The organism is Nonomuraea pusilla, from assembly GCF_900109355.1.
Taxonomy (GTDB): Bacteria; Actinomycetota; Actinomycetes; order Streptosporangiales; family Streptosporangiaceae; genus Nonomuraea; species Nonomuraea pusilla.
Window position 1 is genome coordinate 106062 of record NZ_FOBF01000026.1, and the last position, 42845, is coordinate 148906.

The following is a 42845-nucleotide window of genomic DNA, read 5'->3' on the forward strand; positions in this document are numbered from 1 at the left end:
GCGACGCCGACGGCGAGACCACGGTGGGCGGCACCCCGGGTGGCGCCGACGAGCCGGCCGCCCCCCGGGGCGCGCTGCGGCCGTTCCTGCTCGGCGGCGTCGGGCTGACGCTGGTGCTCGCCGGCGTCGTGTCGTTCTTCGCCTCCTCCGACCCCGACGGGCTGGAGGCGGTGGCCGAGAACAAGGGCTTCCTCGGGCAGGCGTCCGACCACCTGTTCGGCTCGTGGGCGCTGGCCGACTACGGTGAGGTCGGCGGCGTCCCGGTCGGCGTGGCCGGGGTCGTCGGCGTCGGGCTCGTGCTGCTCGTCGCCGGCGGCCTGGCGTACGCCGCGAGGAACCGGGCCGGATCCAGGGCGAGGGCCTGAACGTGGGCGCGGGACACCGTCACGAGCTGTACCTGCCGGGCGACTCCCCGGTGCACCGGCTGCCGCCGCAGTGCAAGCTGCTGGCCGTGCTGGCGTTCGCGATCGTCGTGGTCGCGACGCCCCGCGAGGCCTTCTGGGCGTTCGGCCTGTACGCCGTGCTGCTCGCGGCCGTGGCGGCGGTCGCCAGGGTGCCGGCGGGGCACGTGGTGCGGCGGATGGCGATCGAGGTGCCGTTCGTGCTGTTCGCCTTCCTCATCCCGGTCATCGGCATGGGGGAGCGGGTGAGCGTGCTGGGGCTCTCGCTGAGCGCGCCGGGGCTGTGGGCGGCCTGGAACATCCTCGCCAAGGCCACGCTCGGCGTGGTGGCCTCGATCCTGCTGGCGGCCACCACCGAGCCGCGCGTCGTCCTCCTGGGGGCGCAGCGGCTGCGCCTGCCGAGCCTGCTGGTGCAGATCGCCATGTTCATGCTCAGGTACCTGGACGTGATCGTGGGGGAGATGCGACGGATGCGGGTGGCGCGGGAGTCGCGGGGGTTCGCGGCGCGCGACGTCCGGCAGATCCCGGTGATCGCCCGCTCGGCGGGAGCGCTGTTCATCCGCTCGTACGAGCGGGGCGAGCGGGTGCACCTGGCCATGCTGAGCCGCGGCTACACCGGAAGCATGCCGATAATTGATGAAATGTCGGCATCGGTGGTGCAGTGGGCGTCCGCGCTCGCCCTGCCCGCCGCCGCCCTCGCAGTGTTGGGATGCGCCCTGTGACCGTCACCCCCGTGAGCCCCGCGAGCTCCGAGACCGTGAACTCCCTGGAGGTCAGCCGCCTCGCCTACGCCTACCCCGACGGCACCCAGGCCCTGTTCGGCGTGGACCTCGCCATCGGGCGCGGCGAGCGGGTGGCGCTGCTCGGCCCGAACGGCGCCGGCAAGACCACGCTCGTCATGCACCTCAACGGCATCCTCACGCCGGGGCACGGCAGCGTCACCGTCGGGGGCGTCCCGGTGCGCAAGGACACGCTGAAGGACATCAGGCAGCGCGTCGGCCTCGTCTTCCAGGACCCCGACGACCAGCTCTTCATGCCGACCGTACGCGACGACGTGGCCTTCGGCCCGGCCAACGCGGGCCTGCGCGGCGCGGAGCTGGACCGCGTGGTCACGGGCGCGCTGGCCCGCGTCGGCATGCTGGACTTCGCCGGCAGGCCGCCGCACCACCTGTCGTTCGGGCAGCGGCGCAGGGTCGCCGTGGCCACCGTGCTGGCCATGGAGCCGGAGATCCTCGTGCTGGACGAGCCGTCGTCCAACCTCGACCCGGCCGCGCGCAGGGAGCTGGCCGAGATTCTGCGCTCGCTCGACGTGACCGTCCTCATGGTCACCCACGACCTGCCGTACGCGCTGGAGCTCTGCGAGCGGTCGCTCATCCTGTCCGGCGGCGTGATCGCGGCCGACGGCCCCACCCGGGAGCTCCTGGCCGACGAGGAGCTGCTCGCCGAGCACCGCCTGGAGCTCCCGTTCGGCTTCGCGATCCCCTCGTTGTGACCGTCTCGTCCTCTTCTGTAGGACTGATCGTAGTTTGTGAGTGCCCGCCACCCGGGGATGTCGAAGTACAGTGGCTCATCGAGGAGGGGCCGAATGAAGCTGCGGCTTGCGCGACACGCCCTGGGCGATGCCGTGGTGGTGGCCGTTGAGGGCGAGCTCGACCTGTTCACCGCACCGTTCCTCCGCGACGAGGTACGCGACGCGATCAAGCAGGACAGCCCCAGGCTCGTGCTCGACCTGCAGCAACTGTCGTTCATGGACTCCAGCGGGCTGTCGGTGCTCATCGAGGCCTGGCGGCTCGCCACGGGCGAGGGCGGCGGGGTCTGCCTGGCGGCGCCGCAGCCGCCGGTCGCGCGCATCCTGCGCACCACCGGGCTCGACCGGCGCATCAAGGTGTACGCCGACGTCGACAGCGCCGTGGGGGGAATTTAACCCGCCCCCGAGTAGAACTTCATTCGGTTGGCGGGTTAGGGTCCGGGATATGGACGTGAACGGATCTGCAGCAATCATCTCCGGCGGTGCCAGCGGCCTCGGTGAGGCCACCGCCCGCGAACTCGCCCGCGCCGGCGCCACCGTGGTCGTCGCCGACCTCAACGAGGAGCGCGGCAAGTCCGTCGCCGACGAGATCGGCGGCGTGTTCGTCAGGACCGACGTGTCCGACGACGACCAGGTGCAGGCCGCCGTCGACGCCGCCGTGGCGACCGGCAGGCCGCTGCGCGTGGTCGTCAACAGCGCCGGCATCGGCTGGGCCGAGCGCACCGTCAACCGCGACGGGCAGCCGCACAACCCGGCCAGCTACCGCAAGGTCATCGAGGTCAACCTCGTGGGCACGTTCAACCTCATGCGCATCGGCGCGGCCGCCATCGCCAAGACCGACCCGGTGGACGAGGACGGCCAGCGCGGCGTCGTCGTCAACACCGCGTCCGTGGCGGCGCTGGAGGGCCAGACCGGCCAGCTCGCCTACTCCGCCTCCAAGGGCGGCATCGTCGGCATGACCGTGCCGGCGGCCCGCGACCTGGCGGCCATCGGCGTGCGCGTGAACACGATCTGCCCCGGCATCATCGACACCCCGATCTACGGCTTCAACCCGAACGCCGAGGAGTTCAAGGCCAAGCTGGTGGCCCCGGTGGTGTTCCCCAAGCGCATGGGGCGCGCGAGCGAGTTCGCGCACCTGGTGCGCGCGCTGGTCGAGAACGACTACATGAACGCCGAGGTCGTCCGCTTCGACGGCGGCATCCGCTTCCAGCCCAAGTGAGGTCCCGTGTCTGACGAAGTGCTCGTCGAGGAGTCCGGCAACGTCGCGATCATCACGATCAACCGTCCCAAGGCGCGCAACGCCATCAACGGCGCCGTCGCCAGGGGCATCGCGGAGGCGATGGACGCGCTGGACGCCCGCGCCGAGGTCTCGGCCTACGTCCTGACTGGGGCGGGCGGCACCTTCAGCGCGGGCATGGACCTCAAGGGGTTCCTGTCCGGCGACTTCCCGGTGGTCGAGGGGCGCGGCTTCGGCGGGCTGACCGAGGCGCCGCCGAGGAAGCCGCTCGTCGCCGCCGTCGAGGGCTACGCGCTCGCGGGCGGCTTCGAGCTGGCCCTGTCGTGCGACGTGATCGTGGCGTCGTCCGAGGCCGTCTTCGGGCTGCCCGAGCCCCGGCGCGGGCTCGTGGCGGGCGCGGGCGGCATCATGCGCCTGCCGCGCAGGATCCCGTACCACGTGGCCATGGAGATCGCGCTGACCGGCGACCACTACCCGGCCTCGCGCCTGTACGAGCTGGGCCTGGTCAACCGGATCACCGAGCCGGGCACGGCCCTGGACGGCGCGCTGGAGCTCGCCAGGAAGATCGCCGCCAACGCCCCGCTGGCGCTCGCCGCGACCAAGAAGATCATCATCGAGTCGCAGGACTGGCCGCTGGAGGAGATGTTCGCCAGGCAGGGCGAGATCATCAACCCGGTGTTCGGCTCCAAGGACGCGATGGAGGGCGCGGCGGCCTTCGCCGAGAAGCGCGCCCCGCGGTGGAAGGGCGAGTAGCCCGCGCGCTCCCCGCCCCGTCGCCCTCCCGCCCACCCGGGCGGGAGGGCGTCTTTCGGCGCGCCCATGGGCGCTTCTGCGTACGGTAAAGAGAGAACGACCACCGGGAGAGCGCATGAGCGACCATTCGGGTTCCAGGTTCGACTCGGCCAGGCGTGGCGCCGGGAGCTTCCTGTCCAACGCGCTGAGCGCGATCGTGATCATGGTCGGCGTCCTCGCCGTCATGTGGGGCGTGGAGGTCGTCGACTACCTCGACGACGGAGCGCTCGACCGCGAGTTCGGCATCGTCGGCCTGAACCCCGACGGCCTGGTCGGCATCCTGTTCGCGCCGTTCCTGCACGTCGGCTTCGGCCACCTCATGGCCAACTCGCTGCCGCTGCTGGTGCTCGGCTTCCTCGCGGCGGTGCGCGGCGTGCGCAAGTTCCTGTGGGCCAGCCTGATCATCATCCTGATCGGCGGACTCGGCACCTGGCTGACGAGCCCCGGCGTCATCACCGTGGGCGCGAGCGGCCTCGTGTTCGGCTACTTCGGGTTCGTCCTGGCGCGCGGCCTGTTCGACAGGCGCCTCGTCGACATCCTCATCGGCATCGGCGTCGCCGTCGCCTACTACTCGATCCTGTGGGGCCTCCTGCCGACCCAGCAGGGCATCTCCTGGCAGGGACACCTGTTCGGCCTCATCGGCGGCGTGGTGGCCGCCTGGGCGCTGCGCCGCAGGCCCTCCGCGACCCCCTACGCCTGACCCGCCGACTCCCGACGCGACGCGGCGGCGCACCGTAGACCGGTGCGCCGCCGCGTCGCGTCAGGTGCTAGAGGCGCTCGACCACGTAGTCGACGCAGACCGTCAGCGCCTCGACGTCGGACGGCTCGATCGCCGGGAACATCGCGATGCGCAGCTGGTTGCGGCCCAGCTTCCGGTACGGCTCGGTGTCGACGATGCCGTTGGCGCGCAGCACCTTGGCCACGGCCGCGGCGTCGACGTCGTCGGAGAAGTCGATCGTGCCGACCACCTGGGAGCGGAACTCCGGCGCGGCGAACGGCGTGGCGAACGACGACTTCTCGGCCCACCCGTACAGGCGCTGGCTGGAGTCGGCCGTGCGGGCGGTGGTCCAGGCCAGGCCGCCGCCCGCGTTCATCCAGTCGATCTGGTCGGCCAGCAGGAACAGCGTGGCCACGGCAGGCGTGTTGTACGTCTGGTCCTTCGAGGAGTTGTCGATGGCGATCGGCAGGCTGAAGAACTCGGGGACGTACCGGCCGGAGGCGGCGATCTCCTCGACCCTGGCCAGCGCGCGCGGCGACATGACGGCGATCCACAGGCCGCCGTCGGAGGCGAAGCTCTTCTGCGGGGCGAAGTAGTAGACGTCGGTCTCGGCGATGTCGACGGGCAGGCCGCCCGCGCCCGACGTGGCGTCGACCAGCACCAGCGCGTCGTCGCCGCCCACCCGTCTGATCGGCATCGCGACGCCGGTCGAGGTCTCGTTGTGGGTGAGGGCGTAGACGTCGACGCCGTCCTCCTCCACCGCGGTGGGGTAGGTGCCGACATCGGAGGTGATGACGCTCGGCTCGGCCAGCCACGGCGCCTTCCTGGCGACGGCCGCGAACTTCGAGGAGAACTCGCCGAACGACAGGTGCTGGGACTTCTCGCGGATCAGCCCGAAGGCCGCGATGTCCCAGAACGCCGTGGTGCCGCCGTTGCCCAGCACGACCTGGTAACCCTCGGGAAGCGAGAACAGGTCGGCGAGACCGGAGCGCACCCGGCCGACCAGGCCCTTGACCGGCTTCTGGCGGTGGGAGGTGCCCATGAGGCCCGCGCCTGACGACGCGAGCGCGGCCAGCTGCTCGGGACGGATCTTCGAGGGCCCGCAGCCGAAGCGGCCGTCGGCGGGCTTGATGTCAGCGGGAATCACGATGTCAGCCACAGTGCCAGACTACTGAGCCTGGTCAGCCGCCCTCGCCCGGGTCCGCCATTCGAGACGGAAACCGGGGCCGATCCGGGGGAACCCCGGGAAAAACGGAACGGCCCGCCTGTGGGCGGGCCGTCCGTCTCGCTGCGGGGCCGTTCACATCGGCCGGGCAACCCTCCTGGTCCGGGCTGTCCGACCGGAACGACCTCCGGCTTCGCGCGCCTGGGAGGTCAGAGGATGCCGACGACCTCGGAGGCGCCGGGCACGTCCGACAGCGGACGCGAGGCCGGGCCCACGTAGTTCGCGCTGGGGCGGACGAGCCTGCCCGTGCGCTTCTGCTCCAGGATGTGCGCCGCCCAGCCGGCCGTGCGGGCGCAGGTGAACATCGAGGTGAACATGTGGCTGGGGACCTCGGCGAAGTCGAGCACCACGGCCGCCCAGTACTCCACGTTCGTCGCGAGCACCCGGTCGGGCTTGCGGGCGTGCAGCTCGTCCAGCGCGGCCTGCTCCAGCGCCGCGGCCACCTCGTAGCGGGGCGCGTCGAGCTCCTTGGCGGTACGGCGCAGCACGCGGGCGCGGGGGTCCTCGGCCCGGTACACGCGGTGGCCGAAGCCCATGAGCCTGTTGCCCTTGTCCAGTTCGGCCTGGACGTACTTCTTGGCGTCGCCGAGCTGCTCGACACCCTCGATCATGTGCAGCACCCGGGCGGGGGCGCCGCCGTGCAGCGGGCCCGACATGGCGCCCACCGCGCCGGAGAGCGCGGCGGCCACGTCGGCGCCGGTGGAGGCGATGACGCGGGCGGTGAACGTGGACGCGTTCATGCCGTGCTCGGCGGCGGACGTCCAGTAGGCGTCGATGGCCCTGACGTGGCGGGGGTCGGGCTCGCCCCGCCAGCGGACCATGAAGCGCTCGACGATGGTCTTGGCCTCGTCCACCCGGCTCTGCGGCACCATCGGCAGTCCGAGGCCGCGCGCCGACTGCGCCACGAAGGAAAGAGCCATGACGGAGGCGCGGGCGAGCTGGTCGCGGGCCTCCTCGTCGCTGATGTCGAGCAGCGGCTTGAACCCGTAGGCCGGGGCCAGCATGGCCAGCGCGCTCTGGACGTCTACGCGGATGTCACCGGAGTGGACGGGGATGGGGTAGGGCTCCGCCGGGGGGAGACCCGGCTGGAACGCGTTGTCGACCAGCAGGCCCCAAACGTGCCCGAACGGGACACGGCCGACCAGCTCTTCGATGTCGACGCCCCGGTATCGAAGGGCGCCCCCTTCTTTGTCCGGTTCCGCGATCTCGGTCTCGAAAGCCACGACGCCTTCGAGGCCGGGTTTGAAGTCGGACATGCTCGGCCGCCTCCCTTTCTTGCCATGTTCCGGCAATGCCTTGATGTCGAGATACCGGCGGGTCAATTTAACCCCTTCCAGCTCATGCTCGGTCTCCGGACCCGCCGAAACGCCAAAGCCGCTGGTCAGGGCAGGTGCGTGGGATCCACCACACAAGCGCGCAAGAATACCGTCTCGTGGAAGACACCCCGCGCCCGCCCGTTCTCGCGGGCCTTCGCCGTACGTACGAGGGCGAGCCGCTGCTCGAAGCCGACGTCGCGCCCGACCCGATCGCCCAGTTCACCGTGTGGTTCGAGGAGGCCATGGCCGCCAACCTGACCGAACCCAACGCCATGGTGCTGGCCACCGCCTCCGCCGGCGGCCGGCCCAGCGCCAGGACCGTCCTGCTCAAGGGGTACGACGAGCGCGGCTTCGTCTTCTACACCAACTACGAGTCGCGCAAGGGCCGCGACCTGGCCGAGAACCCCCGCGCCTCCCTGCTGTTCCCCTGGCACCCCATCCGCCGCCAGGTACGCGTCGAGGGCACCGTCACCCGGCTGTCGCACGAGGAGTCGGCCGAGTACTTCACCTCCCGCCCGTACGGGTCCCGCATCGGCGCGTGGGCCTCCCGCCAGTCGGCCGTCGTCCGCTCCAGGGAGGAGCTGGACGCCCGCTACCAGGAGCTCGCGGCCCGCTGGCCGGACGACCCGCCCGTCCCCGACTTCTGGGGAGGGCTCCGGGTGACGCCGGTCGAGGTGGAGTTCTGGCAGGGCCAGCTCGACCGCATGCACGACCGGCTGCGCTACCGCCGCACCGGCGCGGAGTGGACCCTGGAGCGGCTCGCCCCCTGACCGCCGCCCCGGGCGCGTCGGAGGACGGCTCGCCCCTTGACCTCCGCCCCGGGTGCGGTCCGAGGACGGATCGCCCCCTAAGGTGCCTCAGGTGGCAATCGGGGAGTTGGTCAGACGTCATCTCGTGGACACCAGGCCGCTGCGGTCGCCCCACTACCGCCGCCTGTGGGTGGGGCAGGCCGTCTCGCACGTCGGGCTCGGCGCGACCGTCCTCGCCGTGGGCCAGCAGGTCTGGGACCTCACCCACTCCTCGCTCTGGGTGGGCCTGCTCGGCCTCGCCAACCTCGTGCCGCTCGTGGTGTTCGGCCTGTGGGGCGGGGCCGTCGCCGACGCCGTGGACCGCCGCAGGCTCCTGCTGACCGGCTCCGCCGTCGCGTGGGCCGCCACCCTGCTCATCCTCCTCCAGGCCGTGCTCGGGCTCGGCAACGTGTACGTCCTGCTCGGCGCCGTCGCGCTGAACGCCACCGGCTTCGCCATCACCTCGCCCACCAGGGGCGCGATCATCCCCAGGATCCTGGAGCCCGAGGTGGTGCCCGCCGCCAACGCGCTCAACTCGCTGGTGTTCAGCATCGGCGCCGTCGTCGGGCCCATGGCCGGCGGCGTCCTGCTGGCCTCCGGCGGCTACGCGGCGGCGTACGGGATGGACGCCCTGCTGTTCACAGCCGGCCTCTACGCGGCCTTGAAACTGCCCGCGCTGCCTCCGCTCGGCGAGGTGACCCGTCCGGGCGCCAGGGCCGTGCTCGACGGCCTCCGCTTCATCCTGGGCAGCCCCGTGCTGCTGATGTCGTTCGTGGTGGACATCATCGCCATGGTCTTCGCTCTGCCGCGCGCGCTCTTCCCCGAGCTGGCCGCCACCCGCTTCGACGGCTCCACCGTCGCGCTCGGCGCGCTGACGTCCGCCATGGCGGCGGGGTCCGTCGCGGGCGCGCTGTTCTCCGGCTGGGTGGGCCGCGTCAGCCGCCAGGGGCTCGCCCTGGTCGCCGTCATCGCCGTCTGGGGGCTGTCGGTGGCCGCGGCGGGTCTCTCGCGCGAGCTGTCGCTCGTCGTGGCGTTCATGGCGGTCGGCGGCGCCGCCGACGTCGTGTCCTCGGTGTGGCGGCAGTCGATCCTGCAGCTCTACGCCCCCGACGAGATGCGCGGCAGGCTGCAGGGCGTCTTCATGGTCGTGGTCGCGGGCGGGCCGCGGCTCGGCGACCTGCGCGCCGGGGCCACCGCGTCGGCGTTCGGCCTCACCACGGCCTGGGTCGGCGGCGGCCTCGCCTGCGCCGTCGCCGTGCTGGTCGCGGGGCTGTGCGTGGCGAGCTTCAGGAACTACCGGGCAGGCGAGGCGCGCGCCTGAGCCCCCGGTTCACGCCGCGCCGGGCAGGCGCGCCGCGACCCTGAGGTCGTCCAGGAAGCCCGCGTACGCGGCGTCGCGGTCCGGCGCGCGCAGCACCGCCGACGGGTGGATCGTGGCCACCGCCAGCGCGTCGCCCAGCGGCACCGGCTCGCCCCTGTGCCGCGTCACCCTGAACGTCCTGCCGAGCAGCGCCTGCGCCGCCGTCGCCCCCAGCACCACGACCACCTCCGGCCGCACCACGGCCAGCTCCGCGTCCAGCCACGGCCGGCAGGCCGTCACCTCGGCCGCCGTCGGCTTCTGGTGGATGCGCCGCTTGCCGCGCAACTGGAAGGAGAAGTGCTTGACCGCGTTCGTGACGTAGACGTCCTCACGCGCGATGCCCGCCTCCTCCAGACCCTGGTCGAGCACCCGCCCCGCCGGCCCCACGAACGGGTGGCCGCGGCGGTCCTCCTGGTCGCCCGGCTGCTCGCCCACCAGCACGTACGTCGCCCGCTCAGGCCCCTCGCCGAACACCGTCTGCGTCGCGTTCCTGAACAGGTCGCACCCCTCGCAGCAGGCCGCCGCCTCGCGCAGGGCGCCGAGGTCGAGCCTGCCGGGAAGGAACCTGGCCGCTCCGTTGTTGCCGTCCCTATCCATCGTCGGTCGTTCTCCCCATAGGGTTCCTGTGACTCCTGTGCCCGCCCCTGGCGGGCTCAGTCCCCGCCCTGACCGACGTAGCATTCAGATGGGAGGAGCCTTGACCGCACACGGCCTGATCGACACCACGGAGATGTACCTCCGGACGATTTACGAGCTCGAGGAGGAGGGCATCGTCCCCCTTCGCGCGCGCATCGCGGAGCGGCTCCAGCAGAGCGGCCCCACCGTGAGCCAGACCGTCGCCCGCATGGAGCGCGACGGCCTCGTCCGCGTCGAGGGCGACCGTCATCTGTCGATGACCGACCTCGGGCGGACGCTCGCCACCCGGGTCATGCGCAAGCACCGCCTCGCCGAGTGCCTCCTGACGCAGGTCATCGGCCTGCCGTGGGAGGAGGTCCACATCGAGGCGTGCCGCTGGGAGCACGTCATGTCCGAGTCGGTCGAGACCCGGCTCGTGGGGCTGCTCGGCAACCCCACCGCGTGCCCGCACGGCAACCCGATCCCCGGCCTTTCCGAGCTCGGCGCCCCCGAGACGGCCGAGGCCGCCGAGAACGTCCTCACGTCGATGTCCGATCTCGCGGGCCCCGGTGACGTGCCCGTGGTGGTGAGGCGAATTAGCGAACAAGTGCAAAGTGATCCCGCTGTGATGCTTAAACTCAAGCAAGTTGGGATACAACCCGGACGCGAGGTGACGCTCGCGGCGAGCGACGACGGTGTGCGGGTGACAGGTGACGGTGACGCGAACGACACTCCCGCGGAACTTCCGCGAGACGTTGCGGCGCACGTTTTTGTCTCCAAGCGCTGACGCGCGCGCAGCGGCTTGGTTGAATCCCTCTGGGGAGGCCCTCCACTCCGACCTGACCAAGACTGTTGCAGGAGCGCTCGTGGTCTGCTGTAAGCACATACCACCCCGAGGATTGGTCGCCGGATGAAGCGATGGGGGGATCTGTCACAGGAAACGGCTGATCACCTGGCTGCCGGATCCGTCCTCGACCACGCGGAGATGGCCGTCGTGGTCACGGACCGGTTCAGCAATCTCCTCTACTGGAACCCCTTCGCGGAGAAACTGTTCGGCCGCCCGGGCAAGTCGTCCTCGCGTGACACCTCCCTGCTGTCGCTCGGCATCATGGAGAAAGACCACCCCATGGCCGTCGAGCTGGCCAAGCACGTGCTCAAGGGCGGCGTCTGGGAGGGCACCTTCGACGTCAGGCGCGGCGACGGCACCATCGTCTACGTCCGCGCCCAGGCGGTGCCCCTGCGCCACTCGTCCGGGTCGGTCACGGGCATCGTCATCCTGGCGCGCGAGGCGCTGCGCAGCAACGAGCGCGAGAAGGACCGCTTCGGGCTGCTGGAGCGCATCGGCGAGCGGCTCGCCGGCTCCCTGTACGTCGAGGAGACGCTCAAGCGCGTCGCCGAGATGCTGGTGCCGCAGTTCGCCGACCACTGCTTCATCGAGCTGATGGAGGGCGACCGGCTGGTGCGCCGGATCTCCCAGCACGTCCAGGGCTGGACACCCCCGTCCGGCACCTGGAAGCCCGTCGGCGCGGAGATCCGCTACCCGTCGGGCCACTACGCCGACACCGCGCTGCGCCGCCAGGAGACCATCCTGGTCGAGGACTTCGCGAGCGCCACCTACCCCGTCCCCCACGAGGGCAGCGCGCGGCTGGCCGGCGAGATCGGCATGACGTCGGCGATCGTCGCGCCGCTGCTGGTGCGCGGCGAGACGCTGGGCCTGATGTACCTCGGGCTGTCGAACCTCACCGACCGGCGCAGCCCCCACTACGACGCCTTCGACCGCGACTTCGTCGGCGCCATCGCCACCCGGGTCGCGCTCGCCATCGACAACGCCCTGCTGTTCGAGGAGGAGCGGCACACCGCCGAGTCGTTCCAGAAGCACCTGCTGCCCAGGAGGCTGCCGCAGCTCGACGGCCTGCAGATCGCGGTGCGCTACTACCCGGCCGCGCCGCTCGCCTCCCACGGCCAGGGCATCCAGACCCAGGTCGGCGGCGACTGGTACGACGTGATCCCGCTGTCGGCCGGCCGGGTCGGCATCGTCATCGGCGACGTCGAGGGCAGGGGCGCCAAGGCCGCCGCCATCATGGGCCAGCTCAGGGCCGCGCTGCGGGCCTTCGCCCAGGACGACAAGTCGCCCGCCGACATCCTCGCCAGGCTCGACGAGTGGACCCGCATCATCGCCACCCCCGAGCAGGACGACAACGGCACCGAGGTCACCATCCCGCCGATCGTCACCTGCCAGTACCTCGTCTACGACGCCTGGTCGCGGCAGCTCTCGTTCGCCAACGCCGGGCACGCGCCGCCGCTGCTGCTGCTCGACGGCCAGTGCGTCGAGCTCGACATCGAGGAGGTCGGCCAGCCGCTCGGGGTGCGCGCCAAGGGCCTGCACGCCGACCTGGTCTACAAGGAGGAGACCCGCACGCTCCCGCCGGGCGCGGCGCTCGTCCTCTACACCGACGGCCTGGTCGACCGGCGTCCCGGGCGCGACGGCACGATGCCGACCGAGGAGGAGACGCTCGGCGTCCTGTGCGAGAAGCTGGCCAAGATGTCCGACGCCGACGTCGAGCGCGTCGCCGACGCGGCCACCGTGGCCGTGCCGGGCGAGATCGACGACGACATGGCGATCCTCGTCGTCCGCTCCAGCGACGTCGACCTCGACGTCGAGGAGCGCACGTTCCCCGCGCAGCCGATCATGGTCGGCGAGGCGCGGCGCATGGCGTCCGAGGCGTTCTCCGACTGGAACGTACCCGAGGAGCGCGCCGAGCTGGCCTGCCTGCTCGTCTCCGAGGTCGTCACCAACGTGGTGCTCCACGCGTCCGCCACGAGCGTGCCGCGCAGGGAGCTGATGGTCGAGGGGCCGCCGCTGCCGTTCGAGGAGTCCTGGGACCTCCCTGGCTTCGAGGACGAAGTGGTGGGCGACAAGGAGTTCACCCTGCGGCTGCGCAGGGGCGAGGAGTCGGTCTGGGTCGAGGTGTTCGACCAGGACCTGCGCCTGCCCCGCATCCGCAGCGCCGGCGAGAACGACGAGGGCGGGCGCGGCCTTTACCTGGTCGACCAGCTGGCGAAGCGCTGGGGTTCGCGTCCCACCAGGGAAGGCAAAGCCGTCTGGTTCGAGATTCCCACCCGGAGCCGGTGAGTGGTTCACTCGACCTCATGGAGCTGGCCTTCGAACGGCGGGGCAGCGGCGAGCCGCTGATCCTCATCCACGGCATCGGTCACCACTGGCAGGGATGGCTGCCGGTCCTCGACCGGCTGGCCGCGGAGCGCACCGTGATCGCCCTGGACCTCCCGGGGTGCGGCGTGTCGCCTGCGCTGCCGCCCGGCACCCCGTACACCGCCGAGTCGCTGGCCGACGCGGTCGAGTCGTTCTGCGCGCTGCTCAGCGTCAAGGACCCGCATGTCGCGGGCAACTCCCTCGGCGGGTACCTGGCGCTGGAGCTGGCCGCGCGCGGCGTCGTCCGCTCCGCCACCGCGCTGTCGCCCGCCGGGTTCTGGTCGCGGGCCGAGCTGCTCTACGCCAGGACGGTGCTGCGCGCCATGCGGGCCTCGGCCAGGTCGGCGGCGGAGCCGGGCCGGGCCGCCGTGATGGCGGGGAACCCGCTGCTGCACGCCGTGTCCGCCGGGCTGCTGGTCGCCCACCCCTCCCGGCTGTCGCCGGCCGCGATGCTCGCCGCGTCGCAGGCGCTGGCCGGTTCGCAGGGGTTCGACGAGACGCTGGAATCGATCTCCGGGCTGATGCCGCCCGCGCCGCCCAAGTCGCCGATCACGATCGCGTGGGGGGAGCATGACCGGCTGCTGCCACGCCGCCAGGCGCTGCGGGCCGCGCGGTGGTCGGGGCAGCGGGTCAAGCTGCTGAAAGGCTGCGGGCACGTGCCGATGAGCGACGACCCCGAGCTGGTGGCGCGGCTGCTGCTGCAGGGCAGCCGCCCCCAGGCCTGAGCGGGCGGCCCTTCAGCGGAACGTCTGACCCCACAGCAGCAGCATCACGATGACGAAGACGATGACCACGCCGGCGTAGCCGACGGGCCCGAGGCGCATCGCGCGGCGCACGCGGTTGAGGCCCCAGGCGAACAGCAACGCCAGGAAGACCAGGAGGATCAGGCCGCTGTCCATGCTGTCCAGTATGGGGCGTCGGCCCGCCGCCCGCGCGGATTCCCGCGCGGCGAGCGGCCCGCGTGCCGTCAGAAGCCGAACGAGCGGCCGATGATCTCCTTCATGATCTCGGTGGTGCCGCCGTAGATGGTCTGGACGCGGCTGTCGATCCACGCCTTGGCCACCGGGTACTCCATCATGTAGCCGTAGCCGCCGTGGAGCTGGAGGCAGCGGTCGATGACCTTGTTCTGCAGCTCCGTCGTCCACCACTTGGCCTTGGCGGCGTCCACGGCGGTGAGCGTGCCGGCGTTGAGCGCGCGCACGCAGGTGTCCACGTAGTGGCGGGCGATCTCCGTCTCGGTGACGAGCTCCGCCAGCACGAACCGGGTGTTCTGGAACGACCCGATGTTCCGCCCGAACGCCTGCCTGGTCCTGCAGTACTCGATCGTCTCGCTCAGCACGGTCTCCGCGGCGGCCACGGCCCCCACCGCGATGGACAGACGCTCCTGCGGCAGGTTGTTCATGAGCTGGAAGAAACCCTGGCCGTCCTCCGGCCCGAGCCGGTTGGCCACCGGCACGCGGACGTCGTCGAAGAACAGCTCGGCGGTGTCCTGCGCCTTCATGCCGATCTTGTCGAGGTTCCTGCCGCGGGTGAAGCCCTCCATGCCCCGCTCGACCACGAGCAGGGTGATGCCGCGCGCCCCGGCGTCCGGGTCGGTCTTGGCGACGACGACCACGAGGTCCGCGTTGATGCCGTTCGTGATGAACGTCTTCTGCCCGTTCAGCACGTAGTGGTCGCCCTCGCGCACCGCGGTCGTCCTGACGCCCTGCAGGTCGCTGCCCGCGCCCGGCTCCGTCATGGCGATGGCGGTGATCAGCTCGCCGGAGGCGAACCCCGGCAGCCAGCGCTGCTTCTGCCCGTCGTCGGTCAGGTCCACCAGGTACGGCGCCATGACGTCGTTGTGCAGCGAGAACCCGAGGCCCGACGAGCCGGTCGCGATGACCTCCTCGACGATGACGGTGTTGTAGCGGAAGTCGGTGATGCCGGCGCCGCCGTACTCCTCGGGCACCGAGAAGCCGAACATGCCGATCTCGCCCGCCTTCTTCCACACCTCGCGCGGGACGATGCCGTCCTTCTCCCACTGTCCGTGATGGGGGACGACCTCCCGGGCCATGAACTCGCGCACGGTCTCGCGGAAGAGGAGGTGCTCCTCGTCGAAGAGGTCTCGCTGCATCGGTCGCCTCCAGGCAGGGTTGATCAGGACGACAGAATACGATTCTGTTACCGCGAGGTATACCCGTCGGAGCGGACACGGGTTCATCACAAGTGGTGGAACATGCGGTGTTCGGTCAGCATTGGTGGGGTTTCCGCCCCTAAGATCTACCCTCGGTCTACTTGTGTGATCGGAGAGTCCCGTGAATCGGTGGCGCACGGCGTTGCTCGCCGCATCCGTCGGATCCGTGGCAGCCTTAGGACTGGTGGTCCTGCCGGACATCCCAGCCTCCGCCGCCCCCGCCGACCTCGTGGTCGACTACGACTGCACCCCTGCGGGGCCGGACAGCATCGTCCGCCACGGCCCCGTCCGCCTCACGACCAACCTGACCTTCGCCACCGATCTGGTCGTGGGCGGTCCGCTGAACTTCACCTGGAAGCTCAAGTACGCCAACAGCACGCGCTTCCAGTCGCCCAACTACTTCGCAGCGGGCGCGCAGGTGCACGCCGTGGGCAACGTGCAGCTCCTCAGCAGTTGGCAGGGCATCCTGCAGCCGAAGGGCACCGCCGACCAGGACACCAAGCTCCACCCCGACTCGTACCTGACGCTCCCGGAGACGATCAACGACCCGGGCCTCATGGACAAGCCGGGCACCATCAAGGTGACCCCGCGTGACATCGAGGTGGACTTCACGCCGCCCGACGGCTCGGTCCCGGTCAACGACGGCAACGAGACCGACAACCCCACGGACCTCCAGGTCAAGTACAGCGGCACCTGGACCTCCCTCGACGACCGTCCCAGTGCCGAGCACCACGTCCACAACGACCTGCACGAGACGACCGAGATGGGCGCCTCCGCGGAGCTCACCTTCGTCGGCACCGGCGTGGAGTACATCGGGCCGACGGACAAGGACGCCGGCACCGTCGACATCTACATCGACGGCTACAAGGTGGCCACGGTCGACCCCTCGCGGGACGAGGACAACAAGCCCGTGAACCACGACCTCAACGGCGGCGTCAAGCTCTGGGAGTCGGCCGGGCTGGAGTACGGCAAGCACACCATCAAGATCGTCAACACCTCCACCAAGCCGGCCTGGCTGGACGCCTTCAACGTGCTCACCGACACGCAGAAGATCCCGACGGGCTACCACCGCGCGATCTGCAAGCTCGTCGGCGGCCCGGTGTCGGTCGTGGTGACGGTCCGCGAGGCCTCGCCCAGCCCCACCGCGACGTCTCCCACCAGCCCGCCGCCGACCACGACCACGCCCCCGCCCAGCACCAACCCGCCCACCAACAACCCGACCACCACCGGCACGCCGACGAAGCACATCACCCCGCCGCCGTCGAACAACGGGATGGGGCATGTGATCGTCGTGCCGCCGGCGACCGGGACGAGCAGTAGCACCCCCTCGTCCTCGGCGAAACCGACCGCGACCGCCACGGCGACCAAGTACGTCAAGGCGCAGGTGGCCAAGACTCCGAAGGGCGGCGTGGACAGCGGTGAGGCGCCCGACGAACCCCGACCGTACGGACTGATGGCCAGCGGTGCCGTGGTGCTGATGGGCAGCGCCACCAGCGGCCTGCTGATGCGGCGGCGACGCGCCGAGCACGCCGGAGGGCTGAAGTGATGACCGAGCAGAAGTCGCTGATGAGCCGGGCGATGCCCGGGTTGCTGATCGCGGGCTCGCTGGCCGGCGTGGGCGTCGTCATGGTGGGCCTGCTGTCGGTGGTGCCCGCCGTGGACGACGGCTCCGGGCCGGCCCCCGCGGCCATGGACCAGCCGACGACCGTCCAGATCGAGAACGCGGGCGCGTTCGTGCTGCCGCCGAGCGTCGGCCCGGGCGGCAAGGCGGGCCTGACGCCCGCCCGCCTGGACGCGCCGCCGCCGCTGGCGGCCGTGCCGACGGTGGCGCCGATCCCGGCGGTGAAGACGAAGGCGGCCAAGGCCAAGACGCGGCCCACCCGGATCAGGATCCCCAAGATCAAGGTGAACGCGCCGATCGGCCGGGTGACCGTGGACATCAAGGGCAACCTCGGCACCCCGTCGCTGAGCAAGCCCAACCTGACCGGCTGGTACCGCTTCTCGCCCGTCCCCGGAGAGGCGGGCCCGTCCGTGATCAACGGCCACGTCAGCACCAGGAAGGGCGCGGCGGTGTTCGCCCGCCTGTCGGAGCTGGCGAAGGGCGACCAGATCTACGTGTCCCGCTCGGACGGCAAGGTCACGCGCTTCACGGTGAGCGGGATCGAGCAGGTCAGCAAGTCGTCGTTCCCGACGAACCGGGTGTACGGCAACACCGACGATGCCCAGCTGCGCCTGATCACCTGCGGCGGCGTCTTCAACAAGGGTGCCCACAGCTACAAGGACAACATCATCGTGTACGCGACGTTGTCCAAGAAAAAGGGCTGACGGTTTTTGGCGGCTAACAGAAAGTTGACAGGATCAGTTCGTAGGATCTCTACCTAACCGTGACCAACGGCTGGGATTCTGGTACGCCTGTTACAACTGTGCTGAAACGGAGATGGACCCGTGCTTAAGTCTCAGGCGGGGCGCCGCTTCGCCCGCAAGACCTCGGTTCTGGGCTTACTGGGCACGGGTGTCCTCTTCGCCGGCTCCGCCTTCACCCTGCTCACCGCGACCGAGGCGCAGGCGGCCACGCCGAAGACCTACGCCTACACATGCAGCGGCGGGCCGTTCACCAACACGGCGATCAGCGTGACGGTCACGCCGCCCGACTCCGCGACCGCCGGCGGCAACTTCGAGCTGGCCCTCGGAATCCCGGCACTCATGATCGCGTCCACGAGCACCCCGCAGACGACGACGAACCTGCAGGTCACGGCCACCCTCACGCCCACTCCGGGTTCGGTCTTCGACGCCGGGGCCAAGACGGGTCCGTCCGTGCCGTCGGCGGCCACCTCCGTCCTCGCGAGCGAGGTCAAGTACAAGATCTCCGTGCCCACCGGCTCGACCGGCAGCGTCAGCGTGAAGCCCGGCGAGCTGCGGCTGGCGCTCGCCTCCAGCTCCACCAGCGTGACGACCTGCACCACCACCTCGACCGAGGCCGTCACGGTCCCGATCGGCACCGGTGGTGGTGGCGGCACGACCGGGACCGACGTCGTCCAGTACGAGTGCACCGGGCCCACCGCCAGCGAGGTCCACGACGTCGAGGTCAAGGTCGAGCTGACCATGCCGACGTCCGCCAAGGTCGGCGAGCAGTTCGCGATCAAGTGGAAGGGCACGTACACGACGGGCAAGGAGCTGAAGGCTCCCAGCACCGGCCAGACGATCAGCCCGAAGATCTTCGCCTACGCGGCGCTGACCGGCGTCAGCGGCCTCACGTCGGCCACGGGTGAGGGCACCACCACGGTCACCGCCGGTCAGCCCATCACACTGCCGGTGGCCGCCTTCGACCTGAAGGCGACCGCGAACACCGCCGGCACGGCCACCGTGAAGCCCGGGAAGATCAACTTCGGTGCCGACACGGCCACCGGCACCACGCCGGCGATCTCGTGCACCGTCCAGAACGACACGGCGCTGAAGACGTACACCCTGACCGTGGGTGCGGCCACGTCGCCGACGTCCTCCTCCACGACGACGAGCTCGCCCAAGCCGACCAAGACGACCACCGCGTACGTCACGGTGACGCCGAGCGCGACGAAGTCGAAGACGAAGCAGCGCAACTCGCAGACGCCGAAGGCGGGGGCGGACACGGGCGCCGGCGGTGAGATGGGGCCCGACGGGCGGGTGTTCATCCTGACGGGGTCCGCGCTGGTCGCCGCCGCCGCCGTCGGCGGGCTGTGGATGCGGCGTCGCGGCGTCAGCAGGAGCTGAGCCGCCGTGTCTGGGCACTACCCGTACGGCGGGAGCCCGGTGCCGCCGCCCCCCGCCGACAGGGGGAGCACGGCGCTGCGCACGGTGCTGCTCGTGGCGGCCATCGCCGGGGTGGTGACGGTCCTGGCGGGGCTGCTGATCGTGTTCAGGTCGCCGGAGGAGTACGGGCTGAGCGACCGCGACAGCCTGGAACTGGCCGCGCAACCCGATGGGCGGCCCGACGGGCAGCCGACGGGGCAGCCGGCGCAGGCGCTGTTCCAGGCGCCGCCGGACGTCCCGCCGCCGCTGCCGCAGGCGACGCCCGCGCCGCCGATGCAGCCGTCCACTCCGCTGCGCATCGTCATCAAGAAGCTGGGCGTCAACGCGCCGGTGAGGTCGGTGGGGCTGGCCAGGGACGGCGCGATCCAGGTGCCTCCGGCCGACGACCCGAACCTGGTCGGCTGGTACAGGAACATGTCCACGCCGGGCGAGGCGGGTCCGGCGGTGCTGCTGGGCCACAAGGACACCCGTACGCGCAGTGCCGTCTTCAGCCGCCTGCACGAGCTCAGGTACGGCGACACCATCGAGGTGAAGCGCCAGGACGGCACCACGGCCGTCTTCACGGTGGGCGGCCTGGAGCAGGCGAGCAAGAAGACGTTCCCGACGGAACGCGTCTACGGTGGCCAGGCGAACGCGCAACTTCACCTGATCACGTGCGGCGGCACGTACGATCGCCGCATCGGCCACTACACCGACAACGTCATCGTCTACGCGACGATGACGGGCTCCTACCGAAGCTGACTCACGAGCCGACCCACGGAGGCGGGCATGGGCTGGATGGCGAAGCGGAGACTGCGTACTGGCCCGACGGCGGCGTTGCCCGCCAAACCGGACCAGGCGACCCTGCTGCGCCTGCTGCGGCTGGCCGACCCGGGCGCCCGGGCCGACGGCGCGGACGTCGTGGCCACGGATGTCCGGGTGCACGCGCCGGTCGAGGCCGAGCCCGATCTCGTGGGCGGCGTGCTGGAGAAGGTGTGGGCGTGCCGGGTGACGGCCGAGGGCCCGCTGCCGGTGGACTTCTTCGACGTGTTCCTGGCGGAGGGGCTGGCGTTCCGCCTGGGCGGGCTGGTGGTCTGCCGGGGCGAGGTGAGTGATCCGTCCGACGAGGAGGGCGGGGGTCCGGCGGTGATCCTGCCGGCGCGTCCGTCGGCGGAGGATCTGGCGCCGCTGCTGGAGCAGGAGGACGAGTTCACGTTCACGGCGGGCGCGGTCAGGGCGGCGGTGGTGCCGCAGCGGGGTCAGCCTCCTGCGGTGGCCGAGCTGCTGCCGTTCGCGGTGGAGCTGACGGCGGTGGAGCTGCGCGGCGACGAGCCGGTCAAGCTGGGCGCGCTGGCGCTGGAGCTGTCGGAGGCCCTGAACGGCGTGGCGGTGGACCGCCGGCGCTTCAGGATCGAGGCCGCGGAGGACCTCCTGCCGCCGGAGTGACGGCCGGTCCGCGCGTCCCGCCTGCCGGGGTGAGCCGCTGTCCCGCTGCCTGATCGGCCACAGAGCAAGGTTCTGTTGTACGCTCGTCCTGATAACCGAATATTGCTCGGTTTACCAGGAGGCACTGTGGCTGAGGCGTACATCGTCGGGGCGGTCCGCACCCCGGTCGGCAAGAAGAAGGGCGGCCTGTCCGCCGTCCACCCCACTGACCTGGCCGCCTACACGCTCAAGGCGCTCGTCGAGCGCACCGGCGTGGACCCGGCGGCGGTGGAGGACGTCATCCTGGGCTGCGTGATGCAGTTCGGCCCGCAGAGCATGGACATCGCGCGCAACGCCTGGCTGTCGGCCGGCCTGCCCGAGACCACGCCCGGCGTGACCCTCGACAGGCAGTGCGGCTCCTCGCAGCAGTCCATCCACTTCGCCGCCCAGGGCGTCATGTCGGGGACGCAGGACCTCGTCGTGGCGGGCGGCGTCGAGTCCATGAGCGTCGTGCCGATGGGCTCCCCGATCAGCGCCGCGCTGGAGAAGGGCATGCCGTTCCCGTTCGGCGACCTGTGGGTCGAGCGGTACGGCAAGCAGGAGATCTCGCAGTTCCGCGGCGCGGAGCTGATGTGCGAGAAGTGGGGCTTCACGCGGGACGAGCTGGAGCGGTTCGCGTTCGAGTCGCACCAGCGCGCCGCGAAGGCCATCGCGAACGGCTACTTCAAGGACCAGATCGTCCCGGTCAACGGCGTCGCCGACGACGAGGGCCCGCGCCCCGACACGACGCTGGAGAAGATGGCCGCGCTGAAGACGCTGAAGGAGGGCGGCCAGATCACGGCGGCCACGTCGTCGCAGATCTCCGATGGCGGAGGGGCGGTGCTGATCGCCTCCGAGCAGGCGGTGAAGGACCACGGCCTGACCCCGAGGGCCCGCATCCACCAGCTGACCGTGCTGGGCGACGACCCGGTGTACATGCTGACCGCGCCGATCCCCGCCACGCGGAAGGCGTTGAAGAAGGCGGGGCTGTCGATCGACGACATCGACGTCACGGAGATCAACGAGGCGTTCGCGCCGGTGCCGCTGGCCTGGATGAAAGAGCTCGGCGCCGACGACGCCAGGGTCAACCCGAACGGCGGCGCGATCGCGCTGGGCCACCCGCTGGGCGGCACCGGCGCGATCCTGATGACGAAGCTCCTGAACGAGCTGGAACGCACGGGCGGCAGGTACGGCCTGCAGACGATGTGCGAGGGCGGCGGCCAGGCGAACGTCACGATCATCGAGCGGCTGTGACGCGTAGGCGTCGCCGGCTCGCGGAATCGGGCGCCGCCTCCATGGCGTTGGGAGGCGGCGCCCGTCACTACCATCCCGGGTAGTGGTCTGCTGGGCCCTCGGCCGTCACCGGCCCTTGGACGGGATGCGGCGCGGCGGCGCGACCGGCCGCTGCGGCATCCTGGGCATCGGCACCTGCTTCCGGGCGGGGACGTCCCGCCCGGGGAGGTTCTTGCCGGACTTCTTCGTGGATGAACGCACACGCATGAGAAAGCTCCTTTACACGACTCGCGACGCGGCTCGTCGGCCGGTACGCAAGCTCAGCTGCCGCGTCATGGATGAACGGATTTCGCTGCTGAGTGGCCGGAACAGCCCGGCTCGTCACAGGTAAAGGCGCATGTCCACGAAAGTACGCGGGCCGCATATGAGGCCGCAACCGAATTAACGCCCGTCTGATCCTGCCGGGTGTCCGGTGTTCCCCGGGTCGCGCTTCGACGGCTTGACAGGGGGCAGGCACGGGCGAAGGTGGGTATGCGCGCCGTAGCGGCACACCGGCGGCAGGGCGGCCTGCCGCTGCCGAGGGAGCGGAGGTCCGATGACCGATCAGCAGACCGAGCAGGCGTACGCGGAGTCCAGGCAGGTCGGGGAGCAGGCCCGCGAGAAGGAGTGGACGCGGCCCAGCTTCGGCAGGCAGCTCTTCCTCGGTGACTTCCGGCTCGACCTCCTGCACCCCGCCCCCACGCCGTCCCCCGAGGCCGCCCGCCGCGGTGAGGAGTTCGTGCGGGCGCTCAGGCGTTTCCTGGAGGAGCACGTCGACCCGCAGCTCATCGAGCGCACCGCGCGGGTGCCCGACGAGGTCGTCGAGGGCCTGGCCAGGCTGGGCGCGTTCGGCATCACCATCGGCGAGGAGTACGGCGGGCTCGGCCTGCCGTACCTGTCGTACGTCCGCGCGCTCACGCTGGTCGGGTCGTACTGCCCGGCGCTGGCGACGCTGCTGTCGGCGCACCAGTCGATCGGGGTGCCGCAGCCGCTGAAGCTGTTCGGCACGGAGGAGCAGAAGCGGGCGTTCCTGCCGAGGTGCGCCGCGGGTGAGATCTCGGCGTTCCTGCTCACCGAGCCCGACGTCGGCTCCGACCCGGCCAGGCTGTCCACGACCGCGGTGCGCGACGGCGACGAGTACGTGCTCGACGGCGTCAAGCTGTGGACGACCAACGGTGTCATCGCCGACCTGCTCGTCGTCATGGCGCGCACCGGCAGGAAGATCAGCGCGTTCGTGGTGGAGGCCGACACGCCGGGCATCACGGTCAGGCGCCGCAACGCGTTCATGGGGCTGCGCGGCATCGAGAACGGCGTGACCGAGTTCCGCGGGGTCAGGGTGCCGGCCGCGAACCGCATCGGGCGCGAGGGCGAAGGACTCAAGATCGCGCTGACCACGCTCAACACCGGACGCCTGTCGCTGCCCGCGTCCTGCACGGGCAACGCCAAGTGGGCGCTGAAGATCGCCCGCGAGTGGGGCAACGCCCGCGAGCAGTGGGGACGCGGCATCGGCAGGCACGAGGCCGTCGCCACGAAGATCGCGTTCATCGCGGCGAGCGCGTACGCGCTGGAGGCCGTGTGCGAGCTGACCGCCCGCCTGGCCGACGACCGGCGCAACGACATCAGGATCGAGGCTGCCCTGGCCAAGCTGTACGCCACCGAGCTGGGCTACCGGGTGCTCGACGAGCTGGTCCAGATCAGGGGCGGGCGCGGGTACGAGACCGCCGAGTCGCTGGCGGCCCGGGGCGAGCGCGGCGTGCCCGCCGAGCAGATGCTGCGCGACGCACGCATCAACCGCATCTTCGAGGGGTCGTCCGAGATCATGCGGCTGCTGATCGCCAGGGAGGCGGTGGACGCGCACCTGGCGGCGGCGGGCGAGCTGGTCGACCCGGACGCCTCGCCGCAGGAGCGCGTCCACGCGCTGGGCCGCGCCTCGCGCTTCTACGCCAGGTGGCTGCCGACGCTGGTGGCGGGCAGCGGCAACCTGCCCACGTCGTACGCCGGGTTCGGCCCGCTCGCCGCCCACCTGCGTTTCGTCGAGCGGGCCGCCAGGAAGCTGGCCAGGTCCACCTTCTACGGCATGTCGCGCTGGCAGGGCCGGCTGGAGCACCGGCAGGCGTTCCTCGGCAGGATCGTGGACGCCGGGGCGGAGCTGTTCGCCATGACGGCCGTCTGCGTGAAGGCCGACGAGGACGCCGGAGACCTGGGGCAGCGGCCGTACGAGCTGGCCGACACGTTCTGCCGGCAGGCGCGGCGGCGCGTGGACGCGCTGTTCGAGCAGCTGTGGGACAACACCGACAGCCAGGACGCCCGGCTGGCGGGCTACGTGCTCGACGGCCGGTACGCCTTCCTGGAGGAGGGCGTGCTCGACCCGTCACTCGAAGGCCCGTGGATCGGGTCCCCTGACGAGGGGGAGAACGTCCGCAGGAAGATCCGATCACGCCTGGTCTAGACCGGACAGGCACGGAGACCGCCGCGAGTGTTGCAAAACCGCAATGAGCCGGTATAGACCGCCCGAAGAACAGGGGCTTACGCTGACGCAAACGCGCCGAGCCCCGGCTCGCGCGCCCCCCAACCCCTGGGCCGGGTCCGGAACTGGTACGGACCAGCCGCACCCGTCCGACGAGAAGGCGGTATCTCCAGTGAAGATGAAGCTTGCGGGCGGCGCCGCTCTCGGCCTCGCCACCATGCTGGTACTGTCCAGCTGCGGTTCCGGCGACTCCGGCGGCGCCAACAACGCGCAGTCCTCGGGCGGCGGGCAGGTCACGCTGAAGATGGTCGCCGCCGACTACGGCGACGGCCCCGGCAAGCCGAACTCCGGCGAGACGTTCTGGAAGGGCGTCGTCGACGAGTTCCAGAAGCAGAACCCCAACATCAAGGTGGACGTCCAGGTCATCAACTGGAACGACATCGACAAGCAGGTCGCCACCATGGTCCAGAACGGCCAGGTGCCCGACATCCTGCAGACCGGCGGCTATGCCGGTTTCGCCAAGGAGCAGTTGCTCTACAAGGTGGACGAAGTCCTCTCTCCCAACGTCCAGCAGGACATGCTTCAGAAGTTCGCCGACAACGGCAAGCTGGACGGCGTCGCCTATGGCATCCCGTTCGTGTCGTCCGCCCGTGCCCTCTTCTACAACAAGGACCTCTTCCAGAAGGCCGGGATCGCCGAGCCGCCCAAGACCTGGGACGAGTTGAAGGCGGCTGCGGACAAGCTGAAGAAGGCCGGAGTGAGCCAGCCGTTCGGCCTGCCGCTGGGACAGGAGGAGGCTCAAGCCGAGTCGCTCCTGTGGATGCTGGGCAACGGCGGCGGTTACAAGGACGCCTCCGGCAAGTGGGCGATCAACTCGCCGCAGAACGTCGAGACCTTCACGTACATGAAGGGCTTGGTCGACGCCGGTCTCACCACCCCGAACCCGGGCACCAAGGACCGCAAGACGGTCTGGGAGGACTTCGGCGCGGGCAAGGTCGGCATGGTCAACGGCGGACCCATGTCCATCCCGATCTTCGACACCGCGGGGCTGAAGAACTACGGCGTCGCGCCGATTCCCGGTAAGACCGGCCCGCTCGACACCACGCTCGGCGTGCAGGACTGGATCATGGCGTTCAACAAGAACGGCCACGCCGAGGAGATCAAGAAGTTCTTCGACTTCTTCTACACGGGCGACGCCGCGCAGAAGATCTCCGAGCTCTACAAGCTGCTGCCTGTCACCAAGGGTGGCATCGACAAGCTCTCGAGCGACGAGAAGCTCAAGCCGTTCCTGGACGCTCTGCCGAACGCGACCTTCTACCCCCAGGCCGACCCCAAGTGGGATGCCGTGTCGGCGCAGATGAAGCAGACCATCGGCAGTGCCGTCAAGGACGACCCGGCCAAGGTCCTCGGGGAGCTTCAGAAGGCCGCCGAGTCCAGCTGATCCGTCGCGGCTGTGTACGGCCAGCGCTGTGACAGGTGCTGGCCGTATCGTCATGGAAGGTTCCTCATGAGAAGGTTGCGCGCCCTCGAACCACTGGCCTGGATCGGGCCGGCCGTGGTGCTGATCGCGCTGGTCGTGCTCTGGCCCGTGATCGAGATGGTCAGGTCGTCGTTCCTCAAGATCAGCCGGTTCGGCGTGGTCCAGGGCGACAACTTCCCGGACAACTACACCAAGCTGTTCGGCGAGAAGGACTTCGCCGACATCATGGTCCGCAGCGTCATCTGGGTGGTCGCGGTCGTCGCGCTCACCGTGCTGATCTCGCTCGCCCTGGCGCAGCTGTTCAACCAGCGCTTCCCCGGCCGCAAGGTCGCCCGCTGGGCGCTGATCGCGCCGTGGGCCGCCTCGGTGCTGATGACGGCGATCATCTTCAAGTGGATGCTCGACCCCGAGGTCGGCGTGATCAACCAGATCAGGCTGAAGCTGGGGCTGATCGACGCGATGGGCGGCGCCTCCGCCGACCAGCTCGGCGACGCCTCCAGCGCCATGCCGTGGCTGGTGTTCGTGGCCGTGTTCGTGTCGGTGCCGTTCACGACGTACGCGCTGCTCGCCGGGCTCGCCACCATCCCCGCCGACGTCTACGAGGCGGCCAGGATGGACGGCGCGTCCAGGCTGCGCACGTACTGGTCGATCACGCTGCCGCTGCTCAGGCCCGCCCTCACGGTCGCCGCGCTGATCAACGTCATGAACGTCTTCAACAGCTTCCCGATCATCTGGGCCATGACCCACGGCCAGCCGGGCTACTCGACGGCCACCTCGACCATCCTCATGTTCATCCTCAAGGGCTCGAACATCGGTGAGTCGGCCGCGATGTCCGTCGTCAACTTCGGCATGGTGATCGTGCTGACCGCGATCTTCCTCAAGGTGTCGCGCTGGAACAAGGAGGTGGCGTGATGGCCGTGCAGACCATGCCGAGGACCGGCCCGCGCCACCACGCCGGGCACCGCGGGCGCCCGCCGCGCCGCGTGCCGAAGCTCAAGACCGTGATCGTGGCGGCCGCCGCGTACATCGTCGCGTTCGTCTTCCTGTTCCCCTACATCGTCATGCTGCTGACCTCGCTGCGGTCGCAGGAGTCGCTGCGCGAGGTGTCGTTCTGGCCCAAGGAGTGGGTGTGGTCGAACCTCGCCAACTTCTGGAGCAGCGGCCTCGCGGGGAACCTGTGGGTGACGCTGAAGGTCGCGGGCGGCTCGACGATCCTCGTGCTGCTCGTGGCGCTGCCGGCCGCGTACTACTCGGCCCGGCACGACTTCCGCGGGCGCACGGCGTTCCTGATCCTGGTGCTGATCACCCAGATGTTCCAGCCCACGGCCATGCTCGTCGGCATCTACCGCGAGTTCTACCAGTTCGGCCTGGTGGACTCGATCTGGTCGCTGATCCTCGTCAACGGCGGGTTCAACCTGGCCTTCGCGGTCTGGATCCTGAACGCGTACTTCGCCTCGATCCCGCGGGAGCTGGAGGAGGCCGCCTTCATCGACGGCAACGGCCGCTTCGGGGCGCTGTTCCGCGTCACGCTGCCCCTGGCCATGCCCGGCGTCATCACCGCGCTGATCTTCACGTTCATCGCGGCGTGGAACGAGTTCGTGGTGGCCCTGACTCTGACGACGACGCCGGAGAACCAGCCGCTCACGGTCGCGCTCAACTCGTTCATCGGCCAGTACCAGGTGGACTGGCAGAACCTCTTCGCGGGCTCGGTGATCGCCACCATCCCGGTGATCATCCTGTTCGCGCTGATCGAACGCAAGGTCGTCGGCGGCCTCACCGCCGGCTCGATCAAGTAGCCGCCGCGCGGTGCCCCCACGGGGCGCCGCGCGCCGGTCTCCGGGTGACTACTTGGGCACCCTTGCGACGCAGAAGACCGTCTGGCCGAACGGCGGGCGGACGAACCGCTCGATCAGCCGCGTCATCGGCACCACCGTACGGTCGTAGATCTTGACCAGGCGCGGGTCGGGGTAGCCCACGCCGCCCCTGCGCACCGCCGCCCACCAGGCGATGCCGCCCAGGAAGTTGATCGGCTTGAGCACCTGGACGTCGAGGCCCGCCTTCGCGACCGTCCTGCCCAGCGTCTTCGGCGTGTAACGCTGGACGTGGCCCACCTTGCGGTCGAAGTCGCCGTACAGCTGCATGTAGCCCGGCACCCAGATGATGATCCGGCCGCCCGGGGCCGTGACGCGCGCCAGCGACCGCAGCGCCTCCGCGTCGTCCTCGATGTGCTCCAGGACGTTCATCATCACGACCGTGTCGACCTTCTCCTTGAGCGGGATCTCGGTCGGCAGGCCGAACTGCAGCACGTCGATGTCGTCGCGGCCCTCGAAGCGCTTCTTGAGCTGCTCCACGCAGTACGGGTCGAAGTCGCTCACCACGAGCCTGTCGAGACGCGGCAGGAACTGCTCGGCGAAGTGACCCAGCCCCGAACCGATCTCCAGCATCGAACGGCCGACGTGGGGCGCGACCATGTCGAACTCGTACTGCCGATAGTTCTTGGCCTCGTCCCCACCCAGGTGGTTCTCCAGGGCCTCGTCACCGGCCGCCGGTTGCACTACACGGTCATACCCAGAAGACATAGTCCCGTTCCTTCAAGGGGCTCATGGATCTGCCCGAGTCTAATGCCCTGCCACGCGGCGGGGGCGACATGACGGAGGAAACGCCCTTCCCGGCAACCCCCTCGATACGGTGAAATCTGACACGACATGGACGACGACGAGGCGATCGCGCGCTCGCTCGACGGCGACCTGGCCGCGTACGAGACGCTGGTCGCGCGCTACAGCACGCTCGCGCACCGCACCGCCGCCCTGCTCGGCGCGGGCGACGAGGCCGAGGACGTCGTCCAGGAGGCGTTCGTCAAGGCGTTCCGCCACCTGCCGGCGTTCCGCAGGGACGCGGCGTTCCGGCCGTGGCTGCTGCGCATCGTCGCCAACGAGACGCACGACCTGACCCGCTCGCGCGGGCGCAGGGCCGACCTCGTCCTGCGGCTCGGAGCCGCGACCGACCCGTACGCGCCGGACGACCCCGCGGGCGCCGCCCTCGACGGCGACCGCCGCGACCGCCTCCTCGCCGCCGTGCGCGGCCTGCCCGACAGGGAACGCGGAGCGGTGGTGTGCCGGTACTTCTTACAGCTGACGGAGGCGGAGACGGCCCAGGTCCTCGGCTGGCCCGTCGGCACGGTCAAGTCCACCACGCACAGGGCCCTGTCCCGGCTGAGAGAGGAGGTGGCGGATGACCTCCCATGACCCCGGCGCGCACGACGGGCGGAACGGCGAACCCGGACCCGGATCCGGGCGGAGCCGCGACCACGACCTCGACGGCGCGCGGGAACCGGAGCGGCCCGGCGGGCTGGAGGCCGAGCTGATCGCTCTGGGCGCCCTCCTCGACGTGCCCGCGCCACCGCCACCCGACCTGGCCGCCAAGGTCCGCGCCCGCCTGCAGCCGACCGACCCGCAAGAAGGCCGCCCACTCACCGACCCGCAAGGAAGCCGCCTGCCCCCGGACCCGCAAGAGAGCCGCCCGCTCACCGACCCGCAAGGAAGCCGCCCGCCCGCGGACCCCCGAGGAAGCCGCCCGCCCACCCGTCGTTCGCGCCGGTCGCGGCGGTGGAAGGTGGTGGCGGGCGTGCTCGCGGTGGTCGTCGCCGTCACCGCCGCCACCCCGCAGGGGCGGGCCGCCGTCGCCGGGATCCTGCGCCTGGCCGGCGTCGAGATCCACCTCGACGAGGAGGCCCCCGCCCCCCTGCCCGGCGCCGCCCTGCTGCCTGGCGAGCGCGCCGTCCCGCCGGGCGACCTCGCCCGCCACGTACGCTTCCCCGTCAGGACCCCGTCCGCGCTCGGCCCCCCGAGCGCCGCCACCGTGTCGGACGCGGGCCGCGTCGCCTCGCTGTTCTGGCCGGACGGCGTCAGGCTTGACCAGTTCGACGGCGGTCTGGACCCCGTGTTCTTCAAGCGCGTCGGCCCGCCGTGGCCGCAGGAGGCGCGGGTCGGGGGCCTGCCCGGCTGGTGGGTGCAGGGGACGCACCGGCTCGGCTACATCACCAGGCCGGACGGCACCGAGGTGCCCCTGCGCCAGGCCGGTCCGACGCTCGTGTGGCAGCGGGACGGCGTCGGCCACCGCCTGGAGGGCGTCCCCACACTCGGACGCGCCGTCGCCATCGCCGACTCCCTGAAGTGAACCCCCCGGAACCACCCGGCCGGGGCGGCGGTTCAGTCGGGTGCGCCGGCGAGCCAGGCGTCGATGCTCTTGAGGATCTCCTTGCGGACGTGCTCGGGCGCCGCCGACGAACGCACCGACTGCCTGGCCAGCTCCGCGATCTCGGCGTCGTCGAAGCCGTAGACCTCGCGGGCCAGCTCGTACTGGCGCAGCAGGCGGGTGCCGAACAGCAGCGGGTCGTCGGCGCCGAGCGCGATCGGGACGCCCGCGTCGAACAGCGTGCGCAGCGGCACGTCCGCGGCCCGCTCGGCCACGCCAAGCCCCACGTTGGAGGTGGGGCAGACCTCGCAGCAGATCTGCCGGTCGGCCAGCCGCCGCATCAGCCGGGGGTCCTCGGCCGCGCGCACGCCGTGCCCCACCCGGTCGGCGCCGAGGTCGTCGACGCACTGGGCGACGCTGCGGGGCCCGAGGAGCTCGCCGCCGTGCGGCACCGAGAGCAGCCCGGCGCGCTTGGCGATGCGGAACGCCCGCTCGAAGTCGCGCGCCTGGCCCCGGCGCTCGTCGTTGGACAGCCCGAACCCCACGACCCCGTGCCCCGCGTACTGCCCGGCGAGCCTGGCGAGGGTGTTGGCGTCGAGCGGATGCCTCGTCCTGTTGGCCGCCACGACCACCGCGACGCCCACCCCGGCGTGCTCGGCGGCGCGGGCGGCGGCGTCGAGCATCAGCTCCAGCGTGGCCGTGAGGCCGCCGAACCTGTGCTGGTAGCCGGACGGGTCGACCTGGATCTCCAGCCAGCGCGACCCGGCCGCCGCCTCGTCCTCGGCGGTCTCGCGCAGCAGGCGGTAGACGTGCTCGGGCCGGCTCAGGACGGATCTCGCGATGTCGTACAGACGCTGGAAGCGGAACCAGCCCCGCTCGTCGGTGGCGCGCAGCCGGGGCGGCCAGTCCTGCTCCAGCGCGTCGGGCAGGTGCAGCCCCTGATCCCTGGCCAGCTCGATGAGCGTGGAGTGCCGCATGGAGCCGGTGAAGTGCAGGTGCAGATGAGCTTTGGGGAGAGTGTCCAGGGGCCGTGGCATTTCCATATCTTGCCACTTCAACGCCCCCGGCATCGCCGTGACGACCGGCGTGGTACGGACCGCCGCCGAGGGGGGATCACAGCTGCGTGGCTCCTGAAGGGCGGGCGATCGGGCGCGGCACGCGGGCGGCGCTCGCCCTGGCCGCCCTCGGCGTGACCGCTTCGACCGTCTACGCCCTGTTCGCATCGGGCTTCGGCCGGCCCGGCGAAACACCGGCCCCGCCCGCCTCGGCCCCGTCCGCGCTCGCTCCGGAGCCCGGCGCGGCGGGCGTCGCCGGGCCGCCGCGCCTGACCGTGCCGGACGCGGGGCCGGTCACGCCGGAGGCGGTCACGCTGGAGGTGGTGGCCGACGGGCTCTGGCTCACGTACCTGCCGCCGGGACTGAGCCGTACCGGCGGCGGCCCGATCAGCGGCGGGGCGGGCGCCGAGGGCGACACCGCCGTGTACGGGCCGCGGGGGAGGCGCCTGGAGGCGCGGGTCGAGCGGGGCGGCGCCGCCACGAGCTGGCGGACGTTCAGGGCCGCCGTGACGGCGGGCGCCGGCCCGCGGCAGGCCCGCGAGACCGTCGTGCGGGGCAGGCCCGCCGTGGTGGCCACGACGCGCGGCGGCGGACGGATGATCGCCTGGCTGGAGCGTCCGGGCCTGGGGGTGGAGGTCAGGGCGGACGCCCCGCTCGCCGGCGAGCTGCTCGCTGTTGCCGCCTCCGCCAGGACTCCTGTAGGAGACTAGGGACCTTTGCCGGACACGACCCGGAAAGGGGGGACGATGCGGCGGCTCGCGGCGGTGTTCCTCACGCTCGTGCTCGGCGGCTGCGGGGGCGGCGATCAGCAGGAGGCCCGGGAGCCGGTCGCACCGCCCACCCCGGCGCCCGCGACCGAGAGCGTCACGAAGGGCGTCACGCTGTCCTGCGGGCGCTCCAAGGTGCGGGTGCCCGACCTGCCCCCGAACCTCGAACGCGCCGGCTCCTTCGCCAGGCTCCCCGCGCTGGCCAGGCCGCTGAAGGTGAGGGGCGCGCTCTGGCAGGACGGCGCCGAGCAGCTGCGCGTCGGCGTGGTGTGCGGGGTGCGCGGCGCCGAGCAGTTCGCGACGCTGGTGGCCAGGTCGCGGCTGACCGCCTACCGCGGCAAGCCCGCCCTGCGGTGGAACTCGCGGGGCGGGCTGCGCAACTACATGTGGCTGGAACGGCCCGGCACGGCGGTCTACATCGCCGCGACCCCCGCCCTGGCCTCCCAGGTCAGGGGCATCGCCGCGGGCATCGGCCGCCCCGCCGGCTGACGGGCTTCCTTCCGACGCGGCTAGCGGGCCTCGGCGAGCAGCTTGGCCAGGCGGCTGACGCCCTCGACGAGATCGTCGTCGCCCAGCGCGTACGACAGCCTGAAGTACCCCGGCGTGCCGAACGCCTCGCCCGGCACCACCGCGACCTCGGCCTCCTCCAGGATCAGCTCGGCCAGCTCGGCCGACGACCCCGGCCTGCGCCCGCGCAGCTCCTTGCCCACGAGCGCCTTCACCGACGGATACGCGTAGAACGCCCCCTTCGGCTCGGGGCACAACACGCCCGGGATCTCGTTGAGCATGCGCACCATCGTCTGCCGCCGCCGGTCGAACGCCTTGCGCATCTCGGCCACCGCCGACAGATCGCCGGAGACCGCCGCGAGCGCCGCCGCCTGCGACACGTTGGACACGTTGGACGTGGCGTGCGACTGCAGGTTCGTGGCGGCCTTGACGACGTCCTGCGGGCCGATCAGCCAGCCCACGCGCCAGCCCGTCATCGCGTACGTCTTCGCGACGCCGTTGAGGATCACCACCCGGTCGCCGAGCTCGGGGACGGCCGTGGCGATGCTGGTGAACTCGGCGCCGCCGTACACCAGGTGCTCGTAGATCTCGTCGGTGACGACCCACAGGCCGTGCTCGGCGGCCCACCGGCCGATCGCGACGGTCTGCTCGGGCGAGTAGACCGCGCCGGTCGGGTTGGACGGCGACACGAACAGCAGGACCTTCGTGCGCTCGGTGCGCGCGGCCTCCAGCTGCTCGACGCTCGCCAGGTAGCCCGTGGTCTCGTCGGTGACGACGTCGACCTGCACGCCGCCGGCCAGCTTGATCGCCTCGGGGTACGTCGTCCAGTACGGCGCCACGACCAGGACCTCGTCGCCCGGGTCGAGCAGCGTGGCGAACGCCTCGTACACGGCCTGCTTGCCGCCGTTGGTGACCAGCACCTGCGACGCCTCGACGTGGTAGCCGGAGTCGCGCAGGGTCTTGGCGGCGATGGCCTGCTTCAGCTCGGGCAGGCCCCCGGCGGGCGTGTACTTGTGGAAGCGCGGGTCGCGGGCCGCGTTCACGGCGGCCTCGACGATGTAGCCGGGCGTCGGGAAGTCGGGCTCGCCCGCGCCGAAGCCGATGACCGGACGCCCCGCCGCCTTCATCGCCTTCGCCTTGGCGTCGACGGCGAGCGTGGCGGACTCGGAGATCGAGGAGATCCGTGTGGAGATGCGAGGTCGGGTGGACATGACTCCATCGTCCCACGCGGGTCCCGCAACGCGGGTGTGACCTGCGGTATCCCATTCCGGTTCGACGTGAAGAGCATTCCCCCGTATGCTCTCCCACAGGTCGGCCCGCAACATGTGTCGCTGAGCGGTTCGGTCCAGGCAGTGAGTCGATCAGGGTAATGTGGTTGACGACATAGGGCACTGGCGCAATTGGTAGCGCACCGGTCTCCAAAACCGGCGGTTGGGGGTTCGAGTCCCTCGTGCCCTGCGAGTGCGGTCCGCGCATAATGGCGTGTAAGCGCGCCGCAGAACTGCGTTGGATACGACAGGTACAGGTGAGGACTGTGGCGATCGACACGCGCGGCGAGACCGCAGGCAAGCCCAGTGGCGAGAAGAAGACCCGCACTTCACCTGCCCTTTTCTACCGGCAGGTCGTCAACGAGCTGCGTAAGGTCATCTGGCCGACACGCAAGGATCTCGTCACCTATACCACGGTCGTTCTGGTATTCGTTCTGATCATGGTCGCGATCGTGTACGGGCTCGACAGCGCCCTGGGCTGGGCGGTCCTCCGCGTCTTCGGGTCCTGAATCTGACACCACGACTGGTGTCGCCCGACGGAGTCGCCATTCGATTCGACGAAAGAGGAAGAGTCACCGTGTCCGAGTCTTCATTTCCGGCGGAGGAGCCCCGCGACGTCTGGGGCGACGAGCTGGAAGAGGCCACTGAGGAGGCCGCGGAGTCGGCCCTCGAGGAGGCCGAGGTCGAGGCGAGCGACGAGGCCGTCGACGAAGACGGTGAGGCTCTTCCCGACGTCGACCCGGTCGAGGAGTTCAAGAGCTCCCTGCGCGGTCTGCCCGGCGAGTGGTACGTCATCCACTCCTACGCCGGTTACGAGAACCGCGTGAAGTCCAACATCGAGAGCCGCAACGTGTCGCTCAACATGGAGGACTACATCTACCAGGTCGAGGTGCCCACGCACACCGTCCAGGAGTTCAAGAGCGGCAAGAAGGTCCCGGTCAAGGAGCGTGTGCTGCCCGGCTACGTGCTGGTGCGCATGGAGCTGACCGACGAGTCCTGGGCCGCCGTGCGCAACACCCCGGGCGTCACGGGCTTCGTCGGCCTGTCCAACAAGCCGAGCCCGCTCAGCCTCGACGAGGTCGCCAAGCTGCTGGCGCCCGAGCCGTCGGAGGAGACGAAGAAGGCCCAGGCCAAGACGGCCGCCGGCCCCGCCGTCGAGTTCGAGATCGGCGAGTCCGTCACCGTCATGGACGGCCCGTTCGCCACGCTGCCCGCCTCGGTGAGCGAGATCAGCCCCGAGTCGCAGAAGCTCAAGGTGCTCGTCTCGATCTTCGGTCGCGAGACCCCGGTTGAGCTGTCGTTCAACCAGGTCTCGAAGATCTGACGCCATCACCTACACTTAGACGTTCGGTTCGGCCGCCTCTCGCGAAGGGCGGCCTTTCCGACATGTCCGGGCCGCATCCGCGGCTGGACGGCATCGCAATCCAGGACCCGGAGAAGGACACATGCCTCCGAAGAAGAAAATCGCCGCTTTGGTGAAGGTCCAGCTCCCCGCTGGCCAGGCCACCCCGGCGCCGCCGGTGGGTACCGCCCTCGGTCCCCACGGCGTCAACATCATGGACTTCGTCAAGCAGTACAACGCCGCGACGGAGGCCCAGCGGGGCAACATCATCCCCGTTGAGATCACCATCTTCGAAGACCGCAGCTTCACCTTCATCACGAAGACGCCCCCGGCGCCCGAGCTGATCAAGAAGGCCCTGGGCATCGACAAGGGCAGCGCGGTCCCGCACAAGGACAAGGTCGGCAAGCTCACCCGTGAGCAGCTGCGCAGCATCGCCGAGACCAAGATGCCCGACCTCAACGCCAAGGACATCGACGCGGCGGAGAAGATCATCGCCGGCACCGCCCGGTCCATGGGCATCACGGTCGCCGAGTAACACAACGTCCCATTCGTGGGAGGGCCGCCGTGACGGCAGGCCCGTACACCACTAGGAGTAAGAAATGCAGCGCAGCAAGGCGCACAAAGACGCGGCCGCCAAGGTCGACCGCGACAAGCTGTACTCGCCCGTAGAGGCCGCCAAGCTCGCCAAGGAGACGTCGACCACCAAGTTCGACGCCACCGTCGAGGTGGCGCTGCGGCTGGGCGTCGACCCTCGCAAGGCCGACCAGATCGTGCGCGGCACGGTCAACCTCCCGCACGGCACCGGTAAGACCGCCCGGGTCCTGGTCTTCGCGACCGGTGACCGTGCCGAGGCTGCCCGCGAGGCGGGCGCCGACATCGTCGGCGCCGACGAGCTCATCGACGAGATCGCCAAGGGCAACCGGCTCAACGAGTTCGACGCCGTGGTCGCCACCCCCGACCTCATGGGCAAGGTCGGCCGCCTGGGCCGCGTCCTCGGCCCGCGTGGTCTCATGCCGAACCCGAAGACCGGCACCGTGACGCCCGACGTCGCCAAGGCCGTCACCGAGATCAAGGGCGGCAAGATCGAGTTCCGCACCGACCGCCAGGCGAACCTGCACTTCATCATCGGCAAGACGTCGTTCGACGAGCGTCAGCTCATCGAGAACTACGCCGCCGCCCTCGACGAGGTGCTGCGTCTCAAGCCGTCGGCCGCCAAGGGCCGCTACCTGAAGAAGGTCACCTTCTCCACGACGATGGGCCCGGGCGTCCCGGTCGACCCCAACGTCACGCGCGGCCTCACCGCCGAGCTGGAGGGCTAGCACTCCCGCAGGAAGCCCCCGTCCGCTCCCGGACGGGGGCTTCCGCATGTCCTGGGCCCGCCCGGCGGAGCCGCACTGATCCGCCGGCGCGGCACGCGCGACGCCGACCGGAGACGGAGCCGCGCTGATCCGCCGGCGCGGCACGCGCGAGGCTGGCCGGAGGCGGAGCCGCGCTGATCCGCCGACGTGGCACGCGCGACGCCGGCCCGAAGGTGAAGAAAGTGTGGGGGACTTGTGGGGGAAAACCCCGAGTTTTCCCCTGATTTCGCGGGGAAGTCGCTACCAGACGACGCCGGAAACGTAGGGTCAAGACATGTTGAAGCGCAGGATCAGTCTCGCCACCGCCGCGGCCGGAGCCGCGCTCGTCATGGCCGCCGTCGCAGGGTGCGGCACGAACGCGCAGCCCATCCAGCTCAAGCTGGCCGCTTCCGAGGTGCTCGCGCAGGCCGCGCAGAAGACAGCCGACGTCACCAGCTACACGGTCGACGCCGTGGTGCGGGTGACGCACCCGCAGGAGGGCACCGGCGAGGTCCAGGGCCGCATGCTCTACCAGGGCAAGCCCCAGCTCGCCGTCGACCTCACCCTGGACACCGCGCAGATGGGCGGCAGGAGCCTGCCCGGCGGCGCGCGGGCCCTCCTCCTGGGCGACACCGCGTACGTCAAGGTCGAGGCACTCAAGGACCTCCTGGGCGCGTCCAAGCCGTGGATCAAGGTGCCGCTGACCGAGGCGGACAAGTCGGGTGAGGTCCAGCAGTACCTGAGCCAGATCCAGCAGTTCGACCTCGCCGGCACCACCAAGCTCGTCACCGCCTCGCAGGACGTGAAGGCGGTCGGCACCGAGAGCGTCAACGGCGAGGACGCCACCCACTACAGCGGCACGTTCCCCGTGGACGCGGCCGTGCAGCAGCTCCCCACCGACGAGCGTGAGCAGGCCCGCACCCACCTGGCCGAGCTCAAGGACGTGAAGTTCGACATCTGGGTCGCCGGCGACGGCCTGCCGCGCAAGCTGGCCATGAACGGCTCGAAGGACGGCGGCACGCTCGACGCGACGCTGCTGTTCAAGGGCTTCAACGAGCCGGTGTCCATCCAGGCTCCCGCCGCCGACCAGGTGGGCGAACTGCCGAGGAACACCACCGGCTGACGAGGACGATTTGGAAACTCGGCGGCCAGCACGTACTCTGGTCGTTGCCGAAGACCGCCGGTCGTCGTCAGGTGCATCAAGTCCTGGCGACCGAAGGATCCACCCTGTGTGGACGGCCCGCGTAGGTGTGTGATGCGAGTTTCCGCATGGTGTCCATCCGTGTGCGAGCCCCGTGTGCGCCCCTGCGCCCGGGGCCGTTCTCATGTCAGGGGGCCTTCGCCGGTGGCACATCTGGAAGGAGGCCCATGGCGAGGGCGGATAAGGCGACAGCTGTTGCCGAGCTCAAGAACGAGTTCGAGGGCAGCAGCGCCGCCGTTCTGACCGAGTACCGCGGTCTCACCGTCGCCCAGCTCAAGCAGCTGCGCGTTGCTCTTGGTGAGAATGCGAAGTTCGCCGTGGCGAAGAACACCCTGACCAAGATCGCCGCCAACGAGGCCGGCGTGACGGGTCTCGACGACCTGCTGGTCGGCCCCACCGCCGTCGCCTTCGTCAAGGGCGACGTGGTCGAGGCCGCCAAGGGTCTGCGTGACTTCGCCAAGGCCAATCCCCTTCTGGTGATCAAGGGCGGCGTCCTCGACGGCAAGACGCTCGACGCCACCGAGATCACCAAGCTCGCCGACCTCGAGTCCCGCGAGGTGCTTCTCGCGAAGCTTGCTGGCGCGCTCAAGGCGAAGCAGAGCGCTGCTGCCGCGATGTTCGCCGCGCTGCCCACGCAGATGGCTCAGCTGGCCGACGCCCTGCGCGCCAAGCGCGCGGAGGCGGGCGAGTAGCTCGGGGATTGCCGCACCCACCGCGGTCCCGTTTCACCTTTTAGCAAGTCCTATACGGAGGAAATCATCATGGCGAAGCTCAGCAACGACGAGCTGCTCGACGCGTTCAAGGAGATGACCCTCCTCGAGCTTTCCGAGTTCGTGAAGCAGTTCGAGGATGTCTTCGACGTCAAGGCCGCCGCCCCGGTCGCCGTCGCCGCCGCTGCCCCGGCCGCTGGTGGTGGCGAGGCCGCCGCCGTCGAGGAGCAGGACGAGTTCGACGTCATCCTCGAGGCCGCCGGCGACAAGAAGATCCAGGTCATCAAGGAGATCCGCGCCCTGACGTCCCTGGGCCTCAAGGAGGCCAAGGACCTGGTCGACGGCGCTCCGAAGCCGGTCTTCGACGGCAAGGTCAACAAGGAGCAGGCGGAGAAGGCCAAGGCTGCCCTCGAGGGCGCCGGCGCCACCGTCACCGTCAAGTAAGACGCTTCACGCAGAAGGGGCGGCAGACACCCAGGTGCCGGGTGTTGGCCGCCCCTTTCGCATGCCCGGGGCCGGTCAGCGGCTCACGGGATTCGCCTGCCTGGGGCTGGTCAACGCGCTCACGGGATTCGCATGCCGGGGCGTTCCGGGCTCACCGGCTTCGTCGTGCGACATCTCAGCGCCGGTCGAGGGGCTGCCTGGCGCGTCCGGTGTGGATGTCCTTCCGTGGGGGACGGCGTCCGCCGTGGCGGCCCTGGTCGGCATGGGGGCGGGGGGCCTTCCTGGGCGGCGCGGCCGGCGCGCCGCGGCCGTCGTCGTGGCGCTGAGCGCCGTCTGGGCGTACGTGCGGCTGTCGCGTGGCTCCGGCTGGAGCCCTGGCTGGGACCGGCCGTGGTGGTGGCAGGGCCGGGGCGGCGGTGGCGCCGCCGAAGGCGGAGGCGTCCCGCCGTACCTGGACAGCCGCCACCGTCCCGCCGTACCAGGACAGCCGCCACCGCGGGTCACGGCGCTCGCCCGGTTCCGGTGGTACGCGGCCGACCGCCAGGGGTCAGACCGCGGCGGCCTCACGGACCTTCCCGATGGCACTCGCGTCCATGTAGTCCCTGCAGTGGACGATGCGGCCGTCCCTGACGCGCAGCACGAGCAGGCCCGGCACCGTGACGGGCCGTCCCTTCACGGTGACCAGCACCTCCTGCTCCACCACGGCCACCTCGGGGTCGGCGGTGCGGTGCAGCGCCACCCGCCGCACCTCCTCGACCTCGGCGGGGGAGGCGCCCCAGGAGGCGCGGTAGCCGGCCCGCACCTTCTCCCGCCCCTCGTACGGCTCCAGCCCCCCGAACGGGAACTCGTGCAGGCCGTCCTCGGCGTACAGGTCGGCCAGGTCGTCGGCGGACTTGGCGGCCATGGCGGCGTGGAAGCGGGTGACGATCTCGTCGATGGACATGCGTGACCCCATTTCGCTCAACGTGTGTTGACTCAACGAGCGTAGAGCGAAAGTGCGGGGAGGGTCAACGGCGGTAGAGTGCGGGCCGTGAGCGACAGACCCCTGCCGCGGGCCGAACGCCGGCGCCGTACCGAGGAGCGCATCCTCGGCGCGGCTCGCGCGCTGTTCGCGGAGGTGGGGTTCGAGCGGGCCACGATCAGGGCCGTCGCCGCCGCGGCGGGGGTCGATCCCGCGCTCGTGATGCAGTACTTCGGCAGCAAGCGCGAGCTGTTCGCCAGGGCGGCGCAGGTGGCGCCCGAGCCAGGCGCCGGCCTCGGGCCGGACGAGCTGGTCCGCCAGCTCCTCCGCACGCTGAACCTCAAGATGGGCGAGCTGCCCCAGGGCTCACTCGCCATGATGCGCTCGATGCTCACCCACCCCGAGGCGGCCGACTCGGCGCGCGCCGCGCTGCGCGACCAGATCGACAGGCTCGCCGCCGCCGTCCAGGGCGAGGACGCCCGCCTGCGCGCCGCGCTGATGACCGCGGTCGTGCTGGGCGCGACCGTGGGCCACCACCTCCTGGAGCTCCCTGAACTGCGCGAGGCGCCGCCGGAGCGGATCGCCGGCCTGCTCGGACCGGCGCTGCGGGTGCTCGCGGGCCGTCCCGCCGGCGGGCCCGCGGACGACGCCTGAGCCCGTCCATGCCTGCTGAGCAGTTTCGGAGACTCCAGGATGAGATGGCGGGTTATGATCCGGCGGTCGGGGCCGGAAGAGGGGTGAGCAGACGTGGCAGGACTCGCCGCCCGGCCGTTCCGCATCCTGATCATCACACTGAGCGCGGTGCTGGCGCTGCTCGCGGGCGCGGGCGTGTGGATCTCCGCGCAGGCGCGCGACGAGCAGGCCAAGGCCGGTGACAGGCAGGCGGCGATGCTGGCGGCGGGCACGCACGCGAAGAACCTGATCTCCCTCGACTACCGCACGGTCGACGCGGACGTGCGCCGGATCATCGACACCTCGACGGGCGGCGCGAGGACCGAGTACGAGTCCACGGCCGAGAAGCTCAGGTCCACCACGCGTACCAACAAGGTCGTGCAGCACGGGGTGCTGCGCGCGACCGGCCTGGTCTCGCTCGGCGACGGCACGGCGAGGGTCCTCGTGGTGGCCGATGTCGAGATCCGCTGGGACGGCTCCAAGAGCGCTCCGCAGGAGCGCTTCTACCGGTGGTCCATGGACCTGACCAAGGTCGGGGGCGCGTGGCTGGTGTCGAAGGTGGTGCAGGTGCTGTGAGAATCCTCACGGTCGCGCTGCTCGGCCTGCTCGTGGCCGCGGCGGGCGTGCTGGTGCCGCGCATGTGGTTCGACCTGCGCGACCTGCGCGCCGCCGACGTGGCGGGCGAGGAGGCGGTCAGGACGGCCCGCGCCGTCGCCCCCGATCTGCTGTCGTACGACTACCGCACGATCGAGGCCGATCTCGCGCGCGCCCGCACGCACACCACCGGTGACCTCACCAGGCACTACACCGAGCTGGCCGGGTCGCTCGCCGCCGACGCGAAGGCCCAGAAGACGGTGCGGACGGTCTCCGTGGCCGCCGCCGGCGTCGAGCGCGCGGAGCCCGGGCGGGTAGAGGTTCTCCTGTTCGTGAACATGGGTACGATCAAGGAGATCCCCGGTCAGGCCGAGCCTCAGCGACAGGTGACCCAGAATCGGGCAAGGTTCGTCATGGTCCGGCAAGGCTCGCGCTGGCTGGTGGCGGACCTGTCGACCCTGCTGGGGTCCGCGTGACCCCCGGGCGCGGCGCTACCTTCAATTGTTACCAAAAATCGGGTTTAGTGATTGCCGTGATGGGGGTACCCCAGTCACAGCTACACCGGTTGTCGGCATGGGTTCGACCCTCGGTGTGACGGAGCGTTAGCCGCACCCGTTCGCGGGTATCGTCTTGGGCCTGGCGGTAGGCGCCCTGTCACTCGGCGGAGAAAACCCAGCGTCCGGGCCTATGGTCGGCTAAAAGTCGGGCTCTCGGGCTTGACGTTTCCGGCTGGACGGGCGATGCTGCGACCAACGTGGAGCATGCAGTGAGAGCGAAGTGGACAGGCGTGTGCCGATCGGCTACACTGCCCCTTTGCGCTGCCCTTTGACGACCCGCTCCGCTTGCTCACGTTGCGAGGTTGTCTGGCGTGCGTGTAGTCAGTCCGCCGCGAGCCCTCGGAAGGACATCTGTTGGCAGCCTCGCGCAACGCCTCCGCCGTACCCGCTGGTCCCCGTCGCGTCTCTTTTTCGCGCATCCAGGAGCCTCTCGAAGTTCCTGACCTTCTCGCCCTGCAGACCGAGTCCTTCGACTGGCTGCTCGGCAACGAGAAGTGGAAGGCCCGGGTAGAGGCGGCTCGCCAGGCCGGGCGCAAGGACGTCCCGACCCAGTCGGGCCTCGAAGAGATCTTCGAAGAGATCAGTCCCATCGAGGACTTCTCGGGGACCATGTCCTTGTCGTTCCGCGACCACCGGTTCGAGCCGCCCAAGTACTCCGTAGACGAGTGCAAAGACAAGGACATGACCTACTCCGCCCCGATGTTCGTCACGGCGGAGTTCATCAATAACACCACTGGTGAGATCAAGAGCCAGACGGTGTTCATGGGCGACTTCCCGCTCATGACGCCGAAGGGCACCTTCATCATCAACGGCACCGAGCGCGTCGTGACGTCCCAGCTCGTCCGCTCGCCGGGCGTGTACTTCGAACGCACCGTCGACAAGACCTCCGACAAGGACCTGTACGGCTGCAAGGTCATCCCGTCCAGGGGCGCCTGGCTGGAGTTCGAGATCGACAAGCGCGACAGCGTCGGCGTGCGCATCGACCGCAAGCGCAAGCAGGCCGTCACGGTGCTGCTCAAGGCGCTCGGCTGGACCAACGACCAGATCCTCGAGCGGTTCGGTCAGTACGAGTCGATGCGGGCCACCCTGGAGAAGGACCACACGGCCGGCCAGGACGACGCGCTGCTGGACATCTACCGCAAGCTGCGCCCGGGCGAGCCGCCGACCAAGGAGTCGGCGCAGACCCTGCTGGAGAACCTCTACTTCAACCCCAAGCGGTACGACCTGGCCAAGGTGGGTCGCTACAAGATCAACAAGAAGCTCGGGGTCGACGCCGAGATCACGCAGGGCACGCTGACCGAGGACGACATCGTCGCCACGATCGAGTACATCGTGCGCCTGCACGCCGGCGAGGAGTCCATGCCGGGCGCGGGCCGCGAGGTCATCGTCGAGGTCGACGACATCGACCACTTCGGCAACCGCCG

Annotated in this window: 46 protein-coding genes, 1 tRNA gene and 1 pseudogene (1 of these 48 only partly in view); 38 read left to right on the forward strand and 10 right to left on the reverse strand. The window is 70.5% G+C overall.

The genetic code is table 11. The features are described from left to right. The 7 genes from BMX74_RS37465 to BMX74_RS37495 form a co-directional block, all read left to right on the forward strand. Positions 1 to 365: the 3' end of an energy-coupling factor ABC transporter permease gene (locus tag BMX74_RS37465; RefSeq protein ID WP_055505042.1), read on the forward strand. It extends 661 nt beyond the left edge of the window; the window shows 365 of its 1026 coding nt (coding positions 662-1026); the start codon falls outside the window, past its left edge; the stop codon is at positions 363 to 365. A 2-nt stretch (positions 366 to 367) separates the two neighbouring features. Continuing rightward, complete coding sequence (gene cbiQ / locus BMX74_RS37470; protein WP_055505043.1) at positions 368 to 1123, forward strand: cobalt ECF transporter T component CbiQ; 756 nt, start codon at positions 368 to 370, stop codon at positions 1121 to 1123. An 11-nt stretch (positions 1124 to 1134) separates the two neighbouring features. Further along, positions 1135 to 1893, forward strand: a complete 759-nt coding sequence (locus tag BMX74_RS37475; RefSeq protein WP_236714862.1) for an energy-coupling factor ABC transporter ATP-binding protein — start codon at positions 1135 to 1137, stop codon at positions 1891 to 1893. 93 nt (positions 1894 to 1986) lie between these two features. Next, entirely contained in the window at positions 1987 to 2325 is a 339-nt protein-coding gene (locus BMX74_RS37480; protein WP_055505045.1) for an STAS domain-containing protein, read from the forward strand. A 49-nt stretch (positions 2326 to 2374) separates the two neighbouring features. Continuing rightward, positions 2375 to 3148: an SDR family NAD(P)-dependent oxidoreductase gene (locus tag BMX74_RS37485; protein WP_055505046.1), complete on the forward strand. Its 774-nt coding sequence runs from the start codon at positions 2375 to 2377 to the stop codon at positions 3146 to 3148. 6 nt (positions 3149 to 3154) lie between these two features. Then, entirely contained in the window at positions 3155 to 3919 is a 765-nt protein-coding gene (locus tag BMX74_RS37490) for a crotonase/enoyl-CoA hydratase family protein (protein WP_055505047.1), read from the forward strand. 115 nt (positions 3920 to 4034) lie between these two features. Beyond that, positions 4035 to 4658 carry a rhomboid family intramembrane serine protease gene (locus BMX74_RS37495; protein WP_055505048.1) on the forward strand — a complete coding sequence of 208 codons (624 nt, stop codon included), beginning with the start codon at positions 4035 to 4037 and terminating at the stop codon, positions 4656 to 4658. 67 nt (positions 4659 to 4725) lie between these two features. On the opposite strand, the gene serC is transcribed toward BMX74_RS37495, so the two are convergent. Both serC and BMX74_RS37505 read right to left on the reverse strand, forming a co-directional pair. Next, complete coding sequence (serC, locus tag BMX74_RS37500; RefSeq protein WP_055505049.1) at positions 4726 to 5835, reverse strand: phosphoserine transaminase; 1110 nt, start codon at positions 5833 to 5835, stop codon at positions 4726 to 4728. Positions 5836 to 6050: 215 nt separating this feature from the next. Beyond that, positions 6051 to 7157: a citrate synthase 2 gene (locus BMX74_RS37505; protein ID WP_055505050.1), complete on the reverse strand. Its 1107-nt coding sequence runs from the start codon at positions 7155 to 7157 to the stop codon at positions 6051 to 6053. A 176-nt stretch (positions 7158 to 7333) separates the two neighbouring features. On the opposite strand from BMX74_RS37505, the gene pdxH reads away from it, so the two are divergent. Continuing rightward, complete coding sequence (gene pdxH, locus BMX74_RS37510) at positions 7334 to 7987, forward strand: pyridoxamine 5'-phosphate oxidase (RefSeq protein WP_055505051.1); 654 nt, start codon at positions 7334 to 7336, stop codon at positions 7985 to 7987. 91 nt (positions 7988 to 8078) lie between these two features. Next, positions 8079 to 9326, forward strand: coding sequence for an MFS transporter (locus BMX74_RS37515; RefSeq protein WP_256257521.1), 1248 nt, complete (start codon positions 8079 to 8081; stop codon positions 9324 to 9326). Positions 9327 to 9335: 9 nt separating this feature from the next. Here the strand turns inward: BMX74_RS37515 and BMX74_RS37520 are convergent, their stop codons facing one another. Beyond that, positions 9336 to 9962, reverse strand: coding sequence for a UdgX family uracil-DNA binding protein (locus tag BMX74_RS37520; RefSeq protein WP_055505053.1), 627 nt, complete (start codon positions 9960 to 9962; stop codon positions 9336 to 9338). Positions 9963 to 10062: 100 nt separating this feature from the next. Here BMX74_RS37520 and BMX74_RS37525 point away from each other — a divergent pair, with 100 nt between their 5' ends. From BMX74_RS37525 to BMX74_RS37535, 3 genes are all read left to right on the forward strand, one after another. Next, the gene (locus tag BMX74_RS37525) at positions 10063 to 10767 is read left to right on the forward strand and encodes an iron-dependent transcriptional repressor DtxR (RefSeq protein WP_055505054.1); all 705 of its coding nucleotides are present in this window, start codon (positions 10063 to 10065) and stop codon (positions 10765 to 10767) included. Between the two features lie 123 nt (positions 10768 to 10890). Further along, the gene (locus BMX74_RS37530; RefSeq protein ID WP_055505055.1) at positions 10891 to 13113 is read left to right on the forward strand and encodes an ATP-binding SpoIIE family protein phosphatase; all 2223 of its coding nucleotides are present in this window, start codon (positions 10891 to 10893) and stop codon (positions 13111 to 13113) included. After that, a complete protein-coding gene (locus BMX74_RS37535; RefSeq protein WP_337959880.1) occupies positions 13110 to 13916 on the forward strand; it encodes an alpha/beta fold hydrolase in 807 nt (268 codons plus the stop codon). The genes BMX74_RS37530 and BMX74_RS37535 overlap by 4 nt, the downstream gene beginning before the upstream one ends. A gap of 12 nt (positions 13917 to 13928) precedes the next feature. Here the strand turns inward: BMX74_RS37535 and BMX74_RS44570 are convergent, their stop codons facing one another. Both BMX74_RS44570 and BMX74_RS37540 read right to left on the reverse strand, forming a co-directional pair. Continuing rightward, the gene (locus BMX74_RS44570; RefSeq protein ID WP_176573435.1) at positions 13929 to 14090 is read right to left on the reverse strand and encodes a hypothetical protein; all 162 of its coding nucleotides are present in this window, start codon (positions 14088 to 14090) and stop codon (positions 13929 to 13931) included. Positions 14091 to 14158: 68 nt separating this feature from the next. Then, the gene (locus tag BMX74_RS37540; protein WP_055505057.1) at positions 14159 to 15304 is read right to left on the reverse strand and encodes an acyl-CoA dehydrogenase family protein; all 1146 of its coding nucleotides are present in this window, start codon (positions 15302 to 15304) and stop codon (positions 14159 to 14161) included. A 226-nt stretch (positions 15305 to 15530) separates the two neighbouring features. On the opposite strand from BMX74_RS37540, the gene BMX74_RS37545 reads away from it, so the two are divergent. The 6 genes from BMX74_RS37545 to BMX74_RS37570 all read left to right on the forward strand — a co-directional run bounded on the left by BMX74_RS37545 (position 15531) and on the right by BMX74_RS37570 (position 21847). Beyond that, complete coding sequence (locus tag BMX74_RS37545; protein WP_143078915.1) at positions 15531 to 16910, forward strand: hypothetical protein; 1380 nt, start codon at positions 15531 to 15533, stop codon at positions 16908 to 16910. Next, entirely contained in the window at positions 16910 to 17689 is a 780-nt protein-coding gene (locus tag BMX74_RS37550) for a class F sortase (RefSeq protein WP_055505059.1), read from the forward strand. Before BMX74_RS37545 ends, BMX74_RS37550 begins: the two co-directional genes overlap by 1 nt. Positions 17690 to 17809: 120 nt before the next feature. Then, a complete protein-coding gene (locus BMX74_RS37555; RefSeq protein WP_091105231.1) occupies positions 17810 to 19111 on the forward strand; it encodes a hypothetical protein in 1302 nt (433 codons plus the stop codon). A gap of 6 nt (positions 19112 to 19117) precedes the next feature. Then, positions 19118 to 19891: a class F sortase gene (locus BMX74_RS37560; protein ID WP_091105232.1), complete on the forward strand. Its 774-nt coding sequence runs from the start codon at positions 19118 to 19120 to the stop codon at positions 19889 to 19891. A 27-nt stretch (positions 19892 to 19918) separates the two neighbouring features. Continuing rightward, entirely contained in the window at positions 19919 to 20575 is a 657-nt protein-coding gene (locus BMX74_RS44575; protein ID WP_176573436.1) for a hypothetical protein, read from the forward strand. A 126-nt stretch (positions 20576 to 20701) separates the two neighbouring features. Beyond that, positions 20702 to 21847, forward strand: coding sequence for an acetyl-CoA C-acetyltransferase (locus tag BMX74_RS37570; protein WP_091105234.1), 1146 nt, complete (start codon positions 20702 to 20704; stop codon positions 21845 to 21847). A gap of 105 nt (positions 21848 to 21952) precedes the next feature. On the opposite strand, the gene BMX74_RS44580 is transcribed toward BMX74_RS37570, so the two are convergent. After that, positions 21953 to 22093, reverse strand: a complete 141-nt coding sequence (locus BMX74_RS44580; protein WP_176573437.1) for a hypothetical protein — start codon at positions 22091 to 22093, stop codon at positions 21953 to 21955. A gap of 328 nt (positions 22094 to 22421) precedes the next feature. Here BMX74_RS44580 and BMX74_RS37575 point away from each other — a divergent pair, with 328 nt between their 5' ends. From BMX74_RS37575 to BMX74_RS37590, 4 genes are all read left to right on the forward strand, one after another. Beyond that, positions 22422 to 24314: an acyl-CoA dehydrogenase family protein gene (locus BMX74_RS37575; RefSeq protein ID WP_091105236.1), complete on the forward strand. Its 1893-nt coding sequence runs from the start codon at positions 22422 to 22424 to the stop codon at positions 24312 to 24314. Between the two features lie 196 nt (positions 24315 to 24510). Further along, on the forward strand, positions 24511 to 25773 hold the full coding sequence (locus BMX74_RS37580) for an extracellular solute-binding protein (protein WP_055505439.1): 1263 nt from the start codon (positions 24511 to 24513) through the stop codon (positions 25771 to 25773). A gap of 66 nt (positions 25774 to 25839) precedes the next feature. Further along, the gene (locus BMX74_RS37585) at positions 25840 to 26724 is read left to right on the forward strand and encodes a carbohydrate ABC transporter permease (RefSeq protein ID WP_055505064.1); all 885 of its coding nucleotides are present in this window, start codon (positions 25840 to 25842) and stop codon (positions 26722 to 26724) included. After that, positions 26724 to 27608, forward strand: coding sequence for a carbohydrate ABC transporter permease (locus tag BMX74_RS37590; protein WP_236714865.1), 885 nt, complete (start codon positions 26724 to 26726; stop codon positions 27606 to 27608). Before BMX74_RS37585 ends, BMX74_RS37590 begins: the two co-directional genes overlap by 1 nt. 48 nt (positions 27609 to 27656) lie before the next feature. On the opposite strand, the gene BMX74_RS37595 is transcribed toward BMX74_RS37590, so the two are convergent. Next, the gene (locus tag BMX74_RS37595; protein ID WP_091105237.1) at positions 27657 to 28391 is read right to left on the reverse strand and encodes a class I SAM-dependent methyltransferase; all 735 of its coding nucleotides are present in this window, start codon (positions 28389 to 28391) and stop codon (positions 27657 to 27659) included. 126 nt (positions 28392 to 28517) lie between these two features. Between BMX74_RS37595 and BMX74_RS37600 the strand changes: the two genes are divergently transcribed. After that, positions 28518 to 29057: an RNA polymerase sigma factor gene (locus BMX74_RS37600; protein ID WP_055505066.1), complete on the forward strand. Its 540-nt coding sequence runs from the start codon at positions 28518 to 28520 to the stop codon at positions 29055 to 29057. Continuing rightward, a complete protein-coding gene (locus tag BMX74_RS37605; RefSeq protein WP_055505067.1) occupies positions 29044 to 29988 on the forward strand; it encodes a hypothetical protein in 945 nt (314 codons plus the stop codon). Before BMX74_RS37600 ends, BMX74_RS37605 begins: the two co-directional genes overlap by 14 nt. A gap of 32 nt (positions 29989 to 30020) precedes the next feature. Here the strand turns inward: BMX74_RS37605 and BMX74_RS37610 are convergent, their stop codons facing one another. Continuing rightward, entirely contained in the window at positions 30021 to 31049 is a 1029-nt protein-coding gene (locus BMX74_RS37610; protein ID WP_177227656.1) for an adenosine deaminase, read from the reverse strand. Positions 31050 to 31129: 80 nt separating this feature from the next. Between BMX74_RS37610 and BMX74_RS37615 the strand changes: the two genes are divergently transcribed. Both BMX74_RS37615 and BMX74_RS37620 read left to right on the forward strand, forming a co-directional pair. Next, positions 31130 to 31771: a hypothetical protein gene (locus BMX74_RS37615; protein ID WP_091105240.1), complete on the forward strand. Its 642-nt coding sequence runs from the start codon at positions 31130 to 31132 to the stop codon at positions 31769 to 31771. A 36-nt stretch (positions 31772 to 31807) separates the two neighbouring features. Beyond that, positions 31808 to 32317: a hypothetical protein gene (locus BMX74_RS37620; protein ID WP_091105242.1), complete on the forward strand. Its 510-nt coding sequence runs from the start codon at positions 31808 to 31810 to the stop codon at positions 32315 to 32317. 20 nt (positions 32318 to 32337) lie between these two features. Here the strand turns inward: BMX74_RS37620 and BMX74_RS37625 are convergent, their stop codons facing one another. Next, positions 32338 to 33546, reverse strand: coding sequence for a pyridoxal phosphate-dependent aminotransferase (locus BMX74_RS37625; RefSeq protein ID WP_055505071.1), 1209 nt, complete (start codon positions 33544 to 33546; stop codon positions 32338 to 32340). Positions 33547 to 33720: 174 nt separating this feature from the next. Between BMX74_RS37625 and BMX74_RS37630 the strand changes: the two genes are divergently transcribed. The 8 genes from BMX74_RS37630 to rplL all read left to right on the forward strand — a co-directional run bounded on the left by BMX74_RS37630 (position 33721) and on the right by rplL (position 38637). Next, positions 33721 to 33793 (forward strand) — tRNA-Trp (locus tag BMX74_RS37630). A 76-nt stretch (positions 33794 to 33869) separates the two neighbouring features. Further along, positions 33870 to 34112 carry a preprotein translocase subunit SecE gene (gene secE / locus BMX74_RS37635; protein WP_055505441.1) on the forward strand — a complete coding sequence of 81 codons (243 nt, stop codon included), beginning with the start codon at positions 33870 to 33872 and terminating at the stop codon, positions 34110 to 34112. 68 nt (positions 34113 to 34180) lie between these two features. Further along, positions 34181 to 34927 carry a transcription termination/antitermination protein NusG gene (nusG, locus tag BMX74_RS37640; protein WP_055505072.1) on the forward strand — a complete coding sequence of 249 codons (747 nt, stop codon included), beginning with the start codon at positions 34181 to 34183 and terminating at the stop codon, positions 34925 to 34927. Between the two features lie 121 nt (positions 34928 to 35048). Beyond that, the gene (gene rplK / locus BMX74_RS37645; RefSeq protein ID WP_055505073.1) at positions 35049 to 35480 is read left to right on the forward strand and encodes a 50S ribosomal protein L11; all 432 of its coding nucleotides are present in this window, start codon (positions 35049 to 35051) and stop codon (positions 35478 to 35480) included. A gap of 64 nt (positions 35481 to 35544) precedes the next feature. Beyond that, positions 35545 to 36264 carry a 50S ribosomal protein L1 gene (gene rplA / locus BMX74_RS37650; protein WP_055505074.1) on the forward strand — a complete coding sequence of 240 codons (720 nt, stop codon included), beginning with the start codon at positions 35545 to 35547 and terminating at the stop codon, positions 36262 to 36264. A gap of 313 nt (positions 36265 to 36577) precedes the next feature. Further along, complete coding sequence (locus tag BMX74_RS37655; RefSeq protein WP_256257522.1) at positions 36578 to 37405, forward strand: SCO4651 family lipoprotein; 828 nt, start codon at positions 36578 to 36580, stop codon at positions 37403 to 37405. A gap of 245 nt (positions 37406 to 37650) precedes the next feature. After that, positions 37651 to 38175, forward strand: coding sequence for a 50S ribosomal protein L10 (gene rplJ / locus BMX74_RS37660; protein ID WP_055505075.1), 525 nt, complete (start codon positions 37651 to 37653; stop codon positions 38173 to 38175). A 69-nt stretch (positions 38176 to 38244) separates the two neighbouring features. After that, positions 38245 to 38637 carry a 50S ribosomal protein L7/L12 gene (gene rplL, locus BMX74_RS37665; RefSeq protein WP_055505076.1) on the forward strand — a complete coding sequence of 131 codons (393 nt, stop codon included), beginning with the start codon at positions 38245 to 38247 and terminating at the stop codon, positions 38635 to 38637. Between the two features lie 547 nt (positions 38638 to 39184). On the opposite strand, the gene BMX74_RS37670 is transcribed toward rplL, so the two are convergent. Beyond that, the gene (locus BMX74_RS37670; protein ID WP_218154177.1) at positions 39185 to 39580 is read right to left on the reverse strand and encodes a nuclear transport factor 2 family protein; all 396 of its coding nucleotides are present in this window, start codon (positions 39578 to 39580) and stop codon (positions 39185 to 39187) included. Positions 39581 to 39667: 87 nt separating this feature from the next. On the opposite strand from BMX74_RS37670, the gene BMX74_RS37675 reads away from it, so the two are divergent. The 4 genes and pseudogenes from BMX74_RS37675 to BMX74_RS37690 all read left to right on the forward strand — a co-directional run. Next, complete coding sequence (locus tag BMX74_RS37675) at positions 39668 to 40252, forward strand: TetR/AcrR family transcriptional regulator (protein WP_218154178.1); 585 nt, start codon at positions 39668 to 39670, stop codon at positions 40250 to 40252. Positions 40253 to 40345: 93 nt separating this feature from the next. Beyond that, a complete protein-coding gene (locus tag BMX74_RS37680) occupies positions 40346 to 40846 on the forward strand; it encodes a hypothetical protein (RefSeq protein ID WP_055505079.1) in 501 nt (166 codons plus the stop codon). Continuing rightward, positions 40843 to 41340, forward strand: coding sequence for a hypothetical protein (locus tag BMX74_RS37685; protein ID WP_236714867.1), 498 nt, complete (start codon positions 40843 to 40845; stop codon positions 41338 to 41340). Before BMX74_RS37680 ends, BMX74_RS37685 begins: the two co-directional genes overlap by 4 nt. A 435-nt stretch (positions 41341 to 41775) precedes the next feature. Then, positions 41776 to 42845 (forward strand): annotated as a pseudogene (locus BMX74_RS37690) (DNA-directed RNA polymerase subunit beta); the annotation flags it as partial.

Bases quoted from the DNA above. Each gene is read 5' to 3' on its own strand.
- BMX74_RS37485 (WP_055505046.1), top strand. From the start codon at position 2,375: ATGGACGTGAACGGATCTGCAGCAATCATCTCCGGCGGTGCCAGCGGC.
- BMX74_RS37585 (WP_055505064.1), top strand. From the start codon at position 25,840: ATGAGAAGGTTGCGCGCCCTCGAACCACTGGCCTGGATCGGGCCGGCC.
- BMX74_RS37480 (WP_055505045.1), top strand. From the start codon at position 1,987: ATGAAGCTGCGGCTTGCGCGACACGCCCTGGGCGATGCCGTGGTGGTG.
- BMX74_RS37605 (WP_055505067.1), top strand. From the start codon at position 29,044: ATGACCTCCCATGACCCCGGCGCGCACGACGGGCGGAACGGCGAACCC.
- BMX74_RS37550 (WP_055505059.1), top strand. From the start codon at position 16,910: ATGACCGAGCAGAAGTCGCTGATGAGCCGGGCGATGCCCGGGTTGCTG.
- rplK (WP_055505073.1), top strand. From the start codon at position 35,049: ATGCCTCCGAAGAAGAAAATCGCCGCTTTGGTGAAGGTCCAGCTCCCC.
- BMX74_RS37520 (WP_055505053.1), bottom strand. From the start codon at position 9,962: ATGGATAGGGACGGCAACAACGGAGCGGCCAGGTTCCTTCCCGGCAGG.
- BMX74_RS37600 (WP_055505066.1), top strand. From the start codon at position 28,518: ATGGACGACGACGAGGCGATCGCGCGCTCGCTCGACGGCGACCTGGCC.
- BMX74_RS37505 (WP_055505050.1), bottom strand. From the start codon at position 7,157: ATGTCCGACTTCAAACCCGGCCTCGAAGGCGTCGTGGCTTTCGAGACC.
- BMX74_RS44570 (WP_176573435.1), bottom strand. From the start codon at position 14,090: ATGGACAGCGGCCTGATCCTCCTGGTCTTCCTGGCGTTGCTGTTCGCC.
- BMX74_RS44575 (WP_176573436.1), top strand. From the start codon at position 19,919: ATGGGCTGGATGGCGAAGCGGAGACTGCGTACTGGCCCGACGGCGGCG.
- BMX74_RS37530 (WP_055505055.1), top strand. From the start codon at position 10,891: ATGAAGCGATGGGGGGATCTGTCACAGGAAACGGCTGATCACCTGGCT.
- BMX74_RS44580 (WP_176573437.1), bottom strand. From the start codon at position 22,093: ATGCGTGTGCGTTCATCCACGAAGAAGTCCGGCAAGAACCTCCCCGGG.
- BMX74_RS37655 (WP_256257522.1), top strand. From the start codon at position 36,578: ATGTTGAAGCGCAGGATCAGTCTCGCCACCGCCGCGGCCGGAGCCGCG.
- BMX74_RS37595 (WP_091105237.1), bottom strand. From the start codon at position 28,391: ATGTCTTCTGGGTATGACCGTGTAGTGCAACCGGCGGCCGGTGACGAG.
- BMX74_RS37540 (WP_055505057.1), bottom strand. From the start codon at position 15,304: ATGCAGCGAGACCTCTTCGACGAGGAGCACCTCCTCTTCCGCGAGACC.
- rplL (WP_055505076.1), top strand. From the start codon at position 38,245: ATGGCGAAGCTCAGCAACGACGAGCTGCTCGACGCGTTCAAGGAGATG.
- BMX74_RS37590 (WP_236714865.1), top strand. From the start codon at position 26,724: ATGGCCGTGCAGACCATGCCGAGGACCGGCCCGCGCCACCACGCCGGG.
- rplJ (WP_055505075.1), top strand. From the start codon at position 37,651: ATGGCGAGGGCGGATAAGGCGACAGCTGTTGCCGAGCTCAAGAACGAG.
- BMX74_RS37495 (WP_055505048.1), top strand. From the start codon at position 4,035: ATGAGCGACCATTCGGGTTCCAGGTTCGACTCGGCCAGGCGTGGCGCC.
- rplA (WP_055505074.1), top strand. From the start codon at position 35,545: ATGCAGCGCAGCAAGGCGCACAAAGACGCGGCCGCCAAGGTCGACCGC.
- BMX74_RS37620 (WP_091105242.1), top strand. From the start codon at position 31,808: ATGCGGCGGCTCGCGGCGGTGTTCCTCACGCTCGTGCTCGGCGGCTGC.
- BMX74_RS37575 (WP_091105236.1), top strand. From the start codon at position 22,422: ATGACCGATCAGCAGACCGAGCAGGCGTACGCGGAGTCCAGGCAGGTC.
- BMX74_RS37670 (WP_218154177.1), bottom strand. From the start codon at position 39,580: ATGTCCATCGACGAGATCGTCACCCGCTTCCACGCCGCCATGGCCGCC.
- BMX74_RS37610 (WP_177227656.1), bottom strand. From the start codon at position 31,049: ATGGAAATGCCACGGCCCCTGGACACTCTCCCCAAAGCTCATCTGCAC.
- BMX74_RS37625 (WP_055505071.1), bottom strand. From the start codon at position 33,546: ATGTCCACCCGACCTCGCATCTCCACACGGATCTCCTCGATCTCCGAG.
- BMX74_RS37580 (WP_055505439.1), top strand. From the start codon at position 24,511: ATGAAGCTTGCGGGCGGCGCCGCTCTCGGCCTCGCCACCATGCTGGTA.